At 33.9% G+C, this 57,671-nt stretch carries 56 protein-coding genes and 1 tRNA gene (1 of these 57 running past the window's edge); 29 read left to right on the top strand and 28 right to left on the bottom strand.

The window, feature by feature from the left end:
- Positions 1 to 344, top strand: the 3' portion of a protein-coding gene (locus tag GR162_RS09695) for an NAD(P)-dependent oxidoreductase (protein ID WP_160781989.1). It extends 298 nt beyond the left edge of the window; 344 of the gene's 642 nt are visible here — the last part of the coding sequence; its start codon lies off the left edge, out of view; it ends in the stop codon at positions 342 to 344.
- A gap of 337 nt (positions 345 to 681) precedes the next feature.
- Complete coding sequence (gene meaB / locus GR162_RS09690; RefSeq protein ID WP_160781988.1) at positions 682 to 1,803, top strand: methylmalonyl Co-A mutase-associated GTPase MeaB; 1,122 nt, start codon at positions 682 to 684, stop codon at positions 1,801 to 1,803.
- 218 nt (positions 1,804 to 2,021) lie between these two features.
- Here meaB and GR162_RS09685 read toward each other — a convergent pair whose 3' ends face one another.
- The 3 genes from GR162_RS09685 to GR162_RS09675 form a co-directional block, all read right to left on the bottom strand.
- Positions 2,022 to 3,959 carry an LTA synthase family protein gene (locus tag GR162_RS09685; RefSeq protein ID WP_160781987.1) on the bottom strand — a complete coding sequence of 646 codons (1,938 nt, stop codon included), beginning with the start codon at positions 3,957 to 3,959 and terminating at the stop codon, positions 2,022 to 2,024.
- Positions 3,960 to 3,996: 37 nt separating this feature from the next.
- Positions 3,997 to 4,224, bottom strand: coding sequence for a hypothetical protein (locus tag GR162_RS09680; protein WP_072973177.1), 228 nt, complete (start codon positions 4,222 to 4,224; stop codon positions 3,997 to 3,999).
- A 109-nt stretch (positions 4,225 to 4,333) separates the two neighbouring features.
- Positions 4,334 to 5,719, bottom strand: coding sequence for an MATE family efflux transporter (locus GR162_RS09675; RefSeq protein ID WP_160781986.1), 1,386 nt, complete (start codon positions 5,717 to 5,719; stop codon positions 4,334 to 4,336).
- 189 nt (positions 5,720 to 5,908) lie between these two features.
- Here GR162_RS09675 and GR162_RS09670 point away from each other — a divergent pair, with 189 nt between their 5' ends.
- Together GR162_RS09670 and GR162_RS09665 are read left to right on the top strand one after the other, a co-directional pair.
- On the top strand, positions 5,909 to 6,427 hold the full coding sequence (locus GR162_RS09670; RefSeq protein WP_160781985.1) for a porin family protein: 519 nt from the start codon (positions 5,909 to 5,911) through the stop codon (positions 6,425 to 6,427).
- 166 nt (positions 6,428 to 6,593) lie between these two features.
- A complete protein-coding gene (locus tag GR162_RS09665; protein ID WP_160781984.1) occupies positions 6,594 to 7,529 on the top strand; it encodes a DUF6268 family outer membrane beta-barrel protein in 936 nt (311 codons plus the stop codon).
- A gap of 2 nt (positions 7,530 to 7,531) precedes the next feature.
- On the opposite strand, the gene GR162_RS09660 is transcribed toward GR162_RS09665, so the two are convergent.
- The 3 genes from GR162_RS09660 to GR162_RS09650 form a co-directional block, all read right to left on the bottom strand.
- Positions 7,532 to 8,245 (bottom strand): LytTR family DNA-binding domain-containing protein, encoded by a 714-nt coding sequence (locus tag GR162_RS09660; protein WP_160781983.1) that lies wholly within the window; start codon positions 8,243 to 8,245, stop codon positions 7,532 to 7,534.
- A gap of 269 nt (positions 8,246 to 8,514) precedes the next feature.
- Entirely contained in the window at positions 8,515 to 9,564 is a 1,050-nt protein-coding gene (locus GR162_RS09655; protein WP_160781982.1) for a sensor histidine kinase, read from the bottom strand.
- Positions 9,565 to 9,779: 215 nt separating this feature from the next.
- On the bottom strand, positions 9,780 to 10,658 hold the full coding sequence (locus tag GR162_RS09650) for a PPK2 family polyphosphate kinase (protein ID WP_160781981.1): 879 nt from the start codon (positions 10,656 to 10,658) through the stop codon (positions 9,780 to 9,782).
- 94 nt (positions 10,659 to 10,752) lie between these two features.
- Here GR162_RS09650 and GR162_RS09645 point away from each other — a divergent pair, with 94 nt between their 5' ends.
- From GR162_RS09645 to GR162_RS09615, 7 genes are all read left to right on the top strand, one after another.
- Entirely contained in the window at positions 10,753 to 11,589 is an 837-nt protein-coding gene (locus tag GR162_RS09645; protein ID WP_160781980.1) for a hypothetical protein, read from the top strand.
- A 273-nt stretch (positions 11,590 to 11,862) separates the two neighbouring features.
- A complete protein-coding gene (locus GR162_RS09640) occupies positions 11,863 to 12,363 on the top strand; it encodes an RNA polymerase sigma factor (RefSeq protein ID WP_008468024.1) in 501 nt (166 codons plus the stop codon).
- 2 nt (positions 12,364 to 12,365) lie between these two features.
- Complete coding sequence (locus tag GR162_RS09635) at positions 12,366 to 13,331, top strand: hypothetical protein (RefSeq protein ID WP_160781979.1); 966 nt, start codon at positions 12,366 to 12,368, stop codon at positions 13,329 to 13,331.
- Between the two features lie 79 nt (positions 13,332 to 13,410).
- The gene (locus tag GR162_RS09630) at positions 13,411 to 15,573 is read left to right on the top strand and encodes a VWA domain-containing protein (protein ID WP_160781978.1); all 2,163 of its coding nucleotides are present in this window, start codon (positions 13,411 to 13,413) and stop codon (positions 15,571 to 15,573) included.
- 53 nt (positions 15,574 to 15,626) lie between these two features.
- Positions 15,627 to 16,214, top strand: coding sequence for a phospholipid scramblase-related protein (locus GR162_RS09625; protein ID WP_160781977.1), 588 nt, complete (start codon positions 15,627 to 15,629; stop codon positions 16,212 to 16,214).
- A 112-nt stretch (positions 16,215 to 16,326) separates the two neighbouring features.
- Positions 16,327 to 17,043, top strand: a complete 717-nt coding sequence (locus GR162_RS09620; RefSeq protein WP_160781976.1) for a 3-ketoacyl-ACP reductase — start codon at positions 16,327 to 16,329, stop codon at positions 17,041 to 17,043.
- A 145-nt stretch (positions 17,044 to 17,188) separates the two neighbouring features.
- Complete coding sequence (locus GR162_RS09615) at positions 17,189 to 17,695, top strand: hypothetical protein (RefSeq protein ID WP_160782316.1); 507 nt, start codon at positions 17,189 to 17,191, stop codon at positions 17,693 to 17,695.
- A gap of 180 nt (positions 17,696 to 17,875) precedes the next feature.
- Here GR162_RS09615 and mtaB read toward each other — a convergent pair whose 3' ends face one another.
- Positions 17,876 to 19,210, bottom strand: a complete 1,335-nt coding sequence (gene mtaB / locus GR162_RS09610) for a tRNA (N(6)-L-threonylcarbamoyladenosine(37)-C(2))-methylthiotransferase MtaB (protein WP_160781975.1) — start codon at positions 19,208 to 19,210, stop codon at positions 17,876 to 17,878.
- A 487-nt stretch (positions 19,211 to 19,697) separates the two neighbouring features.
- Here mtaB and GR162_RS09605 point away from each other — a divergent pair, with 487 nt between their 5' ends.
- Positions 19,698 to 20,222 (top strand): hypothetical protein, encoded by a 525-nt coding sequence (locus GR162_RS09605; RefSeq protein WP_008468013.1) that lies wholly within the window; start codon positions 19,698 to 19,700, stop codon positions 20,220 to 20,222.
- 68 nt (positions 20,223 to 20,290) lie between these two features.
- On the opposite strand, the gene GR162_RS09600 is transcribed toward GR162_RS09605, so the two are convergent.
- The 11 genes from GR162_RS09600 to hisS all read right to left on the bottom strand — a co-directional run bounded on the left by GR162_RS09600 (position 20,291) and on the right by hisS (position 30,457).
- Complete coding sequence (locus GR162_RS09600) at positions 20,291 to 20,821, bottom strand: GNAT family N-acetyltransferase (protein WP_160781974.1); 531 nt, start codon at positions 20,819 to 20,821, stop codon at positions 20,291 to 20,293.
- Positions 20,822 to 20,827: 6 nt separating this feature from the next.
- Positions 20,828 to 21,631, bottom strand: a complete 804-nt coding sequence (locus GR162_RS09595) for a Cof-type HAD-IIB family hydrolase (RefSeq protein WP_160781973.1) — start codon at positions 21,629 to 21,631, stop codon at positions 20,828 to 20,830.
- A gap of 77 nt (positions 21,632 to 21,708) precedes the next feature.
- Positions 21,709 to 21,927, bottom strand: a complete 219-nt coding sequence (locus GR162_RS09590; protein WP_160781972.1) for a putative signal transducing protein — start codon at positions 21,925 to 21,927, stop codon at positions 21,709 to 21,711.
- Positions 21,928 to 22,019: 92 nt separating this feature from the next.
- A complete protein-coding gene (locus tag GR162_RS09585; RefSeq protein ID WP_160781971.1) occupies positions 22,020 to 22,682 on the bottom strand; it encodes a DEAD/DEAH box helicase in 663 nt (220 codons plus the stop codon).
- Between the two features lie 98 nt (positions 22,683 to 22,780).
- The gene (locus GR162_RS09580) at positions 22,781 to 23,944 is read right to left on the bottom strand and encodes a sigma-54 dependent transcriptional regulator (protein ID WP_008468003.1); all 1,164 of its coding nucleotides are present in this window, start codon (positions 23,942 to 23,944) and stop codon (positions 22,781 to 22,783) included.
- Positions 23,945 to 24,143: 199 nt separating this feature from the next.
- Positions 24,144 to 25,460 (bottom strand): ABC transporter permease, encoded by a 1,317-nt coding sequence (locus tag GR162_RS09575; protein ID WP_160781970.1) that lies wholly within the window; start codon positions 25,458 to 25,460, stop codon positions 24,144 to 24,146.
- A 77-nt stretch (positions 25,461 to 25,537) separates the two neighbouring features.
- Positions 25,538 to 26,467 (bottom strand): ABC transporter ATP-binding protein, encoded by a 930-nt coding sequence (locus GR162_RS09570; RefSeq protein WP_091133682.1) that lies wholly within the window; start codon positions 26,465 to 26,467, stop codon positions 25,538 to 25,540.
- 161 nt (positions 26,468 to 26,628) lie between these two features.
- Complete coding sequence (dnaJ, locus tag GR162_RS09565) at positions 26,629 to 27,735, bottom strand: molecular chaperone DnaJ (RefSeq protein WP_008467998.1); 1,107 nt, start codon at positions 27,733 to 27,735, stop codon at positions 26,629 to 26,631.
- 71 nt (positions 27,736 to 27,806) lie between these two features.
- Entirely contained in the window at positions 27,807 to 28,385 is a 579-nt protein-coding gene (locus GR162_RS09560) for a nucleotide exchange factor GrpE (protein WP_008467996.1), read from the bottom strand.
- 322 nt (positions 28,386 to 28,707) lie between these two features.
- Positions 28,708 to 28,778, bottom strand: a tRNA-Trp gene (locus tag GR162_RS09555).
- A 251-nt stretch (positions 28,779 to 29,029) separates the two neighbouring features.
- On the bottom strand, positions 29,030 to 30,457 hold the full coding sequence (gene hisS / locus GR162_RS09550; protein WP_160781969.1) for a histidine--tRNA ligase: 1,428 nt from the start codon (positions 30,455 to 30,457) through the stop codon (positions 29,030 to 29,032).
- Positions 30,458 to 30,696: 239 nt separating this feature from the next.
- Here hisS and GR162_RS09545 point away from each other — a divergent pair, with 239 nt between their 5' ends.
- Positions 30,697 to 31,941, top strand: coding sequence for an ABC transporter permease (locus GR162_RS09545; RefSeq protein ID WP_035691969.1), 1,245 nt, complete (start codon positions 30,697 to 30,699; stop codon positions 31,939 to 31,941).
- 70 nt (positions 31,942 to 32,011) lie between these two features.
- Here the strand turns inward: GR162_RS09545 and prmC are convergent, their stop codons facing one another.
- Both prmC and GR162_RS09535 read right to left on the bottom strand, forming a co-directional pair.
- Positions 32,012 to 32,866 carry a peptide chain release factor N(5)-glutamine methyltransferase gene (gene prmC, locus GR162_RS09540; protein ID WP_160781968.1) on the bottom strand — a complete coding sequence of 285 codons (855 nt, stop codon included), beginning with the start codon at positions 32,864 to 32,866 and terminating at the stop codon, positions 32,012 to 32,014.
- Between the two features lie 86 nt (positions 32,867 to 32,952).
- Positions 32,953 to 33,438, bottom strand: coding sequence for a GNAT family N-acetyltransferase (locus tag GR162_RS09535; RefSeq protein ID WP_160781967.1), 486 nt, complete (start codon positions 33,436 to 33,438; stop codon positions 32,953 to 32,955).
- Positions 33,439 to 33,534: 96 nt separating this feature from the next.
- On the opposite strand from GR162_RS09535, the gene ribD reads away from it, so the two are divergent.
- The 3 genes from ribD to GR162_RS09520 all read left to right on the top strand — a co-directional run bounded on the left by ribD (position 33,535) and on the right by GR162_RS09520 (position 35,943).
- Positions 33,535 to 34,584, top strand: a complete 1,050-nt coding sequence (ribD, locus tag GR162_RS09530) for a bifunctional diaminohydroxyphosphoribosylaminopyrimidine deaminase/5-amino-6-(5-phosphoribosylamino)uracil reductase RibD (protein WP_160781966.1) — start codon at positions 33,535 to 33,537, stop codon at positions 34,582 to 34,584.
- Positions 34,577 to 35,179: an HAD family phosphatase gene (locus GR162_RS09525; RefSeq protein WP_160781965.1), complete on the top strand. Its 603-nt coding sequence runs from the start codon at positions 34,577 to 34,579 to the stop codon at positions 35,177 to 35,179. The genes ribD and GR162_RS09525 overlap by 8 nt, the downstream gene beginning before the upstream one ends.
- A gap of 131 nt (positions 35,180 to 35,310) precedes the next feature.
- A complete protein-coding gene (locus GR162_RS09520) occupies positions 35,311 to 35,943 on the top strand; it encodes a YigZ family protein (protein ID WP_160781964.1) in 633 nt (210 codons plus the stop codon).
- Between the two features lie 24 nt (positions 35,944 to 35,967).
- Here the strand turns inward: GR162_RS09520 and GR162_RS09515 are convergent, their stop codons facing one another.
- Entirely contained in the window at positions 35,968 to 36,381 is a 414-nt protein-coding gene (locus GR162_RS09515) for a thioesterase family protein (protein ID WP_160781963.1), read from the bottom strand.
- A gap of 188 nt (positions 36,382 to 36,569) precedes the next feature.
- Here GR162_RS09515 and dnaA point away from each other — a divergent pair, with 188 nt between their 5' ends.
- From dnaA to scpA, 10 genes are all read left to right on the top strand, one after another.
- Positions 36,570 to 37,997 (top strand): chromosomal replication initiator protein DnaA, encoded by a 1,428-nt coding sequence (dnaA, locus tag GR162_RS09510; protein WP_008467978.1) that lies wholly within the window; start codon positions 36,570 to 36,572, stop codon positions 37,995 to 37,997.
- An 8-nt stretch (positions 37,998 to 38,005) separates the two neighbouring features.
- The gene (locus GR162_RS09505) at positions 38,006 to 38,473 is read left to right on the top strand and encodes a low molecular weight protein-tyrosine-phosphatase (RefSeq protein WP_160781962.1); all 468 of its coding nucleotides are present in this window, start codon (positions 38,006 to 38,008) and stop codon (positions 38,471 to 38,473) included.
- A 63-nt stretch (positions 38,474 to 38,536) separates the two neighbouring features.
- Positions 38,537 to 39,250: an SAM-dependent methyltransferase gene (locus GR162_RS09500; RefSeq protein ID WP_119792665.1), complete on the top strand. Its 714-nt coding sequence runs from the start codon at positions 38,537 to 38,539 to the stop codon at positions 39,248 to 39,250.
- 21 nt (positions 39,251 to 39,271) lie between these two features.
- Positions 39,272 to 39,679 (top strand): energy transducer TonB, encoded by a 408-nt coding sequence (locus tag GR162_RS09495; protein WP_160781961.1) that lies wholly within the window; start codon positions 39,272 to 39,274, stop codon positions 39,677 to 39,679.
- Positions 39,680 to 39,732: 53 nt separating this feature from the next.
- Positions 39,733 to 40,860, top strand: a complete 1,128-nt coding sequence (locus tag GR162_RS09490; protein ID WP_160781960.1) for a methionine aminotransferase — start codon at positions 39,733 to 39,735, stop codon at positions 40,858 to 40,860.
- A gap of 77 nt (positions 40,861 to 40,937) precedes the next feature.
- The gene (locus GR162_RS09485; protein ID WP_008467969.1) at positions 40,938 to 41,819 is read left to right on the top strand and encodes an SDR family oxidoreductase; all 882 of its coding nucleotides are present in this window, start codon (positions 40,938 to 40,940) and stop codon (positions 41,817 to 41,819) included.
- A 397-nt stretch (positions 41,820 to 42,216) separates the two neighbouring features.
- Entirely contained in the window at positions 42,217 to 42,825 is a 609-nt protein-coding gene (gene udk, locus GR162_RS09480) for a uridine kinase (protein ID WP_095931868.1), read from the top strand.
- 157 nt (positions 42,826 to 42,982) lie between these two features.
- Positions 42,983 to 43,315: a septum formation initiator family protein gene (locus GR162_RS09475; protein ID WP_160781959.1), complete on the top strand. Its 333-nt coding sequence runs from the start codon at positions 42,983 to 42,985 to the stop codon at positions 43,313 to 43,315.
- 14 nt (positions 43,316 to 43,329) lie between these two features.
- Complete coding sequence (locus GR162_RS09470) at positions 43,330 to 44,694, top strand: methylmalonyl-CoA mutase subunit beta (protein ID WP_160781958.1); 1,365 nt, start codon at positions 43,330 to 43,332, stop codon at positions 44,692 to 44,694.
- Between the two features lie 40 nt (positions 44,695 to 44,734).
- Positions 44,735 to 46,864, top strand: a complete 2,130-nt coding sequence (scpA, locus tag GR162_RS09465) for a methylmalonyl-CoA mutase (RefSeq protein WP_160781957.1) — start codon at positions 44,735 to 44,737, stop codon at positions 46,862 to 46,864.
- 96 nt (positions 46,865 to 46,960) lie between these two features.
- Here scpA and GR162_RS09460 read toward each other — a convergent pair whose 3' ends face one another.
- The 4 genes from GR162_RS09460 to dapF form a co-directional block, all read right to left on the bottom strand.
- Positions 46,961 to 47,602 carry a hypothetical protein gene (locus GR162_RS09460; protein WP_008467959.1) on the bottom strand — a complete coding sequence of 214 codons (642 nt, stop codon included), beginning with the start codon at positions 47,600 to 47,602 and terminating at the stop codon, positions 46,961 to 46,963.
- 481 nt (positions 47,603 to 48,083) lie between these two features.
- Positions 48,084 to 49,124: an endolytic transglycosylase MltG gene (gene mltG / locus GR162_RS09455; protein WP_008467958.1), complete on the bottom strand. Its 1,041-nt coding sequence runs from the start codon at positions 49,122 to 49,124 to the stop codon at positions 48,084 to 48,086.
- 10 nt (positions 49,125 to 49,134) lie between these two features.
- Positions 49,135 to 49,668, bottom strand: coding sequence for a GNAT family N-acetyltransferase (locus GR162_RS09450; RefSeq protein WP_160781956.1), 534 nt, complete (start codon positions 49,666 to 49,668; stop codon positions 49,135 to 49,137).
- Between the two features lie 68 nt (positions 49,669 to 49,736).
- Positions 49,737 to 50,519 carry a diaminopimelate epimerase gene (gene dapF, locus GR162_RS09445; RefSeq protein ID WP_160781955.1) on the bottom strand — a complete coding sequence of 261 codons (783 nt, stop codon included), beginning with the start codon at positions 50,517 to 50,519 and terminating at the stop codon, positions 49,737 to 49,739.
- A gap of 161 nt (positions 50,520 to 50,680) precedes the next feature.
- Between dapF and GR162_RS09440 the strand changes: the two genes are divergently transcribed.
- Both GR162_RS09440 and GR162_RS09435 read left to right on the top strand, forming a co-directional pair.
- Positions 50,681 to 52,081 (top strand): trypsin-like peptidase domain-containing protein, encoded by a 1,401-nt coding sequence (locus GR162_RS09440; protein ID WP_160781954.1) that lies wholly within the window; start codon positions 50,681 to 50,683, stop codon positions 52,079 to 52,081.
- A gap of 193 nt (positions 52,082 to 52,274) precedes the next feature.
- A complete protein-coding gene (locus GR162_RS09435; protein WP_066033749.1) occupies positions 52,275 to 53,723 on the top strand; it encodes a glyceraldehyde-3-phosphate dehydrogenase in 1,449 nt (482 codons plus the stop codon).
- A 58-nt stretch (positions 53,724 to 53,781) separates the two neighbouring features.
- Here GR162_RS09435 and GR162_RS09430 read toward each other — a convergent pair whose 3' ends face one another.
- Positions 53,782 to 54,240 carry an Lrp/AsnC family transcriptional regulator gene (locus GR162_RS09430; protein WP_008467950.1) on the bottom strand — a complete coding sequence of 153 codons (459 nt, stop codon included), beginning with the start codon at positions 54,238 to 54,240 and terminating at the stop codon, positions 53,782 to 53,784.
- Between the two features lie 201 nt (positions 54,241 to 54,441).
- Between GR162_RS09430 and ald the strand changes: the two genes are divergently transcribed.
- Entirely contained in the window at positions 54,442 to 55,560 is a 1,119-nt protein-coding gene (ald, locus tag GR162_RS09425) for an alanine dehydrogenase (RefSeq protein ID WP_160781953.1), read from the top strand.
- A 122-nt stretch (positions 55,561 to 55,682) separates the two neighbouring features.
- Here ald and pafA read toward each other — a convergent pair whose 3' ends face one another.
- Together pafA and GR162_RS22260 are read right to left on the bottom strand one after the other, a co-directional pair.
- Positions 55,683 to 57,302 (bottom strand): alkaline phosphatase PafA, encoded by a 1,620-nt coding sequence (gene pafA / locus GR162_RS09420; RefSeq protein ID WP_160781952.1) that lies wholly within the window; start codon positions 57,300 to 57,302, stop codon positions 55,683 to 55,685.
- Positions 57,303 to 57,384: 82 nt separating this feature from the next.
- The coding region (locus tag GR162_RS22260) for a hypothetical protein (RefSeq protein ID WP_237421343.1) at positions 57,385 to 57,671 on the bottom strand (287 nt) is incomplete at its 5' end.

Here is a 57,671-nt window from a genome sequence, read left to right as displayed (position 1 = left end):
TTACAATTGGTGGAGCTGGAAGTTTATATGTTGCTCCAGATTTACAAGCAGTTGATACTCCAGATTTTCCGAAAGAGATTTTCCCTGGAGCCAACGCCGCGAGACATTATTTAAATATCATCAAAGAAGAAAAAGATTTGGATTGGGCATTCTTCAGCCCTGCATTCGAAATGCACGCGGGGACTAAAACCGGAAGAACTGGAAAATACCGTTTAGGTCTCGAAAATCCTGTTTTCAATGATGAACAAAGAAGTATTCTTTCTGTAGAAGATTTAGCTGTTGTAATTGCTGATGAAGTAGAAACTCCAAAACATCATCAAGTACGCTTTACAGCTGGATATTAATTTTTAAAGATGCTAAGTTGCTAAGGCACTAAGATTCTAAGTTTTTTTTTTGCCACGACTCGAGCGATAGTGAACAGGCGAAGCAATTCACGAATTTTCATTTGAAAAACTATATCTGATATTATTATTCGAATTAATTCGAATAAATAAATACAAAGATTTTAAAACAAAAATTCGTGAATTCGTGGCAAACTTATTTTTGCTCCTTTTTGACAATAACAAATTAGTGGAAATTCGTGTAATTGCTTCGCCTATTCGCTATCGCTCGGGTCGTGGCGAACTAACTTTTTGAAACTGTCTTTGTTTTCTGTATTTTTACATTTCTAAAAAGTGCGTTTTGTCAAATTCTAATAAACAAACTGGCAGTATATCTGAAAAAGCTGGAATTTCACCTCCCGAAATCACCAATATTTCGGCTATCAATCAAATTAAAAACAAACGCAGACAGCAACCCACTTCTCAGGAATTAATTGATGGTATTTTAGAAGGCAATAGAACTTCTTTAAGCCGTGCCATTACTTTAATTGAAAGCACCAATCCTGATCATTTTGAAAAAGCGGGCGAAGTGATTCAAGGCTGCCTATCTCATGCCAATAAATCAATTCGCATTGGAATTACAGGTGTTCCGGGTGTCGGCAAAAGCACTTTTATTGAAGCTTTTGGAAAACATCTTACCCAGTTAGGAAAAAAAGTAGCGGTTTTGGCAGTTGATCCGAGCAGCTCGCTTTCGCATGGAAGTATTCTAGGCGATAAAACTCGAATGGAAGAATTGGTTAAAGATGAAAATGCTTTCATCCGTCCAAGTGCTTCTGGAGAAACGTTAGGCGGTGTGGCACGAAAAACTCGAGAAACTATTATTCTTTGTGAAGCCGCAGGTTTTGATACCATCATTATCGAAACTGTTGGAGTTGGGCAAAGCGAAACCGCTGTTCACGGCATGGTCGATTTCTTCTTGCTTTTGAAAATTTCTGGTGCAGGCGATGAACTTCAAGGCATTAAACGTGGTATTATGGAAATGGCAGATGCAATTGTCATTAACAAAGCCGACGGAGATAATATAAAAAAAGCCAATCAGGCGAAATTGGAATTTAATCGTGCTTTGCATTTATTTCCTTCACAAAAATCAAACTGGCAGCCTAAAGTCACTACTTGCAGTTCGCTGACAAAAGATGGCATTCCTGAGGTCTGGAACACGATTTCTGAATATTTTGAAATGACGAAAGAAACAGGATTTTTCCAAGAGAAAAGAAATGAACAAAATCATTTCTGGATGATGGAAACCATCAACGAACAACTGAAACAGAATTTCTATAATCAGCCTGATATAATTTCGCTTTTAGAAACAAGTAAAAAAGCAGTGCAAAACAATGAAATTTCATCGTTTGCAGCTGCTTCTAGTTTATTAAAATTGTATTTTAATAAAGGTGTAAAGGCTCAAAGTGACAAAGGTTCAGAGTAGAAAAAAGTCGCTTTGCTCCTTTAATTCATCAACAATCTTGTCATTTCGACGAAGGAGAAATCTTCGTTGCTATATCTACAAAGATTGATAAACTTTGTAGAGCTACTCGCGGAGATTTCTCCTTCGTCGAAATGACAAATCTTTGACATATCTCCATTAAAAAAAAGAAAAGGTTCAAAGTAAAACCTTTGAACCTTTGTAACTCTGAGCCTTTGAACCTATTTTTTAGGCCTAAGCTTATACTTACTTTCTTTATACAAATTCCCTGCTATAATAACGTGTGCTAAAGCATCTTTTGCTAAATCTTCGTTTAGTTTTACAGGAACTAAAGTTGTATCATTTTTGATTTCGAATTGAAGTGGTTTCAAATTTGGCTGCATGATCACCACTTGGTTTTCTACTCTAAAAGCATTGATATCATTAAACTGCATAATAGATCTTCCTTGTACTTTCGGATCCAGTTTCGTTAGATTTCGTCCTACCATTGGTGTTTCAAACGGCATACCTAAATATCCTAATAATGTTGGCGGAATATCAATCTGGCTTGCTAACCTGTCATAAACTGCTCCTTTTGCAACTCCAGGCCCCATGATAAATGCTGGAATATGGAATTTATTAATTGGAACTAAATTCTTTCCATACGTTCTAGTATTGTGGTCTGCAATTACGATGAAAATCGTATTTTTAAAATATGCCTCTTTTTTTGCCATTTCAAAGAATTTTCCAATGGAGAAATCGGCATATTTCATTGCATTGTTTACCGTATTAGGCTTTTTATCATAAGGTTTAATTCTTCCTGCCGGATACTCGAAAGGTTCATGATTTGAAGTCGAGAACATCAAAGAGAAAAACGGTTTGTCTCCTTTTGACTTGAAATACTGATTGGCTTTGGTTACCAAATCTTCATCCGAATATCCCCAAGTTCCTTTGAAAGCATATTTATTTCCGTCAGAATCAAAATCTGTTTGATCTACGATGTCTGTAAAACCATTTCCGTTGAAAAAAGAAGCCATGTTGTCAAAATTGGCCATTCCGCCATAAATGAAGCTTGTGTCGTAACCTTTTTGTTTTAATGCTTCCGCTAAAGTAAAAAAGCCTTGTTGTGAGTTTCCAAGCTTTACAACACTTTCTGATGGGGAAGGCAAAAATCCAGTAACAACCGCTTCAATTCCGCGTACGCTTCTGGTTCCTGTGCAATATAGATTAGTAAATAAAGTTCCTTCTTTTGACAATTTATCAAATTCTGGAGTTAATGGTTTCCCTCCTAAAATTCCAACATATTCTGCACCTAGACTTTCTTGTAAAAAGATAACTAGATTGTATGGCTTTTGTACAACAGAATCTGGCTGCTGTACGTGTAAAAACGGAATATCTTTATCGGTAAAATCATTTGGACCAGCAATCATGTATTTTTTTACACGAGAAATGGCTTCTGCTTCGTCCATTTTACCATACATTTTAGTATTTCCTTCATTTTTAATCGAATAAGCGGCAAAAGCTACTGTATAAAATGAATTTAATCCTAAAGTATTTGTCAATTGATCTGTCGAGAAAACAGCATTACTGGTGTTAATAGGTCGTTTTGAAGTTAGACTCGAACGTGCTCCAAAAAACAATAAAAATGCCACTAATGGAAAAACCATTAATTTGAATTTGTAATCTGCGCTGGTTGTATGAAAATATTTTTTTCCCTTTTTGAAAGCAAAATAAATCACAACTCCCAAAATCAAGAATGTCACGATGATAGAAGTCAGATAACTTTTTAAAAGCATTCCAACCACTTCTTTAGGATAAATAAGGTAATCTAAGAAAATCTTATTTGGACGCGTGTCATATTGTTTTACAAAATCTGGCGAAGCTAATTCTACAAAAAGAATTAAAAACAGGAATAGAAAACTATAAATCACCAGAAATTTGTTGGTAAATTTTATCCAATCATTTGGCAAAAAAGTAATTAGCAATGCCGGTAGAAACGATAAATAGCAAAGCAATATCAAATCCATTCGAAGACCGATCGGAAAAATATACCAGAAATCTGGCGTTTGCACTACTCTTTCTTTAAAAAGAAAAAATAAAAAGATTCGGCTTAAAGTGGTAATCAATAATCCGATTAAAATAAAGCTGAAAATAGGCTTTAAGAAACGTAAATTTTTCATTAAAATAGTATAAGAACGTAAAAATTAGAAAAACAAATTACTCTTCGTAACGGTTAATTTCTCTGTCATAAAACTCATTTGCTTTTTCAATCAAACCTTCCATTTCGGCATTTAATTCTGCTTCGTCTAGATCTTCAGCTTCTTCTAAAAATTCAACCTCATCATCTTTCAAATTGATAATGAATCTTGGATAATCTAAGTGAATGATAAAAATATCGTCTGGAAAATCAGTGTTGTCTCCAAGTAAAAATTTAGGTAATTCCATGTGTTTATTTTTTATGGTTATTTGTTTCTATACACAGATTATTCAGATTCAAAGGATTTCTTTTTAACTTTAAAATCTTTATAATTGTGTTTTACATTTTTATTCAAATTTAATTATTCTGTACCTGATTCTTAACTAATCTCTTCGTTAAGTAATGAAAACGAACATACAAGCAGATCGCTGCCGCTGTTAAACCTGCCAAAAGTCCGACCCAAACACCTTGAGCTTTTAATTCGGTGTGTTCTCCTAAATAATACGAAATAGGAAAACCGATAACCCAATAGGCTACAAAAGTAATGTACATAGGCACTTTTACATCTTGCAATCCGCGCAAAGCGCCTAAAACCACAACTTGGATCCCGTCAGAAATCTGGAAAATTGCTGCAATCAAAAGCAGTTTTGAGGCAATGGCAATTACTTCCTCATTATCCAAAACCTGTCCTGTATTTTCCATATTCAAGAAAATGTAAGGCAGATAATCGTGGAAAACGATAAAGAAAATAGCAAAAACGGTTTCTAGAATAATGGCAAGCAAAAAGATGGAACGTGCTACAACAATCAGTTTTTTATAATCCATCAACCCTCTTTGATTACTTACACGCACCATAGAAGTCACGCTCAATCCCATTGCAAACATAAAAGTCATCGAAGCCAAACTCAAAGCAATCTGGTTTGCCGCCTGACTTGTTTTTCCGATATTGCCGCAAAGCCAGATTGAAGCCGTAAACAAAACCACCTCAAAAAGCATCTGCATGGCAGAAGGAAATCCGATACTGATGATCTTTTTTATAGTTGCTTTTTTTATTTCATTAAAACTGAAACCTTTAAAGAAGCGTTTTAAATCGTCTCTTCGCGAAAGCATAATATGCATGAACATTACTAAAAATATTCTTGAAATCACAGTTCCCAAAGCTGCTCCGATAATTCCCATTTTTGGAAAAAACCAAATACCGTAAATTAAAACATAATTAATTCCAACGTGAAGAACGTTTGCCATTACCATGGCATACATAGAATATTTGGTTAGCGACATTCCGTCTGCAAATTGCTTGTATCCTTGATACATTACCAGCGGAATAAGAGAAAAAGCAACCCAACCTAAATAGGGTTTTGCCAAAACAATAACGTCTGCTGGCTGTTTTAGCAATTCCATAATGGGCTTGGCAAACATAATTACTGTAAAAAGCACTAGTCCTAAAATCGTGCATAGAAACAATCCGTGATGAAAAGCAGAACGAATTTTGGTATCGTTTTTCTCTGCATCACCTTCTGCAACGATAGGTGTGATGGCTGTAGAAAAGCCAATTCCTAAAGACATCGCAATAAAAATCATACTGTTTCCAAGTGAAACTGCCGCCAATTCCGTGCTTCCAATTTTACCAACCATTATATTATCGACAATACCAATTAAAGTATGTCCAACCATACCTAAAATAACAGGATATGCCAGTCTTAAATTATACGAAAACTCTTTGGTGTACTGCTTTAAATTCACTTCTATTCTATTTTGTGCGCAAAGATAGTCAGAAGCTTCGAATTCTATCCTATCAATAAAAATATATCCCAATTTTAAGACAAAAATAAGACGAACTCAATATTATGTAACGATTTTTAAAAATTGTATAACAAACTCCAAATGGCTTCCCTATAATTTTACATCATAGAAATTTCAAAAATATAAGCCATGAAAAAATTACAGATGTTATGCCTAGCTGCGTTCACGTTTTTATTTGCCAACACAACTTTTGCTCAAGACAGCGAAGTCGAAAATTACGATCAGGGTTTTAGAATCGGAATTGGGTTAAATGGAGGTCTTCCAACCGATAACGATTATGACTGGTCTCTGGGTGGAGATGTACGTTTACAGTACGATCTTTCAAAAAAAACATCATTAACCTTAACAACGGGATTTACAAATTTATTTATGGGAAAAGATGAACTTGGAAATAACGTAAAAGATCTTGGATTCATTCCGGCCAAAGCAGGTTTCAAAGCTTTTGTGCTAAAAGATCAATTTTATGTTTTAGGAGAACTGGGTGCTGGTTTTGCGGTAACAAACGGTTACGATAAAACTACCTTTTTATGGGCTCCAGGAATTGGTTATGCCAACAAGTACATCGATTTAAGTGTTCGTTACGAAGATTATCATGACTTTAGAACCAATCAAGTAGCGCTACGTGTTGCTTATGGTTTTAAACTTTAAGAAATAGGTTTAATTTATTATTTTGTTTTTGGTAAAAATCCGACAGCTTGCAATAGTTGTCGGATTTTTTATTTTATGCCATTGGTCAAAACAAAAGTGCCGGTAGTCAAATGATTTTTTGGGATTGGTTTAGAACGTAGTAATTCGCAGAAAAATTAATCAAATCATGAACAAAACAATCTTTTATCTATCGCAACTTTTTCTTTTTTTATTGGCAACCCTTGCTGCACGTTCACAATCGGGAATTTCAGGCGAATTCAAAGTCGATTATGTGCCTTTTTCTAAATATGTACGGCCAATAGACAGCACTAAGACAAATGCCGAAAGTAATTTTAAAAGAGCACAGCTGGCTTTTGAACTGCCGCTATCTTTAAAAATGGATAAATACGATCATCCAAAACTCTGGTCGGTATTTTTTAGTAGCAGTTATGCCAAAATGGAAAACAGAAACTACAACATACAAGATCTTCCAGTAGAATTTCAAGGCGGATTTCCTAATGAATTGCTCAATACGCAAATTGGAATCAAACATTTGCGCTCTATTTCTTCTTCTTGGTCATTATTAGTAATGGCTTCGGTAGGTGTTTATACCGACATGGTTGAAATTAATAAAGACGACCTGCTGCTGCAAGGTGGGGTCCTTTTTATCAAACAATTTAATCCAAAACTGGCTTTGGGTGCAGGACCCGTTTTAACCAATAGTTTTGGCGTGCCAATGGTTCTTCCTGGAATTTATTTTAATTGGGAAACTACTGGATCTTTACATTTTAAAGTTACTTTTCCAGAAGGTGCAGAAATAGGTTATCGAATGTCCGATACTTTCGATTTAAAAGCAGTAGTAGAATTAAGCGGAATGACAGCTGAAACCAAAATTGGGAATAAATCTACCTTACTTGGATATCAGCAAATAATTGCGGGTTTAAGACCTCAGATAAAATTTGGAGAACATTGGACTTTAGAACCAACGGGAGGAACTACTCTTGTTCGAAGTTTTTCGACAACAAACCGAAAAATTAAAGAAATCTTTAAGGAAAAAGATATTGCTGATCCAAGATTCACGACTACTTTTTATGGAGCAATAGCTCTAAAATGGAAATTCTAGAGCTATCTGCTTAGTAAGTTTTTATACACTACCTCTTTCAATAATTCCTCACGACGTGTTCTTGAAATAGGTAGTTCTTGTCCTTTTATAAATAGTCTTCCGCCAGAAATAGAATCGATATGCGTAACATTTACGAGAAATGATTTATGGATTCGAAAGAAAATTTCTGCTGGAAGTGTTTCTTCTAATGAAATCATTGTCTGATGAATAATCAGCACCTTATCCTTAAAATGAAGTTTAGCGTAATTTTGCATTCCTTCGATATATAAAATATCTATCCAAGAAATTTTCTGAAATCCTTCTTCCTGACGCACATATAAAAACGGATCCAATTGATTTTGTTTTGGCGAATTCAGCATTTGATGCCATTGTTTTGCTTTTAATGAAGCCTGATAAAAACGCTGAAAAGTAATGGGCTTTAATAAATAATCTACAACCTGAAGGCGATATCCGTCTAGAGCATGTTCTGAATAAGCAGTTGTAAAAATCACCAATGGCGGATTCTCTAAGGATTCTAAAAACTCTAATCCAGACAAATAAGGCATGTTTATATCCAGAAATAATAAATCTATCTGTTTTTCTTGAAGATATGAAGTGGCTTCTAGTGCCGAAGCGCAAGTACCGATGGTTTCGAGAAAATCAATTTTAGAAACAAAATCTGCTATTCCGTTTCTTGCTATAGGTTCATCATCGATAATGAGACATTTCATTTTCATAGTTTTTTGTTTCTGGTTTTGTGTTGTTTTTTACGCAGATTTAGCAGATTTTTTTGAAATCCTTTTAATCTGTATAATCTGTGGCTAAAAATTTTACCGCAAAGAGCGCAAAGGTTTACGCAAAGTTCGCAAAGTTTTTATTTTTAAAAGGAGGCAAAGATCCCTAAGCGTTGCTAATTAAAAAATTCGTGCTAATTAGTGCAATTCGTGGCTAAAATAAAATCTTTTCTCATCTTTTATCCCGATAGCTATCGGGAGTGGCAAAAAAATTACTTTAAATCTAAAACCACTTCAACTGTAAAGTCCGAATCGGTTTTATGGATATCTAATTTGTATTTTTCAGGATATTGTATTTCCAGTCTTTTCTTTACATTCTCTAAACCTAATCCTTGATTTTTTGAAGGTATTTTGTATTGCTCGGTATAAGAGTTTTCAATTGTAAAATTCAGCTGATGATTTATTTGCTCGCAAGACAAATGCACATATCCTTTTTGATTTGGAAGTCGGGAAACATGTTTAAAAGCATTTTCGATTAACGGAACCAAAAGCAACGGCACAATCTGAAGCTGTCCATTTTCAATGCTCCATTTGCTTTTGACTTCTAGCTCATTTCCCCAACGAGTTTCTTCAACAGCAATTAAATCCTTTAAATATTTGATTTCAAGATGCAAAGGCACATATTCCTTATTGCATTCATACAATTGATACCTCAAAATATCCGAAAACTGAACCAATAAATCTGAAGCTAACTTTACATCGCTTTGCATCAGAATATGAATATGGTTCAAAATATTAAACATCAAATGCGGATTGATCTGATCTTGCAAAATCTTGATTTGTGCTTCTAAATGCACTTGTTTCAATTCTGCATGACTTCTTTCTATAGCATTATGTTCCTGATAAAACCGAAGTCCACAGGCTGTGCTACTTATTAAAATTGCGGCTGGAATGCTGCCATAAAATTGTGTCCATAAAAACTGAAGTGTACTCAAATCAGCTTGATCGGGATATAACCTGCTTCTTGATTCTGGATTTGAAAAAACGGCATAAATGGTTGCGAGGCAAAATGACAGAATAAGAACCACCACAATACCTTGCAGGGCAAACAAAGCCATTTTATTTTTTCGCAAAGCGCGAGGCAATAATACATCACTTAAAAAATGCGCTAAAGCGGTTGAACAAAATAAAATTAAAACGGACTGGGAAAAAGCAGACCAAAAACTGTAATCTTCTATTAGCTGTCCCCAAATTGTAAAACCTAACAGACACCAGAAAAAGACCAAAAACATCCAGTGCCTATTTTTATTGATTGCAATCATTTATAAATAACTTATTGAGAAAATTTAACTTCAAAAGTAGCCCTATATTTTTTAAACAAACAACAAAGTAGCATAAACCACAAACACTATTCAAATTAGTTTGACGAAATGCGTTTTTGTGTTGACTAATGGTATATAAAATAACCCCGACAGTTTAAAAAAATTATCGGGGTTCAAAAAAATTATCTAATTGACTAATTATCTCAATTACGCAATTACTTCTCTCCTAATTCTTTTTTATACAATTCGATATTTATAGCCGTTTTCTCGTCCAATTCAGGCTCTTTAATATCGGTGTGTCTTTTCATTTCTTCCCAGATAATTTTGGCTACAATATATCGTGACATTTCTTTATCATCAGCAGGAACAATGTACCATGGCGCATGCGGCGTCGATGTTTTATTGATGGCTTCTTCATAATACTTCATATATTCATCCCAATAGCCGCGCTCTTTCAAATCGCCTGGAGAAAATTTCCAATTGTGTTTTTCCTCTTCCAAACGTCGCAACAAGCGCTGGCGCTGTTCTTCTTTGCTCAAATGGAGATAAAACTTCATTACAATTGTACCGTTCTGGCAAATGTGTTTTTCAAAATTATTAATCTGTTCGATTCTATTTTTCCAAAAATCAGGTGTAATATCATCAACAGAATCAATTCCTGGCAGGTTTTCAGCCAGCACATATTCGGGATGCACACGCGTTACGAGAATATTTTCATAATGTGTTCTATTAAAAATGGCAAATTTTCCTTTTTCTGGAAGCGCAATATAATGACGCCATAAATAATCATGTTCTAGTTCTGTCGAAGTCGGTGTCTTAAAACTATGCACCACAACCCCACGCGGATTAAATTCCTTAAAAACTTCTCGAATCAAACTGTCTTTTCCCGAAGTATCCATTCCCTGAAGACAAATCAAAACGCTGTATTTGTTATGCGCATACATTACATCTTGCAAATCGCTCAATTTGGCTTGAACTTTATCTAGTTTTTCTTCTTTTTCGTCATCATCGGCTTTGACATCTAATAAAGTTGGAATTTCTTTGAGCTTTATTTTATCTACAACTTTAAAATCTTTCGGGTCTATTGATTTCATATCTTTTTAATTTTTTGTCTTATAAATATAGTAATTTTACGAATTCCGATAGCTATCAGAACTGCTATTCATTGCAATAAAAAAACAACATTTCATGGAAAAATTCACATTAGAAATATTATTTCAAATCATCGGAATCGGCTCGGCATCGGGATTATTTTACAATAATGACGCGCTTTATGTAATTGGCGACAACAGCGGATTTCTTTACGAATACAATATGCAAAATCAGCAACTGAATCAGCATGCTTTAATTGACAATCCAACGCAGAATATTCCGAAAAACTTAAAACCCGATTTTGAGTCACTTACACATCATAACGATACACTTTATGTTTTTGGTTCTGGTTCAACCGAAAACCGAAACAAAATGATTGAATTTGATTTGAAATCGAAAACCGTTTTACAAAAAAACAATTTAGTCGATATATATGCTGTAATGCAGAATTTCGGAGAAATTAAACCAGAAGATTTTAATCTAGAAGGCGCTATTTTTGATGGCGAAAACTGGTATTTATTCAATCGCGGAAATGGCGTTTCCAACAAAAACACCATTTTTACCATTCACGCCAAAAATCTAGGAGAAGAATTTGCTCTAATTTCTGTTAATTACAAACTGCCAAAAATAAAAGGCGTTCGTTCCAGTTTTACAGATGCCATTTTGGTCGATGATAAAATTTATTTCCTTTCAACTGCCGAAGATACCAAATCTACTTACGATGACGGCGAAATCTTAGGAAGTTTCATTGGAAGAATTGATGTGAAAACCATGAAAATCGATTTTACTCAAAAAATTACCGCAACCAATAAATTTGAAGGTCTGACTTTCTATAAAAAAGAAAACAACAAAATCGAATTTTTGCTTTGTGAAGATAATGATACAGAAGTTTTAGAAACGAAGATTTATAAATTGACTTTGCCGATTAAATAAAAGTAAAAGCTATTCGTCCGCAATATTAACGTAGAGACGCACCGCAGTGCGTCTAACATTAGAGAATCCATATTTGATATTCTTTGCGTAGACGCACTGCAGTGCGTCTCTACAATAAAAACTATGACCCTTTGTAACTTTGCAACTCTGAACCTAAAAAAAATATTTTAATATTTTTTTCACCCCCGTCCCAACCTTTTTATCTTTTTTACTCTCTATACAAGAAAGACAACAATTGTGATAAACGAGACTCAAATAGCAGACTGTAAAAAAATGCACCGAGATGCCCAGCGTCAGGTGTACGAATACATGGCGCCAAAGTTGTACCGCCTTTGCAAAAGATATTTAAAAAAGGAAGAGGAAATCGAAGAAGCTTTGGCCGATTCTTTCTTTACTATTTTCACCAAACTAGAACAGTTAAAAGAAGCTTATGCTTTTGAAGCTTGGGCAAGACGCATAACTGTAAATCATTGTTTGGCGACGATTAGAAAAGAAACCAACTTTAATATGTATTTAGATGATGTGAAACTGCTTTCGCAGCCTTCTGTCGACGAACTGAATACATTGGAAGAAGAAGATTTACTTAATTTATTAAACCATATTCCTGACGGCTGTAAAACTGTGTTTAACCTTTTTGTCATTGAAGGTTTCTCACACAAAGAAATAGCCGAAATGCTGAAGATTTCTGAAGGTACCTCAAAATCACAATTGAATGCCGCTAAGACCAAACTGAAAGAACTGGTTAATAAACTGTATTATCAAAAAGCAAAATAGTCATGGACAATCAAGATAAATTATTCGATAAAATAAAAGAAGCTTCGCAAAAAGCCGAGTTTCAAGACTTTCCAGGAATGGAAAAAGTCTGGGCGCGCGTAGAAGAAAAACTGGACAAAAAAGAAGATAAAAAAACAATTGCATTATGGAAAAAAATTGCGGTTGCCGCTTCTCTTCTATTATTGCTTTCTCTAGGCTTTCAGTTTTTACATTCTAATAAAGAAACTGTAACAGAAACTCCAAAAGTAGTTTTGGAAGAAAAAGAAGCAAAACAGCCTCAAACTGAAGAACCAATTGTAAAACAAAATGATGCAACCTCTTTAGGAATAGTTTCAAGTGAAGAAGCGGTTAAAATATTAGACAATCAAACTAAAAATAAAGAACGAGTTGCGGTTCAAGAAATAACGATTTCAAAATCAGAACCTGTTTTATCTGCACCAGCTCCGAGTATTGCGGCAGAAACTGTCGTTTCTGCAAATGCGCCTCTTAAAAATGAATCTTATGAAGAAGAAAATAACTTCGTTTCAAAAAAAGAAGTAACTCCAGAAATGGGTTATTCAAGTTATCCTCAAAGAGAATCTGCAAAAGTTGCCTATTCGGCTGCGCAAATGCAAAAAGCAAAAAAGAGTGCACCTTTAGTAATTCTTAACGGAAATGCTATGGCTCACAGCGACGACGCAAAAAAAGATAAAATGATGCGAGATGAGCTTCCAAATCTAAATCCAGAAAATGTAGATTCTCTTGTTGTCCTTGATGAACCTTTGTACATTATTGACGGTATTTATTATTCAGAAAATGATTTGTTTGGCAAAAACCCTACTAGTCCGTATGCGCCTTTAGACAAACAAGACATTAAAACCATTACTATTTTACAAGACCTTGAAGCGACCGAAAAATATGGCGAAAGAGGCAAAAAAGGAGTTGTTATAATCACTACAAAAAACGGAAAACCGGCTCCGAAAAAATAATCGGTCCACAATAAAACTTTGTCAAAGTTTGAAACTTTGACAAAGTTAAATCTCAACATTAATTCTAAAACTTATTATCATGAAAAGTCTAAAACTTATTTCATCAGCCATTGCTATGCTTATATGTTTCGTAACCATGGCACAAGAAAGAACCATTTCTGGAATCGTTTCAGATGAAACAAAACAGCCACTTCCAGGTGTAACCGTTTTAAATCAGACCACAAAAACTAGTGTTTATACAAGTTTTGATGGCCAATACAATATTCAAGCAAAAACAGGCGACATGTTGGTTTTCAGTTTCATTGGATACAAAAGCCAAAGTCAAAAGGTTCAAAATTCAAATACAATTAATATCAAACTTCTTCTAGATAATCAGACATTAAACGAAGTTGTGGTTGTTGGTTATGGCGTAAGCAGTTCAGAATACGAAGACCGAAACTATGCTCGTGCTGAAAGACGAAGAGAGAAAAAAGATGCACAGGCTCTTAAAGGAAAAGTTGCAGGAATTCAAGTTCAAAATTCTATGGGATATTCTGCTATGCCGAGCCCAACTGTCGCTATTCGTGGTACTGCATCAGTTTCTCCAAAAAATGAACCTATGTATATTATTGATGGAGTTCCAGCAAAAGCCAATCAAATGGCAAAAATTAATCCGAATGATATTGATAATGTTTCTGTTTTAAAAGATAAAGATGCAACTTCAATTTATGGCAGTAAAGCTTCGAATGGTGTTGTGGTAATTTCAACCAAAAATGAAATTTATAAAAATCTTTCTGAAAAAGAATTGGATAAAAAATTAAATATTATGCCCCTTCCGACAGAACCAACTCAGGAAGATTATGATGCTTTTGTAGAAAATGCTTTTGAAAGTCCAAAAACAGCTCCGCTTTCTACTTTTTCTATAGATGTTGACAATGCTTCTTATACGAATATCAGACGTTTTTTAAACAACGGCCAGCAAGTTCCAAAAGATGCCGTTCGTGTTGAGGAAATGGTTAATTTCTTTAAATATACTTATCCGCAGCCAAAAAATGAGCATCCGTTTTCTATCAATACAGAAGTGAGCGATTCGCCTTGGAATACCAATAATAAAATCTTGAAAATTGGTTTACAGGGAAAAAATATTCCAACAAACGATTTACCTGCTTCTAATCTTGTTTTCTTGATTGATGTATCTGGATCGATGAGCGACATGAATAAACTGCCTTTATTAAAACAATCAATGAAAATTTTGGTAAATGAATTACGTGCAAAAGATAAAGTAGCGATTGTGGTTTATGCGGGCGCCGCAGGAATGGTTTTGCCTCCAACTTCTGGAGATGAGAAAAAAACGATTATCGACGCTTTGGACAAATTACAATCTGGCGGAAGTACAGCCGGAGGCGCAGGAATTGAATTGGCTTATAAAACTGCAACAGAAAATTTTATTAAAGGTGGAAACAATCGTGTGATTCTAGCAACTGACGGAGATTTTAACGTTGGAAGTTCTTCTAATTCAGATATGGAAAAATTGATTGAAGAAAAAAGAAAAACAGGTGTTTTCTTGACTTGTCTAGGTTACGGAATGGGAAATTACAAAGACAGTAAAATGGAAATCTTGGCCGATAAAGGAAACGGAAATTATGCTTACATCGACAACATTCAGGAAGCGAATCGCTTTTTAGGAAAAGAATTCAAGGGTTCGATGTTTGCTATCGCGAAAGATGTAAAAATCCAGATCGAGTTCAATCCGAAGCAAGTTCAAGCGTATCGTTTGATTGGTTATGAAAACAGAAAATTACGTCCAGAAGATTTCAAAAATGATGCGATTGATGCGGGCGAATTAGGAAGCAATCATACTGTGACGGCTTTGTATGAAATTATTCCAACTGGTGTAAAAAGTGATTATTTAGCTGAACAGCCTGATCCTTTAAAATATACTAAAACCGAAACCAATTCAAACAATTACAGCAACGAATTGGCAACGATAAAATTCCGTTACAAAAAACCTGATGGCGATAAAAGCATCGAAATGGTTCAGGTAATCGAGAATAAATCGGTTGCTCTGGATAAAGCGAGCGATGATATGAAATTTAGTTCTGCCGTAGCTTGGTTTGGTTTGAAATTGAGAGATTCAAAATTAATTGCCGACAAGTCTTCTGAAGAAATTGTAAAACTAGCGAAACAAGGAAATTCAAACGATGGCGAAGGTTACAAAGCAGAATTTATTCGTTTGGTTGAAACTTCTAAGCAGTATAATTAATAAATATTGTATTACATTTGCGGCTTTATTTCTAAAACTTATTTTACACACGTATGAATTCTATTTTAAGCCAAAATCTATTTTTAGTAAAAGAACATGTTGGAATGTTCAAAGCCGCAAACAACTACGATATCTATCATCCAGAAACCAATCAAATCATTATGAACTGCCGAGAGAACAATCTTGGATTCTTCACAAAAGTATTTCGTTTTACAGATTATAAAAGAGCAACTCCATTTAATGTTGAAATTACAACTGCTTCTGGAGAAAAATTAATTACAGTAAGAAGAGGTGTTGCCATTTTTAGATCGACCGTTGAAGTATTTGACGAGAAAGATCGCTTAGTTGGAACTTTCAAACAAAAATTTTTCTCAATCGGCGGAAGATTTGAAATTTTAGATAAAAACGAAAAACCTGTTGCAACGCTTCAAGGAAAATGGACTGGTTGGGATTTCAAATTCTCTCATGAAAACAAACAATTGGCACAAGTAAGTAAAAAATGGGCAGGATTAGGAAAAGAGTTTTTTACAAGTGCCGATAATTATGTTCTTCAAATTGACGATACAGTTGCTGCCGACAGTCCGTTGAGACAGTTAATTTTAGGAGCCGTAATGTGCATAGACATGGTTCTGAAAGAATAACAAAAGTTGTTAAACTTAGATTAAGAATACCTTTAAAGCATCATTTTAGTTTTCAAAAGCTTATTTTTGTAAGACTTAAAATGATGCTTTCTGCATTTCTAAAAACACAATCATGACCGACTTAAAAAATAAAAACGCCTTTATTACGGGCGCAGGAAAAGGAATTGGCAAAGCCGTTGCCATTGCTTTGGCAAAAGAAGGCGTAAACCTGATTTTGGTTTCAAGAACTCAAAATGATATTGATCAGCTTGCTGCTGAAACCGCAAAACTTGGAGTAAAAACAGTGGCTCTGTCTGCTGACGTTTCGGATATTAATTCTATCAATAAAGCGGTAGAAAAAGCTTTGGCTGAATTTAAACACATCGATATTTTAATCAACAGTGCTGGAATCGCTTCTTTTGGAAAATTCTTAGAATTGGAGCCAGAAGCTTGGCAAAGAATCATTCAGGTGAATTTAATGGGAACGTATTTCACTACTCGCGCCATTATTCCAAATATGATCGAAAGACAGACTGGAGATATTATCAATATTTCGTCAACTGCAGGACTAAACGGAAACGCATTGACAAGTGCTTACAGCTCGTCTAAGTTCGCTGTTTTAGGTTTAACCGATTCTTTAATGCAGGAAATGAGAAAACACAATATCCGTGTTACAGCTCTAACGCCAAGTACTGTGGCAACTGACATGGCAAAAGATTTAAACTTAACTGACGGAAACCCTGAAAAAGTAATGCAGTCTGAAGATATGGCAGATTTAATTATTGCACAGTTAAAATTAAACCGAAGAGTGTTTATCAAAAACAGCAGTATTTGGTCTACTAATCCTTAAAAAATTAAATCCCATCCCGATAGCTATCGGGATAAAATTCCAAATTCCAATCTCATATCATTTGGAGTTTGGGATTTGATTTTTGGAGTTTAGTGTTTGGAATTTAATTATTGGAATTTAATTATTGGAATTTTAAAAAAACATGATGGAACAATATTTAAGACAATTGGTCGAAATAGAATTTCAGGATAAAAAAGAAATCTTCAGCGGGTTTCTAATTGATTATTCTGATGATTGGATTTTGCTTCGAAATAATCCTGTAGATTTTGTTTTGGATGGTTTTGTTATCCTGAGAAATAAAAATATTGAAGCCGTAAACCGAGATCATGATCTGGCTTTTACAGAAAAAGTAATTCGTTTGAAAGGATTAAAAATTAATTCTGACGATATTATCCCAATCAAAGATTTAGCCTCAATTATTAAGTACGTTTCAGAGAAATACGGTATTTTTCAAATTGCCAAAAAATCATCTAAATCTGCCTATTTAGGAAAATTAATAGAATTGAATGACGAAGAATTGACTATTAATTTCTTAGACACAAGAGGTCAATTTGGCGGAGAATTAGGATTTAATCCCGAAAAAATTCGAGTGATTGAATTTGACACTGATTATATTAATTCTTTGAAATTAGTTGTTGGAGAAGATCATTGATTTTTATACCACAGAGACACGCAAAGATTTCACAGAGATTCACGAAGAATTTTAATAAAAAAAAAGCTCTTTTAATTTATAAAAGAGCTTTCTTGTTTTTATGTTTGTACAAGACGCACTGCAGTGCGCTTCTATGACATTGCAATTCTAAATCAGCTTTGCGCACCCCTGCGAAATAATCTAAGCTTCAGCTAGTTTATTCAAAAACTCAATACGAACACTTCCATCTTCGTCGATTTTCGTTAAATTGATTTCCTGTAAAGTATTTACCAATTCTGGATTCCATGGCGTTTTTACTTTTACATAGTTTTCCGTAAATCCGTGGATATATCCTTCTTTATTTTCACTTTCAAAAAGAACAGTTCTATTGGTTCCTAATTGGCTTTCATAAAAAGCTCGGCGTTTTTTAACTGATAAACCGCGAAGCATTTTACTGCGTTTAGCGCGAACATTTGAAGGAACTACGTCTTCCATTTCTGCTGCTTCCGTATTATCTCTTTCAGAGTACGTAAAAACGTGTAAATATGAAATATCTAAATCATTTAAGAAATGATACGTTTCTAAGAAATGCTCGTCTGTTTCTCCAGGAAAACCAACAATTACATCTACACCAATGCAAGCGTGAGGCATTACTTCACGAATTTTAGCAACACGATCTGTATAAACTTCACGTAAATAACGGCGTTTCATTAATTTCAAAATATCATTGCTTCCTGATTGCAGCGGAATATGAAAATGCGGTACAAAAGTTCGGCTTTTAGAAACAAATTCAATTGTTTCGTTTTTCAATAAATTTGGTTCGATAGATGAAATTCTTAAACGTTCGATTCCTTCTACTTTGTCTAAAGCCTGAACTAAATCTAGAAAAGTATGTTCGTGTTTTTTGTTTCCAAACTCCCCTTTTCCGTAATCACCGATATTTACTCCTGTTAAAACAATTTCACGAATATTCTGTGCAGAAATTTCTTTCGCATTTTTCAATACATTTTCTAAAGCATCACTTCTCGAAATTCCTCTTGCCAACGGAATTGTACAATATGTACATTTATAATCGCAGCCATCTTGAACTTTCAAAAATGCTCTAGTACGATCTCCAATAGAATAACTTCCTACGTAGAAATCAGCTTCGGCAATTTCGCACGAGTGCACTTCACCCATATCATTTTTGCTCAAATCATGGATATAGTCTGTGATTTTGAATTTTTCTGTAGCGCCCAAAACCAAATCAACTCCGTCAACTGCAGCCAATTCTTCTGGCTTCAATTGCGCATAACAGCCCACAGCAGCAACAAAAGCTTTATCGTTCAGCTTCATGGCTTTCTTGACAACCTGTTTAAATTGTTTATCGGCATTTTCTGTTACAGAGCAGGTATTAATCACATAGATATCTGCAACATCTTCAAAATCGACGCGGTCAAAACCCTCGTCATTAAAACTTCTGGCGATTGTAGAGGTTTCTGAAAAATTCAGTTTACAACCCAGAGTGTAAAAGGCAACTTTTTTTCTATTTTCCATAATTTGTCTTAAATTAATGAAATCGTTGTCAAAAAATTTAAGGCTGCAAATTTACAAACAATATTCATCAAAAGAAAGCGATTAATGCACTTCCAATCAATAATTTGCGCTAATATTAATTTAGAAACATTCAAAAGTTAATCTTTTTTACCTTTATTTTACAAAATACAAGACCTTCGTTTTTTAGATTTTAGTATTCAGATAAGAATAAAATGACAAAATAATCGACTAAATGCAAGTTTTACCGATTAAATACATTTTTTTCTATTTTAAATTCAAAATTTCTTACATTTACCATTGTTATGCCACAAGTTGCCAATAAATTCATATTAAAGAATTTTAGTACCCTTTAATTAATTTAATAATAATTCGGGCATAACAATTTTGAATTTTACTCGTTATGTTGTTGTTTTGTGTTACAAAATGAAATGGGAAAGCCGAAAACCAAAGAGAGTAGGCAAAATTATAATAACAAATACCACGCTTTATGAAAGCATTTTTACCCACAATCTGCTTGATGTTCTTAACCTTATTTAGTTCGCAAGCGCAAACTAATGCTCCAGCCGCAAATGCAAATCCATTTCCTACTATTAGCACATTGACGACTTGGGCAAGCTTTAACTCACAACAGCAATTTGATGTTGCTATTCGTGCAGTTGGGTTTAAGTTTGAAGTTAAAGAACCAGGTGAAGGATCTACAGCTTATACCTACATTCGTAAAGTAACTGTTAACGATGTAAACTATACGGATAGAATTGTATACAGAATTACCAATAATAATTCTGCAAGTATTATTTCTTTAGTAACCGCTTCTACTGACTTGGTTAGTTTATACACTCCACAATTAGCAAGTTTTAAAAACAACAACTGTAAAACTGAAATGTCTAAAGACAAAAACACAACTTGCAGCTGTTATGAAAGTGCAAATTTTGCAATCGATCTTTGCGACGAGCGTGTAAAATTAACTATGGGTGACGGAAATAAATATTTTGTTTCTGTAGCTAAAAAATAATATTTAACTCTGATTTGTTTCCAAATCTTTACTGACTTTTAAGTATGTAAAGATTTGGAACACATTTCTTAGTTTGAGTTTGGATTTTTAAGTTCGTACCAAACTTCTAATTCTTCTTGATATTCGAAAGAATTCACAAAATGGAAACCTAGTTTTTCTAAAATCTTTCTAGAATTTTCGTTTCCAGCATCTGCATAAGCATAAAGCACTTCTACTTTCATTTCGTTAAAAGCACGATCAATAAAAGCCTTTCCTGCTTCTGTTGCATAACCTTTTCCCCAATGTTTTTCTATAAAACGATATCCTAACTCATAAAAGTTTTTGTGGTTATTGATTTCATCTGTAATAAACTTAATTCCAGACCAGCCAATAAATTCATTCGTTTCTTTCAAAACAACTGCCCATCGGCCTGTTGCATGATCTTTATATTGTTTTTGAACAAACTTGATATATTCAATGCTTTCTTCAATATGCTTTACAGGTCTATTTCCAACAAATAAATGCACATTCGGATTAGAGTCCAATTCGTACATTCCTTCTGCATCAGAAAGTTCAAGTTCCCTTAAAATCAGACGTTCCGTTTCAATTGGCTTTTTCATCTTAGTTTAGTTTAAAATATAACGTGTTACTACCTCAGCAACACCATCGTCATTATTTGAAGCGACGATTAAATCTGCTTTGTCACGCAATTCTGGCGTTACATTATCAACCCAAACTCCTAAACCGGCATATTCGATCATCGTTAAGTCATTTCCGGCATTACCGACGGCGATAATTTCGCTTTGGTGAATTCCTAATTTATCAGCCAAAAACTTCAGACTTGCCGCTTTATCAATTCCTTGTTGCGCCGCTTCTAAGAAAAATGGTTTGGACATCGAAACACTTAAATGAGGCATAGCTTCTTTTAAATCATTTTCTAACGTTTTTAAATACGCCGGATCTTGAAGCAAGATACATTTGACCGCTGGTCTGTCTACATAATCTTTAAAACTTGACACTTTATGATGCGCCATTCCAGTAATTTCTTTTTCTACTTCTATAAACTCAGAATCTGTTTCGCTAATAATTTCGTCGTCCAAATACGTGATAATATGTGCATTTTTCTTTACGCTATAATCGTAAAGCGCGTGAATTTGTTCTACAGTCAATTTCTGTTCAAACAAAACCAAATCGTCTTTAACACGGCTGATTATTGCTCCATTAAACGAAATCATATACGAATCGTTTACATCGAGTTCCAGCTCTTTAGCATAAGCTGTCATTGCCGTAGTTGGCCTTCCTGAAGCCAAAACCACATAAACACCTTTTGCCTGAGCTTCTAATATTACTTTTTTATTTAAATCTGAAATTCTATGATCGTCTGTCAACAAGGTATCATCCATGTCGAGCACTAACATTTTGTATTGCATATTTTTTTTCTGTTTTCAGTCGCAGTCACAGTTTACAGTTAGAATACTGAAAACTGCAACTGCCAACTGCGACTTTTTTAAAGACTCATTCTGAAACTTTCAATAACGGGATTTGCTTTTGCAAAATCGGTTTCTTGAATAAAAACCTCAACTGCCAAATCTGTCTGTCCAAAACCTCCCAAACGCGCCGATTGAATATTATCTTTTTTAACGGTTTCTACTCCCGCTTCTTCTAATCTTTCTTGCAAAGCAATTGCTAAAACTTCACTTCCTGAAAACACTTTCATTAATCCCATTCTACTTTATTTTTTATTAATAATTTTTAAATCAAAAAGTCCCACTTTCTAGTTACTGAGACTACAAACTGGGACTGCAAACTTTATAATAATTATTCCTCTTCAATATCGTCTTCTTCTTCATCAACTTCCTCTTCCCCCTCTTCATCCATATCAAACAAATAAGGTTCGATCATGATTTTGTCTGCCAAAATTTCAATTCGTTCTGTCAGAGTTTCTGTAAAAATAATTCGCTGTACTTTGGCAATACTGTTTGAAATACGAGTGATTTTAGCATCGTGACGCAATTTCAAAATCGGATCGGCATCGTCTATAATAAACATTTTAAGACGATTTACGTTGTAACCCGCCGTACTGAACATATCGTTCAATTTCGTTGGCGTACCAATTAAAACATCAATTCCGGTAGAAACGTAATTTTTATCATAATCCATATCTCCTTTGTCGTGCACGCCGTAAACCTCTAGATTAGCATATTTTCCTAATTTCTCAAAAAGGTCAACCATAACGGTCATTTTCTCTTTATCCTCAACAATGATCAAAGCACGAGGCGATTCTTCTGTTTTTCCCGCCAATTGCTGAATTACATTCAATACAATTGTAGTCGTTTTTCCGCTTCCTTTTGGCGAAACAATTACACAGTCTGCGCCACTTTTTATGGTCGAAAAAGTTTCCATCTGCAAAGCATTGGCTTCTGTCAAACCATTTTCAATTAAACCGTCCTGTAATTTCTCGTTTATCTTTTTTAATTTCATTTTTTTATGCTTTAGGCTTTAAGCTTTATGCTATAAGCTAAAATATTATATTTTTAAAAGCCTAAAGCCTATAGCTTAAAGCTTATTCCGCGAAGCATTTATTTGCTAGCGAACATTTTTACATCTGTTTCAGAAATTTCGTTTCCTCCCAAAATGATTAATCTTTCTACCACATTTCGAAGTTCGCGAATGTTTCCTGTCCAGTCATATTCCTGTAATAATTTTATGGCTTGCGCCGAAAATGACTTAACCGCGTTTCCTTGTTCTGAAGCTATTTTCTCTGTGAAATGAGAAATTAAAGCTGGAATATCATCACGTCTTTCATTCAATGGCGGAACTTTTATTAAAATTACAGCCAAACGATGATATAAATCTTCACGGAAACGGCCTTCGGCAATTTCTGTTTTTAAATCTTTATTGGTTGCGGCAACGACACGAACATCCACTTTTATGTCTTTATCGGCACCTACTCTAGTAATCATATTTTCCTGAAGCGCACGCAAAACTTTGGCTTGCGCCGAAAGGCTCATATCTCCAATTTCATCCAAAAAAATAGTTCCTTTGTCAGCAGCTTCAAACTTTCCAGCACGATCTTTCACAGCAGATGTAAAAGCACCTTTTACGTGTCCGAACAATTCGCTTTCGATCAATTCGCTCGGAATTGCAGCACAGTTTACTTCAATCAAAGGAAAACTAGAACGCTCGCTTTTTTCGTGCAATTGATGCGCCACTAATTCTTTTCCAGTTCCGTTTGGACCTGTAATTAAAACTCTGGCTTCGGTTGGAGCCACTTTATCAATCATCAATTTTATATGATTAATCGATTCGCTGTCACCAATCATTTCGTAGTTTTTACTGACTTTTTTCTTTAGAATTTTATTTTCAACTACTAATTGTTTTTTATCTAAAGCATTACGAACTGTATTCAGCAAACGATTCAAATCTGGCGGTTTCGAAATATAATCAAAAGCTCCTAGACGCATGGTTTGAATAGCCGTTTCCATGTCGCCGTGCCCCGAAATCATAACCATTGGGATTTCTGGTTTTATCTTTTTTACTTCTTCTAAAACCTCAACACCGTCCATTTTTGGCATTTTGATATCGCACAAAACCAAATCGTAATCGTTGTTTTTTATTTTTTCAAGTCCCGCAACACCGTCTTCTGCTTCATCAACCTGATACGAATCATTTTCTTCTGATAAAATTTTTACCAAAACTCTTCTGATTGCTGCTTCGTCTTCTACAATTAGTATTTTACTCATTCTTTTTCTAAGGTTCAAAGTTGCAAAGTTACAGAGTGACAAAGTTTAAAATCTTTGTCGCTATGCTACCTATTAATCTGTTATTAGTAATATCTCTTTTATGCTTCAATACACAATCTTAAAGTCGCTTTTGTAAGTTATACAAAATTCAAAAAAACTTTGAACCTTTGCCACTCTGTAACTTTGCAACTCTAAAGAACTAGTACTTCAGCCACTTATACAATTCCTTCCAGGTTGGTTTTTTACCGTACATTAAAATACCAATTCGGTAGATTTTGGCGGCGAACCAAACCACAAGGAAAAATGTTGCAAACAATAATGATACCGAAATTGCTATTTGCCACCAAGGCACGCCAAATGGAATACGCATTAACATAACAATTGGCGAAGTAAGCGGAATCATTGAAAACACAACGGCCACAGTTCCGTGCGGATCATTAACAACGGTAAAAAATCCGATGTATACACTTAAAATTAAAGGCATTAATATTGGAAGCAAAAACTGCTGAGAATCGGTTTGATTATCAACGGCTGCTCCAATTGCCGCATAAAATGAGCTATACAAAAAATATCCTCCAATAAAATAAATCACAAATCCGATTATAATGCTTGCAATTGGCAGATTCCATAATTCGGCAATATACATTTGTGCTGAACCCGAAAATTCATGCTGAGCCGTTTGCATCATTTCTGGAGAAATTCTAGCTGTTGGACCAACATTTACGCCGAAGAATGCCGAAGCGGCAAACATTAATCCTAAACCGATAATTGCCCAAATTATAAATTGCAGAATTCCTGCTAAAGAAGTCCCTACAATTTTACCAATCATTAACTGGAATGGCTTTACAGATGAAATAATGATTTCGATAATACGGTTTGTTTTTTCTTCGATTACACTTCGCATTACCATGTTTCCATAAATGATAATAAACATCATAATCAGATAGCCAAATGCACCGCCAATTCCTATTTTAATTTCATTTAATCCTTTTAAACTCTCTTCTCCAGAGGCTTTCACTAAATGAATATTTACATCTGACTGTGCTTTCTGAATAGCCAGAGTATCTAGTTTTGCTTCTTCTAGATTTAGTTTTGTGATTTTATTTCCAATGATTTCCTGAGTGTTTTCAATAAAAGAAATACTAGGGCTGTTATTAGAAATAAATTCAATTTTACTTTCTAAATCTTTTTTATTTTCGGTTTTCGGAATAACAATTAATCCGCTGAAATTTTCTTTTGTAATACTATCTTTTAAAGCTTTTACATCAATTTCAGATAGATTGAGATATTTAAATTCTGCACCTTTTCTGTTTTCCTTTAAAAAATCTGAAGCAAAAAGTCCAGTTTCATCATGAATCGCAATTCTTTTCGTTTCTGCTTTCATGGTACTTAAATAACCAATAAAAACAGCAATAGCCACAAATAAAAGCGGACTCAAGAAAGTCATGACAACAAAAGATTTATTGCGGACTTTAGCAATAAATTCTCTTTTTATAATCAACGAGATAATACTCATAAATAATTAATTTTCAAATTTTAAATTCCAAATCCCAATTTATAAGCTTGGAATTTGGAATTTCTATATTGGAATTTTTAAATTTTGTTTTCAGTAACCGTTTGGATAAAAATATCGTTTATGCTTGGAATTTTTTCAACGAAGTGCGTTACTTGTCCGCGTTGCGTTAAAACATTCAACAATTCGTTTGGAGAAGCATTTCCGATCTGAATATTTAATTTTAAATCATCATTCAAAGATTTAAAACTAGCTGGAGAAACAGTAAATTTTTGTGTAATGTCATACATTAATCCTTCAACATTATTGGTCAAAATTCCAACCTCGAAACTGTTTGTTCTAAACTGACGTTTTACATCAACCACTTTTCCTTCTATCAGTTTATTAGATTTATGAATTAAAGCAATATTTTCACAAAGTTCTTCTACGCTTTCCATTCTATGAGTCGAAAAAATAATGGTTGAACCTTGTTCTTTTAAAGCCAAAATTTCGTCTTTAATAATATTGGCATTTACGGGATCAAATCCAGAAAATGGCTCATCTAAAATCAGCAATTTTGGTTTATGCAAAACGCAAACCACAAACTGAATTTTTTGCGCCATTCCTTTAGAAAGCTCCTGAATTTTTTTATTCCACCAACCTTGAATTCCCAAACGGTCAAACCAATAATCCAGTTGTTTTTTGGCTTCAGCTTTAGAAAGTCCTTTCATTTGCGCCAGATACAGACACTGCTCGCCTACTTTCATTGAACTGTACAAACCTCGTTCTTCTGGAAGATAGCCAATGGTCTGCACATGTTTTGGCTGTAACTTTTCTCCATCCAAAATTACTTCACCGCTGTCAGGCATTGTAATCTGGTTTATGATTCTGATAAGGGAAGTTTTTCCTGCTCCATTCGGACCTAATAGCCCATATATACTGCCTTTTGGCACATTTAATGAAACTTCGTTAAGTGCTACATAGTCGCCATATTTTTTTATGACTTTATGTACTTCTAGTAAGTTACTCATGTTATTTTTAAGGATTTACTGCGTTGCTTCTCCCATTACGGTTCAGCGACTGTAAAAGTAAATAATTACTAGCGAATCTGTGTCATATTACGCAAAAAACCCATTCTATTTTATGCTAGAATGGGTTTTTGATTATTTATAGTATTTTAAAAAAGTTAAGATTATGAGAACATATCTTTTACTTTCTCAAAAAATGATTTCTCTGATTTTTCTGGACTTGGAGCAAAGTGCTCGTCTGTTAAAGCATTTTCAAAGAATTGTTTTTGTTCTTTATTTAATGTTTTTGGAGTCCAAACATTTACGTGAACCAATAAATCTCCGCTTCCGTAACCGTTTAAACTTGGAATTCCTTTTCCTTTCAATCTTAAGATTTTACCAGACTGGATTCCTTCTTCCAGTTTAATACGAACTTTTCCGTTGATTGCTTCAATATCTTTAGAAGCTCCCAAAACTGCTTCTGGGAAACTGATATATAAATCGTAGTGAACGTTTTCACCTTCACGCTTCAAAAATTCATGCTCAATTTCTTCAATAGCTACAATTAAATCACCTGGAATGCTGTTTCCTGGAGCATCGTTACCTTTGTTGGCAACTTTCAACTGCATTCCGTCAACAACTCCTGCAGGAATTTTGATTGATACTGTTTCGTCTTCTTGAACCATTCCTTGAGCATCTGCCTCAGAAGGTTTTTTATCTAAAATCTGACCAGAACCACCACAAGTAGGGCAAGTTGATGCAGATTGCATTCTTCCTAAAATGGTATTGGTTACACGCATTACTTGTCCTTGACCATTACAAGTTGTACAAGTTTTATACGTTACGCCTTTAGCCTGAACTTTACGTTTTACTTTTACTTTTTTCTCCACTCCATTTGCAATTTCCTCTAAAGTCAATTTTACTTTAATTCGAAGATTGCTTCCTTTCGCACGGCGAGGACCTCCGCCTCCGCCTCCGAAACCGCCAAATCCGCCACCAAAAATATCACCAAACTGGCTGAAAATATCATCCATGTTCATACCTCCGTGACCACCAAATCCGCCAGAACCATCAAATGCTTGATGACCATACTGATCGTATTTTGCTTTTTTCTGCGGATCACTTAAAACTTCATAAGCTTCTGCCGCCAATTTGAAGTTTTCTTCTGCCTCTTTGTCGCCTGGGTTTTTATCAGGGTGGTATTTTAAAGCACTTTTTCTATACGCTTTTTTAATTTCGGCAGCATCAGCATTTTTTGAAATGCCTAGTATTTCGTAAAAATCTTTTTTCATAATCAGATTAAATTCCAAATCTTAAAATTCCAAAATCCAAAAAATACAATTGAAATTTTTATTTGCATTTTTTAGTTTCCTACAACAACTTTAGGGTAACGAATAATTTTGTCGCCTAATTTGTATCCTTTTTCAATAACATCTACAACTTTCCCTTTTAATTTATCAGATGGTGCTGGAATTTGGGTAATTGCTTCAGCAATATCAGCATTGAAAGCATCTCCTGCCTGAATCTCAACTTGTTCTAAACCTTTAGAAACTAAAGTGCTTTTCAGTTTTTCATGGATCAACTCAACTCCTTTTTTCAAATTTTCATCCTCAGATTTGTTGATCTCTACAGTTGCTCTGTCAAAATCATCTAAAACTGGAAGCATTGCCAATAAAACTTCTTGGTTTGCAGTTTTAAATAATTCAAGACGTTCTTTTGAAGTTCTTTTTTTATAATTTTCAAATTCGGCGAATAATCTCAAAAACTTATCTTTTTCTTTGGCTAAGTCTTGAGCTAGTTGCTCCTCAACACTTAATTCTTCAACAATTAATTGCTCTCCATTGGCGTTAGTCTCTATCGTTGCGTCATCTAATTCCTGATCGAATTCTGTATTTTCCGTAGTCATATTGCTTTTATTTTTAAAAATATTTTTAAACTTCATTTTTTATTTCTTTGTTGGATTGCAAAAGTACTGCCAAATCTTATAAAATGTCAAATTGTCACTTTATTAATTATGAGACATTTAAAAAACGCAATCACATAGAAAAAATTTATTATAATTTTAAGACTATTACGTTTTAGTTTATATTATCTTTGAAACCAATAAAAAACAATTATTACCACCAAAAATTGAATTTAAGGGTTGGCTTCGGCCTCTAAATAATTATTAATTCAAGTTTACCTTATATTAAAAAAAGCTTCGCCTATAGAGACGAAGCTTTTTTTTATACTTTTAATGACGGGTTGTCATTTTATTTCTTTTGCACGGGCGGAGGGATTCGAACCCCCATCAACGGTTTTGGAGACCGCTATTCTACCCTTGAACTACGCCCGTAACTTAAGGTCGGCAAATTAAGAGTTTTTTTTCTTCTCCAGCAACTATTTCAGGCATAGATTTTAAAAGAAAATCCTTTGAACCTGCGGAATCTGAAGCAAAAACTTTTGTTCCAGACAGTTAGCCTTTCAAAGTATTTTTTAATATTTCACGCAGGTTTAAAAAGATTTAGGCAAATTAAAATAGATTTCGTTTTTAAATCAAATTAAATCTGCTCCAATCTGCAGAATCTGCGTAAAACATAACTTAATTTAGGACTGTAAAGCTTTTTTCAATCCGTCGAAATCTACAGATACCTGTTCTCCTGTCACTAAATTTTTAAGCGTGTACGAATTTGAATTAATTTCCTGATCTCCAACCAATACAGCAAACGGAATCAAACGTTTATCTGCATATTGAAATTGTTTACCCACTTTTACATTGTCTGGATATAATTCTACTTTTATATTTTCCTGTCTCAATTTCTGAATCGCTTTTGAAGCATACAAAGCTTCTTTGTTGCCAAAATTCAAGAATAATGCTTTAGAAGTAGCCGCAACCGTTTCTGGAAACAATTGCAATTCTTCCAGAACTAGATAGATTCTATCCAATCCAAAAGAGATTCCGACACCACTCATATTTTTCAATCCGAAAATACCCGTCAAATCGTCGTATCTTCCACCACCACCGATAGATCCCATTGCTACTGTTTTTGGAGCCGCAACTTCAAAAATAGCTCCTGTATAATAATTTAAACCACGTGCCAATGTCACGTCCAAATCTAAAATTGCTGTCGACAAACCTAAATCGGCCACATTGTCGCAAATAAATTTCAATTCTTCCACACCTTTCATTCCTTCTTCAGAAGATGACAACAAGTCCGAAAGTTGTGCAATTTTGTCTGCAAAAGTTCCTGAGAAACTAAAAAGCGGTTGCACTTTTACCAACGCTTCTTCAGAAATTCCTTTTTCTATCATTTCTTTTTTAACGCCGTCTTCTCCAATTTTATCCAATTTATCAAGCGCAACTGTAAAATCAATTAATTTATCTGAAGCACCGATAACCTCAGCAATTCCAGATAGAATTTTTCTATTATTGATTTTAATTGTAACACCCTCTAAACCTAACGATGTAAAAACAGTATCATATAATTGAACCAATTCTACTTCCTGCCAAAGTGATTTTGAACCGACAACATCAGCATCACATTGAAAAAATTCCCTAAAACGCCCTTTCTGCGGATTATCTGCTCTCCAAACTGGCTGAATCTGATATCTTTTGAATGGAAATTCAATTTCACTTTGGTGCTGTACCACGTATCTTGCAAACGGAACAGTCAAATCGTAACGCAAGGCTTTCTCAGAAATTCTTCCTGTGAATTTATTTAATTCGATTCTTTGCTCTAAAGTTATTTTTTCAGCAGAATTCAGTTGCAATTCTTCGATTGATTCTGGTAATTCAATTTTACTTTTATTGTAGAAAAAATTACCTGAATTTAAAATTTTAAAAATCAGACGGTCTCCTTCTTCTCCATATTTCCCCATTAAGGTATCTGAATTTTCAAACGAGGGCGTTTCGATTGGCTGAAAACCGAATTTCTCGAAATTAGCTTTTATAGTCTGAATAATATATTGACGTTTTGACACCTCAGCTGGTGAAAAATCTCTTGTTCCTTTTGGTATACTTGGTTTTGAAGCCATCTTTTTTATTTTAGATTGTTGATTTTAGATTTTAGATTTCTTTTGAAACTTAAATTCAAAAACCTTTTAAAATTAATTTATTTATATTTTTTTATTGCTGGCGCTTTAGACTTTCGGCTTTATTGACTTTCCAACTTTCGACTTAATTTAAGTCTGCAAATATCTTACTTTTTAAAATAAATAATAACACTTCGAAAACAAACTTGTAACAAAAACCGTATTTTCGTGACAAATTGGTCATGATGCTAAAATTATTTAAAGAAAATATCCGAATTGCTTTTGGTTCTATCAAAACCCAAATTCTGCGTACCGTTCTTACCGTTTTAATTATTGCTATCGGCATCACGGCTTTGGTTGGTATACTTACGGTAGTTTCTGCGTTAGAAAATACAATTTCTACCAATTTTGCATCAATGGGAGCTAATACGTTCAACATCAATCAATACGAAAATACGGTTCGAAATCGTGGCGGAAACGAGCGTGAAGTTATCAATCCAATTATTTCTTATCCTGAAGCTGTTGCTTTTAAAAATAAATACAAATATCCTTTTACAGAGACATCCCTTTCTTTTACTGCAACCTCAAAAGCTGAAGTAAAATATTTAGATACCAAAACAGACCCTGAAATTACAGTTGTTGGTGTCGACGAGCATTTCATTGCCAATTCTGGCTTAGAAACTACTTTAGGTCGTTCTTTTAATCAATTTGATATTGACAACAACACCTATTCATGTATTGTCGGCTCTGATTTTGAAAAAGGACTTTTAAAAGATGTAAATCCGATAGATAAAATCATTTCGATTCGCGGTGCACGATTTAAGGTTATTGGCGTTCTAAAAGAAAAAGGCTCTACTTTTGGGAACAGCCAAGATTTACGCGTTTTGATTCCGATTCAGGTTGCGAGATCCTTATTTTCTGCACCAAACATCAACTATACAATCAGTGTGATGGTTTCTAAAAAAGAACTTTTAGACGAAGCTGTCGACAATGCTACAAGTACAATGAGAAGGGTTCGTAAACTTAGTCCTGTAAGAGATAATAATTTCGGCATTGGGCGCAGTGATGACTTAATTAACCGAATTTTAGGCATTACCAAATATTTAGGCTGGGCCGCTTGGATTATATCCGTTATTACCATTTTAGGATCTTCTATTGCTTTAATGAATATTATGATCGTTTCGGTTACAGAACGTACCCGCGAAATTGGCGTTCGCAAAGCTTTGGGAGCCAAAAGATCAACAGTTGCTTTTCAGTTTTTTATCGAGACTTTATTAATTGGACAAATTGGAGGTTTGGTCGGAATCGTTCTAGGAATCCTGCTTGGTTTTGCTATTGCAACCGCTATGAGTTTTGTTTTTGTAATTCCGTGGATGGCGATCTTTGCCGCTTTTGCAACAAGTTTTTGCGTTGCACTGGTTTCTGGTTTATATCCAGCTATTAAAGCATCAAAACTAGATCCTATTGAGGCTTTGCGATATGAATAATTTTTAGTCGCAGTTTTCGGTCTCAATTTTCGGTCAATACTGTCTGAAAACTGAGACCGAGACTGAATACTTAAATATTCCCTTTTATCATACGATCGTTGTCGTAAATATCTTTTCTAAGCTCAACGTTTTGAAAACTCATACTTTCCAACAAATCAATCATTTCTTTTCCAAGATATTGGTTGATTTCAAAATACAGTTTTCCGTTTTTCAGAAGTCCGTTTTGAGCTAGGGAAGCAATCTTTCTATAAAAAATAAGCGGATCACTATCTTCTACAAAAAGCGCCAAATGCGGTTCGTAATCCAGTACATTCTTTTTTATTTCTGCTTTTTCTAGATTTCGCACATAAGGGGGATTAGAAACAATGATATCAAACTGATGGGTAAATCCATCTGTTTCTAAAATATTCAACAGCATAAAAGTCACCTCGACATCATTTCTAATGGCGTTTCTTTTTGCTGTTTCAATCGCTTTTTTAGAAACATCAATCGCAAAAACTTCTGCATTTGGAAGATTTTTTGCCAACGAAATGGCAATGCAACCCGTTCCTGTTCCGATATCAAGAATTTTTATTTTTTTATTTTTATCTGGGCTCGCATTTTCATTAATAATCCACTCTACCAATTCTTCTGTTTCTGGTCTCGGAATTAAAACATTTTCATTTACTTCAAAATCCAAACCATAAAAGTTGGTTTTTCCAAGTAAGTACTGAATAGGAACTTCTTTCTTCAGCTGATTTAACAGCTCGTCCCAGATTGCGAAATCATTCTCATCAAATACTAATTCATGATTTAAGGCTAAATCAATCTGGCGAAGTTGATATTTATCTTCGAGTATCAAATAAAAAAAGCTTTCTGCTTCGTACGCGTCGTAAAAAGGAGATAATTCTTTAATAAACTGAGTACGATATTGTTTAATTTTCATTTTATTTTTTGAGCATTTTCGATCAGTCAAAAACTGACATTTTAACTTTCAATAAGTCTCGCTGGTTTAAATTTGTTACATTAAATTTACAAAACTTTAAGCATCCATACAGGACAAGAATTGTGCCCCGTGCATCCCATTGGCCCATCTAAATATTCAAAACCAGATTTTTTATACAACTTTTGTGCGGCATGCATAAATGGCATGGTTTCGATGTAACATTTTTTAAAACCGAAAGACCTAGCTTGCTCTAAACATTTTTCCATCATTTGCGACCCAATTCCTAAACCTCTTGTTTTGGGAAGGAAATACATTTTCTGTAATTCACAGATTTCGGAATCACTATTTGCCAAAGGCGCAATTCCTGCGCAGCCAACAATTTCTCCATCATTTTCGACAACAAAATAGATTGATTTGGGTTTGCTATATTGTTCAAACATCAAATCTAGATAAGGGTCTTCGTATGCTGTTCCTACTTTTGGGATTCCCATCTCATCAAAAACAGAACGTATCAAACTTGCAACTGCCTGATTGTCTTTCTTTTCAATTGTACGTATTAACCAGTTTACCATTTTTTTATTTTAAATCATTATATAAGCAAAAGCAAATATACTTTTTCTATAGCTTCTTAACTTAATCATAAACTCAAAAATAACTACTTTTGCACTGTGAATATACATGAAAAATATATAAAACGCAGCATCGAACTGGCACAAAATGGACTTGGAACAACGTATCCGAATCCAATGGTTGGCAGTGTGATTGTATATGAAGGTCAGATTATTGGTGAAGGCTGGCATAAGAAGGCTGGTGAGCCACACGCAGAGGTAAATGCCGTAAATTCGGTAAAAGACAAATCACTGTTAAAAAAAGCTACAATTTATGTAAGCTTAGAACCTTGCAGCCATTTTGGAAAAACCCCTCCTTGCTGTGATTTGATAATTGCCAATGAAATTCCGAATGTTGTTGTGGGCACAGTCGATCCCAACGAAAAAGTAGCTGGAAAAGGCATTTTGAAATTAATTGAGGCTGGAGCAAATGTAACGGTTGGCGTTTTAGAAGATGAATGCAACGAATTGAACAAACGCTTTTTTACATTTCATCAAAAGAAGAGACCTTATGTAATTTTAAAATGGGCAGAAAGTCAGGACGGTTTTCTGGCTTCTGAAAAAGTGAGCGCACAAGATCGAAAACCGGTTTGGATCACCAATCAATATTCCAGACAATTGGTTCACAAATGGCGAACAGAAGAACAAGCAATTTTAGTTGGAACGCAAACCGTAGTTGATGACAATCCGAAATTAAACGCAAGAGATTGGGATGGAAATAATCCGACAAGAATTGTCATAGATCGAAATAATAGAATTGATCCTAACAGTTTTATTTTTGATGACACTGTGAAAACTATTATTTTTTCTAGCGAAAAAGAAAAATCATCAACAGAAAAAACACAATTTGAAGTAATTGATTTCAGCAAAAATATTGTGCCTCAGATTTTAGATGTTTTATACCAAAATCAAATTCAATCTGTAATTATTGAAGGCGGAAGACAAACGCTTCAATCTTTTATTGATGAAAATCTTTGGGACGAGGCACGAATTTTTATTGGAAAGACAAGTTTTTCAAACGGCACAAAAGCTCCAAGTATTTCAAGAAAAAATAATATCAAAACCAATATTTTAAGCGACGAACTAATACAGATTAAAAACCATGATTAATGCGATAATTTTTGACTTCGGAGACATTTTTATCAATTTAGACAAGCCTGCCACAATTTCTGGTTTACAAAAATTAGGAATGACGGAGTGGAATAATGAATTTGAACAATTAAACCTTTCTTTTGAAGTAGGCGCTATTTCTCCAGAAGATTTCGTTGGCGGTTTTCAAAAACAATTGCCCAATGCTTCGCAAGAAGAAATCTTAAAAGCTTGGAATGCTGTTCTGGCAGATTTTCCTTTTTATCGTCTGGAATTCCTTCAAGAATTATCAAAAAAATATCGTTTGTTTCTGTTAAGCAATACAGATTCTATTCACATCAATACGTTTGAAGAAAAAAGTGGCGTTTCTTTCTACAAGGATTTTTATGAGTGTTTTGAAAAAGTATATTTTTCTTTTGATATCGGAATGAGAAAGCCAGATCCGAAGATTTATCAATTTGTCCTGGAACAAAACAATCTAGTTGCCGAAAATACTTTGTTTATTGACGACAAGACAGAAAACACCGATAGCGCTGCGGCCTTAGGAATTAAAGTTTGGAATCTTCAAGTTGGAAAAGAAGACGTTGTAGATTTATTTACCAAAGGATTATTATAAAGCATATATTTCTCTTAAAAAATACATAGCCACAGATTAAAAAGATTTCCATAGATTTTCTTTTAAAAAACAAAAAAGAAATCTTTTTTAATCTTTTTAATCTGTGGCTAAAAAAAAATTAAATCTTAAAATTGGAAATTAACGATACTTATCAAACTATTGCAGATGCATCTGAAGAAATACTGTTTAAGGAAAAAGGCAGTAAATTCTTTGGCTATGCCTTTCCGATAGATCATGAAGATGAAGTAAAACCCATTATTGAAGAACTTAAAAAACAGCATCCGCACGCCGTTCATTATTGTTATGCTTACCAAATTGGCGTAGGAAATAAAATTTCGTATCGTGCCAACGATGACGGCGAACCAAGCAACACGGCTGGCGCGCCAATTTACGGACAGATACAATCTTTTGGTTTAACCAACGTTCTTGTTGTTGTGGTTCGTATATTTGGCGGAATAAAATTAGGCGTTGGGGGCTTAATTGCCGCTTATCGAACCACTGCTCAACTGACTTTGGAAGTTTGTGAGATTGTAGAAAAAACAATTGATGTCGAATTTCTAATTTCGTTTGATTACAAAAACATGAATAAAGTAATGCGAGTTATCAAAGAAAAGAAATTAGAAATTGTGTCTCAGGAAATGGAAATGGATGAAGTTTCCGGACTGCCAATTGGTAAAATTGTGACAAAAACGAGAAAAAAAAATGCCGAAACAGTATTCAGCATTTTTGATTTAATGTTCGAAATTGATATTAAATTTATATAATTTAACATCAAATTGAAGGCAGTTTTAACACTTTTCTTCTAGTGATTTGAATATGTCTAAAATGTATTCTGGAGGAGCTGTTGGACGACCTGTTTTTAACGCAACAAATACTAAAATAAAAGTCGCAGTTGTTAATAACTCATTTGCCTCATTATAGATTGCGCAGTCAAATTCGATCTTCACAGAAGAGTGACTTTTGAATGTCGTATGAATCGTTAAAAGTTCGTCATATCGCGCCGATTTTTTGTAGTTGATATTCATGTTGACAATAGGAAGGCCAATTCCGCTTTCTTCCATGCTTTTATACGAAACCCCTTTATTTCTAAGCCATTCCACGCGTCCTATCTCAAAATAAGGCACATAATTTCCGTGATAAACGACTCCCATTTGGTCAGTTTCTGAGTAACGAACTCGCACTTGAGTCTGATGATTTTTCATTTATAAAATATTAAAAAAATTCGAATTTAAAAAGCCTCATTACAACTTTTTTTTATAAAATTAGATACCAAAATATTTTTTTTTACAGAAATTTGTTCACATATTTGTTATCCCGAAATACGGAATAAAATTGCTCCATTTTTATTAGGAGAATCTTTATAACAATAATAAAAATTTACTCTGAATCTATGACTAAAACTGCTCAATCGGTATGGGAAAACTGTTTGTCCTTTATAAAGGATAATATTCAAGACCAAGCATATAAAACTTGGTTCGAACCAATCAAATCAGTTGAGCTAACCGATAACGCATTATACATTCAGGTTCCAAGTAAATTTTTCTACGAATGGCTCGAAGAGCATTACGTAAAATTATTGAAAGTTGCGCTTACCAAAGAACTGGGAAAAAACGCAAAGTTACTCTATAAAATTAAAATGGAGAACACTTATGGCAACAAACAGCCGTTTACCGAGCAGCTGCCAAGTGCCAATAGAGTGCCAATGAAACCGCAAGAGGTTGATGCTCCATTTAAAAACTTAAATCCTGAACTAAAAAATCCGTTTGTAATTCCTGGAATCAGAAATTTAAAAATTGAGTCTCAGTTAAATCCGAACTACAGTTTTGACAATTTCTTAGAAGGAGATTCAAATAGATTGGCTCGTTCTGCTGGTATGGCAGTTGCCAACAAACCAGGAGGAACTTCATTCAATCCGTTATTGATTTTTGGAGGAGTTGGTTTAGGAAAAACACACTTAGCGCATGCTATAGGTGTAGAAGTAAAAGATAAATATCCAGAAAAGACCGTTTTATATATTTCTGCTGAGATTTTTACGCAGCAATACATTGATTCTGTAAAAAAGAATAATCGTAATGATTTCATTCACTTTTACCAATTAATTGATGTTTTGATTATTGACGATGTTCAATTCTTATCTGGAAAATCAGGAACACAAGATGTATTCTTCCACATTTTCAACTATTTGCACCAAAACGGAAAACAAGTAATCTTAACTTCAGATAAAGCTCCTGTTGATATGCAGGATATCGAACAACGATTATTGTCTCGTTTTAAATGGGGATTGTCGGCAGAATTGCATCAGCCGGATTACGAAACACGCATTTCAATCTTAAAAAACATTTTATACCGTGATGGTGTAGAAATGCCAGAAGATATTTTAGAATATGTTGCCCGTAACATCAAAACAAACGTTAGAGAACTTGAAGGAGCTATTATTTCGTTAATCGCCCAGTCTTCTTTCAACAAAAAAGAAGTTACGATTGAACTGGCAAAAAGTGTTGTAGAGAAATTTGTTAAAAACGTAAAGAGAGAAATCTCTATCGATTATATCCAAAAAATTGTTTCAGACTATTTCCAATTAGACATTGAAACACTTCAATCTAAAACCAGAAAGAGGCATGTTGTGCAAGCAAGACAATTAGCCATGTTTTTTGCTAAAAAATTCACTAAAGCTTCTTTGGCTAATATTGGTTCGCAAATTGGAGATCGCGATCACGCAACTGTTCTTCACGCTTGTAAAACAGTCGACAACTTAGTTTCTACAGACAAACAATTCAAAAAGTTTGTTGAAGACATCAATAAAAAACTAACGCTTTAATACGCGCCATGCCTGTAAAAATCTTAATGGTTTGTTTAGGGAATATCTGCAGATCACCTTTAGCAGAAGGAATTTTAGCCTCTAAATTACCTCAAGATAAATTTTTAGTTGATTCTGCCGGAACAGGTTCTTGGCATGTTGGACATTGCCCTGACAAACGCTCTATTGAAGTTGCCAAAAAATACGGAATCAATATCAGCGCACAAAAAGGAAGACAAATAAAAGTCTCTGATTTTGATGAGTTTGATTATATCTATGTAATGGACAATTCGAATTTTCGCGATGTTATTCATTTAGCCAAAACTCCAGAACAAAAAAACAAAGTCCGTTTGATTTTAAACGATTTATTCCCAGACGAAAATGTAGACGTTCCTGATCCGTACTATGGTTCTGCCAATGGTTTTGAAAACGTTTATAAAATGCTAGACGAAGTGACTGATTTAATTGCAGACCAACTTCTAAAAAAACACTCCTAATCCAATTCAATTGTTTCTAAAAAAGAGATAATTGAATTTTTTAATTTTTAAACATAACACATTATGAAATCTTTCGGAAAACTATATTTAATTCCAACCACGATGGGCGAAAGCGATCCGATGGATGTTTTACCTCAGACTGTTAGAAGAACGATAGAAGTTATCGACCATTATATTGTTGAAAATGATAAGACTGCCAGAAAATCGATTAAAGCAGTTTATCCAGAAAAAAAACAGTCCGAATTGGTGCTTTTTACTTTAAACAAAAGAACTGAAACTAGCGAACACAATGATTTCATCAAACCTTTGCTGGAAGGAACGAATATGGGATTAATGAGTGAAGCTGGATGTCCAGGAGTTGCAGATCCAGGCGCAGCAATAGTAAAACTGGCTCACGAAAAAGGAATTCAAGTTGTGCCTTTAGTTGGCCCTTCTTCTATTCTATTGGCCATGATGGCTTCTGGAATGAACGGACAAAGCTTTACCTTCAACGGATATTTACCAATTGACAAAGACGAAAAAAAATCGGCAATTCGTCATTTTGAGAAATTATCTTATGATAAAAATCAATCGCAACTATTTATTGAAACTCCCTACAGAAATAATAAATTAATTGAAGATCTTTTACAGATTTTAAGTCCTGCGACACATCTTTGTATTGCAGCGGATATTACTTTGCCAACAGAATTCATAAAAACCATGAAAGTTTCTGATTGGAAAAAATTAAAAATTGACATTGATAAACGTCCTGCGATTTTTATTATTCATAAAATGTAAGCTAACCTTAAAACTATCATAATGAAAAAGCTTTTATTTCTGATTTTACTTTTTGTAGGACAAAATACATTCTCTCAAGCAAATAAAACCGTTAGCGTTCTTTCTGACGATGAAAATCACCTTTACAACACTGCAGGAATAGATATTAAACCCGAATTTCCAGGAGGGCTAAATGAGTTTTACAAATACATTTCTCAAAATTACATTATTCCGAAGGAGAAACCTATCAATGTAAAAGGTAAAGTGGTTGCTACTTTTGTAGTAGAAAAAGATGGTTCATTGAATGATATAAAAATCATAAAGGACGTTGGGTTTAATACCGGTACAGAAGCAATCAGAGTTTTAAAGTCATCACCAAAATGGATTTCTGGTAAACTCGAAGGACAAGATGTTAGGGTTTTATATGTTATTCCTATAACAATTAATTAGAGTTTTAATTGTTTCATTTCATATAAGACATTTTCTCCAAATCAAACTTCATTATGAGCAAACTCCCAAACGTAACCACAAGCATTTTCACGGTAATGTCAAAAATGGCAGCTGAATACAATGCGATAAATCTTTCGCAGGGATTTCCAAATTTTCCTGTTGATGAAAGATTGACCGATATAGTTGCAAGATTAGCAAAGGAAAATGTGCATCAATATACTCCAATGGCGGGCTATCCGCCGTTGATGAATAAAATTGCGAAGCTGACTCAGGATTCATACAATAGAACGATTAATCCTGATTTAGAACTTTTGGTTACCGCTGGAGCAACTCAAGGAATTTTTACTACTATATTAGCTTTGGTCAAAGAAAATGACGAAGTTGTAATTCTCGATCCGAGTTATGATTCTTACGAATCTCCTGTTTTACTTTGTAAAGCAAAACCTGTTCGAGTAGCACTTAACGACGATTACACTCCAAATTGGGAAAGAATTGAAAAAGCATGTTCTGCCAAAACCAGAATGATGATTATCAATAATCCGCATAATCCTACTGGAAAAATTTTAACCGAAAATGATTTTGTTCAGTTAAAAAATCTTCTTGAAAAATACCCAGACATTATCATTCTATCTGATGAAGTTTATGAATACATAACTTTCGAAGAAAAACATATTTCGGCACATACTAAAGATTTTCTATTAGAGCGCTGTGTCATGGTTTCTTCTTTCGGAAAATCATTTCATATAACAGGTTGGAAAATTGGTTACACCATTGCTCCAGAACATTTAATGAAAGAAATCAAAAAAGTGCATCAGTTTTTGGTTTTCAGCGTGAATAGTATTTCTCAGTTTGCCATTAGCGAATATTTAGATGTTGTTGATGTCAATCTTCTTGGAAAATTCTATCAGGAAAAACGAGATTATTTTCAGAAGCTGCTTCAAAATAGCCGTTTTGAACTAAAACCTTGCGAAGGAACTTATTTCCAGGTTGCTTCCTATGCTAATATTTCAAATGATGACGATGTAACTTTTTGTAAAAACCTAATTATCGATCATGGCGTGGCTGCAATTCCTATTTCGACCTTTTATTCAGATCATAAGGATCAAAAATTAATTCGTTTTTGCTTTGCCAAAGACGACTTCACACTTGAATCTGCAGCAAAAAAATTATGCGATATATAAAATTTTTCAAAATTTTATAACATTGTTATGCGTGCATCCTATTTTATTTAACTAATATTGTAAAAAAAAGAAAAAATATGAGCTACACAGATAAAATGTTGCGTGATGATGCTTTAAAAGGCAAAGTCATTGTCGTTACAGGCGGCGGAAGCGGTTTAGGCAAAGCTATGACCAAATATTTTCTCGAATTAGGAGCTCAAGTAGCCATAACTTCTAGAGATTTAGAGAAGTTAAAAACTACAGCTGCCGAACTGGAAAGCCAAACTGGAGGCAAATGTCTTCCTCTTCAATGTGATGTTCGCCATTATGAAGAAGTAGAAAACATGCTTCAGGAAACTTTAAAAGTTTTCGGAAAAGTAGATGTTCTTTTAAATAATGCAGCAGGAAATTTTATTTCGCCAACCGAAAGATTATCTGCAAATGCATTTGATACTGTGATAGATATCGTACTAAAAGGTTCTAAAAACTGTACCTTAGCTTTTGGAAAACACTGGATTGACACTAAACAAACTTCGGCAACGATTTTAAATATAGTAACTACTTACGCTTGGACAGGATCTGCTTATGTGGTTCCTAGTGCTACTGCAAAAGCGGGAGTTTTAGCAATGACAAGAAGTCTTGCTGTAGAGTGGGCAAAATACGGAATTCGTTCTAACGCAATTGCTCCTGGACCATTCCCTACAAAAGGTGCTTGGGACAGATTATTGCCAGGAGATCTTTCAGAGAAATTCGATATGGCTAAAAAAGTGCCGTTAAAAAGAGTTGGAGATCACCAGGAGTTGGCCAATTTAGCTGCTTATTTAGTTTCTGATTTTTCATCTTACATCAACGGAGATGTAATCACAATTGATGGAGGCGAATGGTTAAAAGGCGCTGGACAATTCAATTTATTAGAAGCAATTCCAGAAGAACTTTGGGATCAGCTTGAAATGATGATTAAAGCAAAAAAGAATAAATAATTACAAGTGCTTACTAAATTCAGAATATTTTTTTTAAACTATACTGATTGCACAAAATCCCGAAGGTTCGCTTTCGGGATTTTTTTTTATTTTTTAATCATATAAGTTCATTTAAGAGATTATAAGTTTAGCAAGCAATTTCTTTCTGCGAAAAAATGCAAGTTCATTAAGCGCAAAGAATTTAACTATTTATATTCACTCATATCACTTATATGGTTTAAAACAAATAATTCTGTCTTTTATCAATATAACAGCAGTAATATTAGTTAAGTAACATTTTGTTTAAATATTTTCTAGCTTAAATTTACTTACATTACTTATATGGTTAAATTATTTTAAATGTTTAGCGATTCAGTTAAATTATTATTTTTGCGAAACAAATTATAACATCAAATTTATGCTCATTATAGGAATTGCAGGAGGAACTGGCAGTGGAAAAACAACAGTAGTACATCAAATCATGAACGAATTGCCACATACAGAAGTTGGGGTAATTTCTCAAGATTCGTATTATAAACAAACTGATAACTTGTCATTTGACGAAAGAGCATTAATCAATTTTGATCACCCTCGCGCGATTGATTTCGAATTGTTGGTAAAGCATTTAAAGGCGCTAAAAGCAGGCGAGACAATCGATCAACCTGTTTATTCTTTTATTCAGCATAACAGAACCGATGACACTATTTCGACACATCCTAGAAAAGTAATGATTGTAGAAGGAATTTTAATCTTGACCAATCCTGAATTGAGAGACATGTTTGATATAAAAGTTTTCGTTCACGCCGATTCTGACGAAAGATTAATTCGCCGTTTAAAAAGAGATATTTCAGAACGCGGACGTGATATTGATGAAGTTTTAAACCGCTACCAAACCACTTTAAAGCCTATGCATGAGCAATTTATAGAACCATCTAAAGCTTTTGCAGACATCATCATCCCGAATGACAAATACAATACAGTAGCAATTGATGTAGTTCGGGCTGTAATTAATCAGAGAATTTCATAATTTTTATCGTAAATTTAAACCATAATAATTAGGAGCTGATTACCCGCTTTCGCCTTTATCTTTTTTGATCTCGTTAAAGGAACGAGACCAAAAAAGAATACCGGTTTCTATCGGGGTTAGAGACAACACTCAAATTCAAAAGAAATATTCGTTTAAAATGAAATTTAAAAATCCATACAAAGACAAAAAATGGTTCAAATACCTAGGTAACAAATACGTTTGGGTTTTGCTGTTTTTTATAGTTTGGATGTTATTTTTAGACAATTACTCCTATTTTGATCATCGTTTTCTCGATCAGCAGATACACGAACTCGAGGATAATAAAAAGTATTATCAGGAAGAAATCAAAAAAGATCAAGAGCAGATCAAACAGCTCAAAAATCCAGAACAAATTGAGAAATACGCTCGCGAAAAGTATTTTATGAAAAAAGACAGCGAAGATATTTACATCATACAATTTGAAGGAGATACCATTCAAGAAAAAGAATAATCAAACAAAATACAATGGCCACTAACCTATTCGACGATTTTAATCCGATTTCATCCAAACAATGGAAACAAAAAATTCAGTTTGAATTGGATGGAGCCGATTACAATCAAACCGTTATTTGGAATTCTCCAGAAGATATTCAGGTAAAGCCTTTTTATCACCGTGACGAATTTACAAAGGCAGCAAATGTAAACACCCAAGCTTCAGATTTTAAAATCTGCCAAAATATCTTTGTTTTTGATGTAGAAAAATCTATCGAACGCGCTTTAAACACTTTAGAAAGAGGTGCAGAAAGCCTTCGTTTTACAATCGAAAATGATAAAATTGATGTTCAAAAATTATTAGAGAATCTTCCTTTAGAAAACAAAAACGTCTACTTTAATTTCAGTTTTATCTCAATCGATTTCGTTAAAAAATTAGATACGATTTCAATCCAGAAAAAAGCTAATTTTTATTGCAATTTTGACCCCATTGGGCAATTGGCAAGAGAAGGAAATTGGTTTAGTACTTCGGAAAAAAATAATTTTGAAACATTAGATTTACTTTTTAAAAATACGACCAATTTAAATCTGCTAAGTGTAGATTTAGGATTGTATCAAAATTCTGGAGCTAATATTACGCAGCAAATTGCCTATAGTTTAGCGCATGCAAACGAATATTTAAATCGTTTTTCTAATATAGCAAAATCTGTGGTTTTTCAAGTTTCTGTTGGAACAAATTATTTCTTCGAAATTGCAAAGCTTCGTGCGCTTCGAATGCTTTTTGATTTAATTGCTGCAGAATACGATTCAAAAATTCAATGCCATGTATTGGCAACACCTACAAAACGCAATAAAACCATTTACGATTATAATGTGAATATGCTGCGTACTACAACGGAATGCATGTCAGCCATTTTGGGTGGCGCAGATGCAATTGCAAATTTGCCTTACGATGCATTATATCATAAAGACAATGAATTTGGAGATCGAATTTCTAGAAATCAGCTTTTAATTTTAAAACACGAAAGTTATTTTGACAAAGTAGACAATCCAGCTGACGGAAGTTATTACATCGAAAGTTTAACAATGCAATTGGCAGAAAAAAGTTTGGCATTATTTAAAGATATTGAAGCCAATGGAGGTTTCTTGAAACTTCTGAATGATGGCACAATCAAAAAGAAAATTCAGGAAAGTGCCAATAAAGAACAGGAATTATTCGATTCTAAAAAAGAAATTCTTTTAGGCACAAATAAATATCCAAATAAAGAAGACAGAATGAAACACGATTTAGAATTGTTTCCTTTTGTAAAAATCAAACCAAGAAAAACATTAATTACGCCAATTATAGAAAAAAGATTGGCAGAGCAACTTGAACAGGAACTATTAGAACTGGAATAATCTTTAACGTAATTAATTAAAATTCAAAAAAAGTGTCTCAATGATAAGAAAAGACCTTAAACATATAACTCTTCAAAGTCAAAAGCCGAAAGCTGAAAGTCAAGAAAACTTGGCAGATAACTTTACGACGGCCGAAGGAATTGAAATCAAAAAAAGCTATTCTGAGAAAGATATCGAAGAATTAGAATTTCTTGATTTCGGAGCCGGTTTTGCACCAAATTTACGCGGACCATATGCCACGATGTATGTGAGACGTCCGTGGACTATTCGTCAATATGCTGGATTTTCGACAGCAGAAGAAAGCAATGCTTTTTACCGAAAAAATTTAGCAGCAGGACAGAAAGGACTTTCTATTGCTTTTGACTTACCAACACATCGCGGATACGATTCAGATCACGAAAGAGTAGTTGGCGATGTGGGAAAAGCTGGTGTCGCAATAGATTCTGTTGAAGACATGAAAGTGCTTTTCGATCAGATTCCGCTAGATGAAATGTCAGTTTCCATGACTATGAATGGAGCTGTTTTACCTATTATGGCTTTTTATATAGTTGCTGCTGAAGAACAAGGTGTTAGTCCAGAAAAATTATCGGGAACAATCCAAAATGATATTTTAAAGGAGTTTATGGTTAGAAATACTTATATCTACCCCCCAACTCCTTCGATGAAAATCATTGCTGATATTTTTGAATTTACGAGCAAAAAAATGCCAAAATTCAATTCTATTTCCATTTCTGGTTATCATATGCAGGAAGCTGGAGCAACAGCTGATATTGAACTAGCATATACTTTGGCAGATGGTTTAGAATACATCAGAACCGGATTATCAACAGGAATGACGATTGATGAATTTGCTCCAAGATTATCTTTCTTTTGGGCAATCGGAATGAATCATTTTATGGAAATTGCCAAGATGAGAGCTGGGCGTATGATTTGGGCAAAATTATTACAGCAATTCAATCCAAAAAGTGATAAATCTTTGGCATTAAGAACGCATTGCCAAACCAGCGGATGGAGCTTGACAGAGCAAGATCCGTTTAACAATGTTGCTAGAACTTGTATAGAAGCGGCAGCAGCGGCTTTTGGCGGAACACAATCGCTTCATACCAATGCTTTAGACGAAGCAATCGCGCTTCCAACAGATTTCTCTGCCAGAATTGCTAGAAATACTCAAATATTTCTTCAAGAAGAAACTAAAATCACTAAAACAGTCGATCCTTGGGCTGGAAGTTACTATGTTGAAAGTTTAACCAATGACATCGTAGAAAAGACTTGGAAATTAATTGAAGAAGTAGAAGAACTCGGCGGAATGACAAAAGCAATTGAAGCCGGAATTCCGAAACTTAGAATTGAAGAAGCTGCGGCAAGAAAACAAGCAAGAATTGACAGCGGGCAAGATATTATTGTCGGTGTGAATAAATATCGTTTAGAGAAGGAAGATCCGTTGGATATTTTGGATGTAGACAATCAATTGGTTCGCAAACAACAGGTTGAACGTCTTGAAGAAATAAAACGAACGCGAGATTCTGAAAAAGTAAATAAGTCACTAGAAAAATTAATCCATTGTGCGCAGACAGGACAAGGGAACTTATTAGAAAATGCAATTGAAGCCGCTAGGAACAGAGCAACATTAGGCGAAATCAGTAATGCATTGGAAACTGTTTTTGGCCGTTTTAAAGCGCAAATTAAATCTTTTAGCGGAGTGTATAGTGCAGCAATAAAAAATGACGAGAATTTTGAAAAAGCAAAACAACTAGCAGATGTTTTTGCCAAACAAGAAGGAAGACGTCCTAGAATTATGATTGCTAAAATGGGACAAGACGGTCACGACCGTGGTGCAAAAGTAGTCGCAACAGGTTATGCCGATGTTGGTTTTGATGTTGATATAGGCCCATTATTTCAAACTCCGGCAGAAGCAGCAAAACAAGCTGTGGAGAATGATGTTCATATTTTAGGTGTTTCATCACTTGCTGCTGGTCACAAAACATTGGTGCCTCAAGTGATAGAAGAATTAAAAAAACATGGACGAGAAGACATTATGGTAATTGTGGGTGGTGTAATTCCGTCTCAAGACTATCAATTCTTGTTTGATGCGGGTGCATCGGCAGTTTTTGGGCCTGGAACTAAAATTAGTGAAGCGGCAATAAAAATCTTAGAAGCTTTGATAGATTGAGTTTTGCAGTCTCAGTCTCAGTACTCAGTATTACCGATATGGAAAATAAATAGAAAAAGAGGTTGTTTCACCTATTGCGAAACAACCTCTTTTAATTTAGTCGTTTACTGTTGCGTTACTATCAGCTTCTATAAAAGAAAGATCGTAACCTGCAAAATCTCTCATGTAGCTTTTCAAAGAAGTTCCAAAAGCATCTCTAAAATGCCTGCTTCCTTTGTTTTTGAAAAAGTTCTTTACAGAACCTGCCCCGCCTAAATGCGCTGCAGCTAAAATTCCAGATTCGGTAATTTCAATACCGCTGACGATTTTGCCTTCGTACTTTTCGATTTCGTTACGTAAAATCCATTTGTTTTTGGCTAGTAAAGCCATAAAAGCTTTTTCTTGTAGAGCAGGATCTTTTAAAAAGGCTTTAGTATCATTAATTCCGATTGCTCTCAAAGCTTTAGAACCAAATTGATATTTGCCCATATAACCAAGAGTGTTTACTAATCTGTACTGCCCTTGTGATTCTTTAAAAGCAACTGCTTCTTTAAATCCTATTAGACGATTTCCTGTGAATGGGACATTTGCGATTTTCGGATAATCATCTTTTTCTTTAGATGGAAAAATATATTCTGATCCATCTGTTTTTTCAATTAAAAACCAAGGTTTGGTTTCGTGGTTAGAGGGAATAAATCCCAAACTTAAAAATGTAATAATAACGACTAAACTCGCATAAAAATACCATTTCTTTATCATAAATTGTTTTTCTTCAAGACGCTGTCACCCTCTTGAAATTTCTACGGTGCAAAGATAAGTTATTTTTAAAATATACTCAAAATCAACAATTTAGCATTTTACACGTAAAATCGTAAAGTGCTTTCATCCCAGTTATAGTAATGGATTCCGAGAGATTTTAGTTCTCTTTTTTTAACTTTAAAAACCAAAAATTAAGATCAAAAAAAATCGCATTTTATATAAATTTTAAGCAAATTTCATCAAAAAGAATGAATTTTCTTATAATAAAAATTTGATTTTCTATCCAAATCTTGAAAACCTCTTTTTGAATTTTATAAAATTCTACATTAAAAAATGTTTATTTTTTTATTACTCCATTATAAAAAACACTCAAAATAATAAATTCATAAATTTTCGATTTCAATCCAATTTTTGCATTCGAAAAAACAAAAAAAACCGAAGTAAATGTTACTTCGGTTTCTAATCTTATAAAGAATCAAATTTATCTTGTCACACCTTGACTTGCTATCCAGTCAGAATATTTTTTTGCATTTACATTGTGTTCTGCCAATGTCGCCGCAAATTCATGGTATCCGAAACGATCAACACTAGCGCAGAAATAAATATAATCGTTCTTCTCTGGATTTAAAACAGCTTCTAATGCTGTAATATCAGGCATTGCGATTGGTCCAGGAGGAAGTCCCTTGTTCACATAAGTATTATATGGGGATCTCATTACCAAATCATTATAAAACACTCTTTTAATAACTTGATCAAAATTGTTGTCTCTTAATTTTAAAGCATAAATAACGGTTGGATCAGCCTGCAAAGGCATTTCTAAACGTAAACGATTCAAATAAACTCCTGCAATACGTGGCCTTTCGTCTTTTTTAACCGATTCTTTATGCACAATTGACGCTAAAATTGTAGCTTGAACTGGAGTTAATCCCTGTTTCTTTGCCTTCTCGATTCTTTCAGGTGTCCAGAAATTATGATATTCTTTTATCATTTTATCACGGAACTTTTCAGCTGAAGTATTCCAATAAACTTCATAAGTATTTGGAATAAACATTGCAAAAACATTTTCTTCATTAAATCCGTTTGCTGCTAAAAATGTAGAATCTTTTATCGCTTTTAGAAGTGACAAACTATCTGCTTCAATTTCTGCTCCGATTCTTCCGGCAAAATTCTCTAATCTTTCTTGATTATTGAAAACCAACTTAACAGGAATATTAGAACGCATTGCTCTTACTAAGTCGATATTATTCATATCTTTTTTCAGTAAAAAACGTCCAGATTTTACATTTTGCGGATAATCTCTTTTTTCGGCAACCAATTCAAAGTTGTCAAAATTCTTTATGTAAGGTGCTAATATCTTTTTTACATCAGCATAATTGGCATCTGTCGGCACATAGACATACACTTCCTTTTCTTCAAATTTAGTATTAGAACTAAATATTTTACTGATTAATATAAAACCATAAATCAATAAAACTGAAATGATGGCTACGGCACTTATCGTGATTATTTTTTTTAGACTCAAAGCTTAAAATTTAGATTTGTTTATTAATTAACTGATAAATTGCTTCATCGTGATAGCGGTTATGATACAAGATCCAGTCTTTTTTGATTCCGATTTTCTTAAAACCAAATTTAGTAAAAAGTGCAAGACTTGCTACATTTTGTACGCCAATATTTGCATACAATTGATGAAGATTTAAATTATAAAAAGAATATTTTATTAAAAGCCCTAAAGCCTCAGAACCAACATTTTTCCTTTGATTTTCTTCTTTCTGAATAACAATACCAATCCCTGCCCTATTATTTCTAGGATCAAAATCAAATAAATCAATCAATCCGATAGCAGGAAAATCTTCATCTTGGCAGATAGCCAAACGAAGCTGTTTTGCTTCATAAATATCCTGATGTGCATTTTCTAAATATTGTTTAATCAAAAAACGGCTATAAGGAGTTTGCGTATTACTAACTTCCCAAATATTTTCGTCATTTTCTATAGAGTAAATGAACTCTAAATCTTGAGGCTCAAGTGGACGCAAATAAATCGAATCGCCTTTTAATGTAATCATCTTGATATTTTAGATTGTAGATTTTAGATTGATTGGAATTTGGAATTTAAAACTTGAGATTTATAAAATTAAATCTCAATTGTTCCTTTGAATACGAATTTTGCAGGTCCTGTTAAGAATACGTTTGTGTAACCGCCATTATTCTTATCGAAAGAAACTACCAATTTTCCTCCTTCAACATTTAAATTTATTGAAGTTTTATCGGTTTCTCCAATCGCATTCATGGCAATGGCAACAGCAGTGGCGCCAGTTCCGCAAGCAAGGGTCTCGTCTTCTACACCACGTTCGTAAGTTCTTAAAGAAAAAGTATCGTTATCTACTTTTTTAACAAAATTGACATTGCTTCCTTTTTCTCCGTACAATTCACCATAACGAATTGCGGCTCCGTTTTCTTTTACATTATAATGTTCTAGATCATCTACAATCTGAACATGGTGCGGAGAGCCTGTATTTAGGAAAGTATAAGAATCTTTTTTCTGAATTTCGTTTACATCAATCATTTGTAAAGAAACAATAGAGTCTGCATTTACAGAAGCATGATGTAATCCGTCGGTTGCGATAAAAGTGGTTTTGTCATCGATAACGCCCAATTGATTGGCAAAAGCAACAAGGCAACGTCCGCCGTTTCCACACATCGAACTTTGATTTCCATCTGAGTTATAATACACCATTCTGAAGTCAGTTTCAGAATCATTTTCGAGTAAAATTAATCCGTCTGCTCCAATTCCGAAACGTCTGTCGCACAGTCTTTCAATAAGTTTTACATCATCTTTTGGAAAGAAATTTGTACGGTTATCAATCATTACAAAATCGTTCCCAGTTCCTTGGTATTTATAAAATTCTATTTGCATTTTTTTGTCATTAGAAATACAAAAGTACGAACTATTAATTAATGAAATGTTAATCATTGTTAAAGAGCGTTAAACCGTTTTTACAAATAATTTTTTGAAGTAATTTTACGTTAAATAAAACATGAAACTTAAATTCTAATAACTTAATTACAAATTCTAATATGAAAAGATTTTCAGCCTTATTTTTAGTGTCATTGTTAAGTGGTGCTATTACTCTTGGTGCTTACAAGTTATTATTTGAAAGCAACAATTCTTTTTTTGGAAAAGGAAATTCTGTTGTAACTCTTGCCCCTAATTCTTATGGAAAAAATGTTGGTTTAGGTGCTGAAATACTAGATTTTACCGAAGCCGCAGACAAAACAATTCATACTGTTGTTCACGTAAAAAATGTTTCTAGAAGAACTATTAGCAACCCAATGCTTGAATTTTTCTACGGATATGGCGGACAGCAACAGCAAGAACAAGTAGGAACTGGTTCTGGTGTTATTATTTCTGAAGACGGATACATTGTTACGAATAATCACGTAATTAAAGATGCCACAGAAATTGAAATTACTTTAAATAATAAAAAATCATACAAAGCGAAGTTAATCGGTACGGATTCAAAAATGGATATTGCCCTTTTGAAAATCAATGCTGATGAAAAACTTCCTTATACTGCTTTTGCAAATTCTGATAACGTAAAAGTCGGAGAATGGGTATTGGCAGTTGGAAATCCTTATAACTTGACTTCTACTGTAACTGCTGGAATTGTTTCGGCTAAAGCTAGAAATTTAGACCAAAGCGGAATCCAATCTTTCATTCAGACTGATGCTGCAGTAAACCCAGGTAATAGCGGTGGAGCGTTAGTAAATGCAAGAGGTGAATTAATTGGAATTAATACCATGATTTCTTCAATGACAGGTTCTTATGTTGGATATTCTTTTGCTGTTCCTTCTAATATAGCTCGTAAAATTATTGAGGATATTATGGAATATGGAAATGTTCAAAGAGGTATTCTTGGTGTTGAAGGTGGCGAATTGAATGCAACAGCTTCTAAAGAATTGGGAGTAACAGAAACGCAAGGATTCTACATTAATAGAGTTTCTAAAAATTCTGGCGCAGAAAAAGCTGGTCTAACTAAAGGTGATATCATTGTAAAATTGGATGATCAAAATATTGCAACTTATGCAGATTTATCTGGCTACATCAATACAAAACGTCCAAATGATGTTGTAAAAGTAACTTACATTAAAGACGGAAAAACTAAAACTGTCCCTGTTACTTTAAGCAAAAATGAGTTTTACAGCGCTGAATTTAAAGGAATTGAATTAGAAAATATTGATGCTGCTGACAAGAAAAAATTCAGAATCGATTATGGCGTTAAAATTAAAAACATCAGCAATGAGAATTTAATGCAATATCAAAATGAATTAGTAGGAAATATTATTCTAAGCATTGATAATGTAAAAGCAACAAACGTTGAAACGGTTTCAAAACTTTTAAGTAAAAAAGACGAAGGACAAAGCGTTCGAATTGAAATGATCAACAGAAACGGAGAGATTTTCAGAATTATTATATAAGTCGCAGTTTTCAGTCCCAGTTATCAGTTATTAAAAACTGGGACAGTGATTGAAAACTAAAAAATAGCCATCTTAATAAAATAAGGTGGCTTTTTTATTTTCAAAAATAAATGCTAAAATAGTTTACGAAATCGATTGAAATAGATACTTTTGCGCAAAATTTTAAAATAGTGAGCATTTTATTTTTTCAATTATGAGTAACAAATCATTGTACCAAAAAGAGGTATCCTTACAAGTCGACCGAAGAAAAGCGGGTGTCGAATTAATCAAAGTCATAAGCGATTTATGGTATGACAAATCAATCGAGATGGTTTTATTCAAAAATCAGTTATTGGATAAAAACGTTAGCGATATTATCAATCTTCATCAATATGCTGGTGAATTCGTAGGTAAGCCAATCAGTATTTTTGATTCGGTTGAAATCGCAAAAGTGGTATTATCTCTAGATCTTCCGCCAGCAAAAATAGATTTGGGAAAACTAACTTACGAATATCGCTTAGAAGATGAGAAATATCCTGATGCAAGATATTTTGTTATTGAAAAATTGAAAAAAGCAAAATCTTCAAAAGAAATTAAGCCTAAGGATATTGTTTTGTATGGCTTTGGAAGAATTGGACGTCTATTGGCGAGAGAGCTAATGTCTAAAACTGGAAAAGGAGATCAATTGCGATTAAGAGCAATTGTAACACGTGATAAAAATGACGCTACAAGCCTAGAGAAACGAGCTTCTCTATTGCGATATGACTCAATTCACGGAGATTTTCAAGGATCTGTAATAGCCGATTCTAAAAATAATGCCTTAATTATAAACGGAACAACTGTTCATATCATTACAGCAAATTCCCCAGAAGAAATCGATTATACTGTCTATGGAATCAATGATGCTTTAGTAATTGATAACACTGGAGCGTTTACTACCGAAGAAGCATTAAAAAGACATTTAACATCAAACGGAGCTAGTAAAGTTTTACTGACTGCTCCTGGAAAGGGTGTACCGAATATTGTACATGGTGTAAATCATAATGAATTTAACCCTGATGAAGTAAATATTTTTTCAGCTGCATCATGTACAACAAATGCCATCACTCCAATTTTAAAAGTGATTGAAGAAACTCTTGGCGTTGTAAAAGGACATTTAGAAACCATTCATGCTTACACCAACGATCAAAATTTGGTAGATAATATGCATAGAAAATACCGTCGCGGTAGAGCAGCTGCTTTGAATATGGTGATTACCGAAACTGGCGCAGGAAGTGCTGTTGCAAAAGCTTTACCATCATTGGAAGGCAAATTAACCTCAAATGCGATTCGTGTTCCTGTCCCTAATGGATCTCTTGTTGTTTTAAATCTAGAAGTTAAAAAAGCAACATCAATTGCAGGAATTAATAAAATCATGAAAAAATATGCTCTTGAAGGAGAATTAGTAGAGCAGATAAAATATTCTTTAAACAACGAATTAGTTTCGTCCGACATTGTAGGAACTTCAGCTCCATCAATTTACGACAGCAATGCTACAATTGTTTCGAAAGATGGAAAAAATATAGTGCTATATATTTGGTACGATAATGAATATGGTTACAGCCATCAAGTTATTCGTTTAGCAAAATATATTGCCAAAGTAAGACGTTATACTTATTATTAATTCAACCAAACTAACTTTTTTGCTAAAAACCATCGGGATTTTCTGATGGTTTTTTTTATTAAATCGGAAGAACAGTCGTACTTTTCACTTCTGAAATAACAAAAACAGTATTGATCAAAGAGACTTCGGGCAAAACCGATAATTTTTTCTGGTGAAAATGATGATAACTTTCCATGTCTGGAATTATAATTTTCAGCATATAATCGAAGTTTCCTGAAACATAATTACACTCTACTACTTCAGGCAAATTCAAAATCGATTGGTTAAATCCTTCCGATGTATCGTAAGTCTGTTTTGTAAGCGTAACTTGGCAGTAAACGGTCAAATTATTTCCGAGTTTTTTCTTGTCTAGAAGCGTCACATATTTTTCTATAATGCCATCTTTTTCAAGACGTTTCACCCGATCATGAACTGGTGTTAAAGACAAGTTTATTTTGTTTGCGATGTCTTTTAAAGTATAGTGCGCGTCTTCCTGCAAAAGACGTAGGATTTTTTTGTCAATTTCATCTAAAGCCATAACGAAAACGTTTTATTAAAATTAGATAGATTTAGTCTTTTTTTCTTTTTGAAGAATAAATTCAGACCAAAAACAGAATATTTTTCTGTAAAAGTAAAAAATAAAATAATGTTTTCTTATTTATTAAGCATTAAACCATAATTTATTCTCTATCTGTAGATTTGTAAAACAATTTCAATAAAAACAAAAAAATATAACAAAATGATAATAGGTGTTCCTAAAGAAATAAAAAATAACGAAAACAGAGTTGCTTTAACTCCTGCAGGCGTTTCTGAAATGAAAAAACACGGACATACAGTTTATGTTCAATCTACTGCTGGTTTAGGAAGTGGTTTCACCGATGAAGAATATGCACAAGCTGGTGCAGTTATTTTACCAACAATTGAAGAAGTTTATGCTATTGCAGAAATGATCATCAAAGTAAAAGAACCAATTGCTTCTGAATACCCATTGATTAAAAAAGATCAATTATTATTCACTTACTTCCACTTCGCTTCGTCAGAAGAATTAACACATGCAATGTTAGAAAAAGGAGCTGTTTGTTTAGCTTACGAAACTGTAGAAAAGACAGACAGAAGTTTACCATTATTAGTTCCAATGTCTGAAGTTGCTGGTCGTATGGCTATCCAACAAGGAGCGAAATACCTTGAAAAACCATTAAAAGGAAGAGGAATCCTTTTAGGAGGAGTTCCAGGTGTACCACCTGCAAAAGTATTAGTTTTAGGTGGAGGAATTGTAGGAACTCAAGCTGCAAAAATGGCTGCTGGTTTAGGTGCTCAAGTTACTATTATGGACTTAAGCCTACCTCGTTTACGCCAATTGGATGATATCATGCCTGCAAACGTAAACACAGAGATGTCTAACCACTACAATATTACAAGAGCAATTAAAGATGCTGACTTAATCGTTGGTGCTGTTTTAATTCCAGGAGCAAAAGCACCTCACTTAATTACTCGTGATATGCTTAAATTAATGCGTCCGGGAACTGTTGTTGTTGACGTAGCGGTAGATCAAGGAGGATGTATAGAAACTTGTACTCCTACAACTCATGAAAACCCAACTTTCATTATTGATGATATCGTTCACTACTGTGTAGCTAATATGCCAGGAGCTGTTCCTTACACTTCTACTTTAGCTTTAACAAATGCAACTTTACCATATGCTGTACAATTAGCAAACAAAGGATGGGAAAAAGCTTGCGCAGAAAATGAAGAATTGAAAAAAGGATTAAACGTAGCTAATGGAAAAATCCTTTACAAAGGAGTTGCAGAAGCTTGGAATCTTCCTTTTAACGAAGAAATAGTATTAGCAAACGCATAGTGTTAATACTTAAATAAGTGCTTACTAAGTCACTATTACAAAAGGCTTTTCTTAATTGAAAAGCCTTTTTTATGGCATAAAAAAACCTGCCCTGAAGACAGTTTTTCTAAATAATAATCTATTTATTTTTTATTGTCAAGAACTTCAGTCATAACTTTTGCCTCGGTTCCATTAGGAAAAGTAACTTTAATTTTTTGAGCAATTGTTGGAGCAATTTCCGTAATCGCTTTTTTATCATACGATTCACCCTTTTTGATGTGCCAACCATAGAAAATAGCTGGAACATGCGTATCGTAGCTATAAATAGTTCCATGTGATGTTCCTGTTGGTGTATATTCTATCATTCCAGGTTTATCTACAATAACTAAATCACCATTTTGTGTAACATCATAACCTTTTGCAACAAAATTAAGAGCATAGTCATTTCCAGCATTAGCTAAAATTTCTTCCTCTGTATAAACTTTTTTAACTTGAGGTTGAGTGATTAAAAACTTTTTAAAAGCATCTTTAACTTTATCAAGGTCTAATTTCTTGTCCTTAATAACTTGCTTATTAAAGAAAACATTAAAGTTTGAGTAATTTTGAACTAAATCTACACCAAATGTCTTAGTAGAGAAATCCTGTAAGCTTTTCTTAACCTCTTTTGAAGGATAATTATCTACATTATATTTACGATCTTTAAGATAGATTACATTTTCTGCACCAGCATGGTCTGCTGTTAAGAAAAGTAAATAATTACCCTTACCAACTGTTTTATCAAGATAAGCTAAAAAATCGGCAATCGTTTGATCCAATCTCAAGTAAGTATCTTGAAGTTCCATAGATCTTGGGCCAAGTAAGTGTCCCACATAGTCTGTAGAAGAAAAACTAACTGTTAAGAAGTCAGTAACATTATCCTTCCCTAATTCTTCTTTCTCAATAGCTCTTTTTGCAAACTCAGCTAAAAGATCATTCCCAAAAGGAGTAGCTCTTATAACTCCAGCATCATTTTTCTCATACATTGATTTTAAATCATATGGAAAAACAGGAGCAGCATTTCCATATAATTTACCTTCGTATGGATTATTATCTGGAAGGCTCTCATTGTAAACCGAAGCAGGTTTATACAGATCCCATCCTTTATTAATATATTTTAAGTAGTTTTTTTCATTATTGAATTCGGTAACCCATTCTGGCAGTTTTTCACCGTAAAAAGTACTAGAAATAAAAGAACCTGTTTTACTATACCAAAATGCCCAATTAGCAAAATGTCCTGCTGGTAATATAGCACCTCTATCTTTTAAGCTTAGTCCAATAACTTTTCCAGTAAAATTAGTTGCCATTCTAACTTCGTCTGTAATCGTAGTACTTTGAAGATTTTTAGGAGACATAGCACCCTCTTCTACTGTACCGTCACCTACTGTTTTTACTCCAGCATCATCTGTACAATACATTTCTTTTCCAAGAGTTCTGCTAAACCATTCGTTACCCACAATTCCGTGTGTAGCTGGAGTTGTACCAGTGTAGATTGAAGCATGTCCAGGAGCAGTATAAGTTGGCATATAATTGTAATGCATATTCTGGAAAGTAAATCCATCATTCATTAATCTTTTAAAGCCATTAGGAGAAAAATCATCTGAAAAGCGATATAAATATTCCATTTTCATTTGATCGACAACTATACCCACAACTAACTTTGGACGTTGTTGCGCACTTAAGCCTGTAACAGCAAGAAGTGCTAACAATAAAATATTTTTCTTCATATTTAAAAAGTAATTTAAACACAAAAATACTCATTCAAATCCAAAAAGTCTAAAGTATCAATATCTAACCGTAGACAATTGACTATAATTTAACACTTATAGGTTCAAGACTGCAGATACTTACGGCGTTTCCCTTGGGGCCGTGCTGTCCGCTGTATCTTTTGCGGGAGAAGGGTACGGTAAAAAAGAAGTTTTGAGTGTCCCGCAAAAGGATGCCGCTTCCATCACTAACGCGGCTTTCTACCGGACTGAAGCTGTTATCCAATAATGGGACAGCTTTTTTAAAAATCATATAAAAACAGAAAACCCCGTTTCGTTTAGAAACAGGGTTTTTCAAAAGAAAGGCGACGACATACTCTCCCACAATAT

Origin of the sequence: Flavobacterium sp. HBTb2-11-1 (assembly GCF_009826975.1) — a bacterium.
Taxonomy (GTDB): domain Bacteria; phylum Bacteroidota; class Bacteroidia; order Flavobacteriales; family Flavobacteriaceae; genus Flavobacterium.
Note: the sequence above shows the minus strand (reverse complement) of the source record. Positions and strands in the feature narration are given on the sequence as shown.

Coding starts and splice junctions, on each gene's coding strand:
- GR162_RS09685 (WP_160781987.1), bottom strand. CDS start 3,959: ATGAAAAATTTACGTTTCTTAAAGCCTATTTTCAGCTTTATTTTAATC.
- GR162_RS09680 (WP_072973177.1), bottom strand. CDS start 4,224: ATGGAATTACCTAAATTTTTACTTGGAGACAACACTGATTTTCCAGAC.
- GR162_RS09670 (WP_160781985.1), top strand. CDS start 5,909: ATGAAAAAATTACAGATGTTATGCCTAGCTGCGTTCACGTTTTTATTT.
- GR162_RS09665 (WP_160781984.1), top strand. CDS start 6,594: ATGAACAAAACAATCTTTTATCTATCGCAACTTTTTCTTTTTTTATTG.
- GR162_RS09660 (WP_160781983.1), bottom strand. CDS start 8,245: ATGAAAATGAAATGTCTCATTATCGATGATGAACCTATAGCAAGAAAC.
- GR162_RS09655 (WP_160781982.1), bottom strand. CDS start 9,564: ATGATTGCAATCAATAAAAATAGGCACTGGATGTTTTTGGTCTTTTTC.
- GR162_RS09650 (WP_160781981.1), bottom strand. CDS start 10,658: ATGAAATCAATAGACCCGAAAGATTTTAAAGTTGTAGATAAAATAAAG.
- GR162_RS09645 (WP_160781980.1), top strand. CDS start 10,753: ATGGAAAAATTCACATTAGAAATATTATTTCAAATCATCGGAATCGGC.
- GR162_RS09640 (WP_008468024.1), top strand. CDS start 11,863: ATGCACCGAGATGCCCAGCGTCAGGTGTACGAATACATGGCGCCAAAG.
- GR162_RS09635 (WP_160781979.1), top strand. CDS start 12,366: ATGGACAATCAAGATAAATTATTCGATAAAATAAAAGAAGCTTCGCAA.
- GR162_RS09630 (WP_160781978.1), top strand. CDS start 13,411: ATGAAAAGTCTAAAACTTATTTCATCAGCCATTGCTATGCTTATATGT.
- GR162_RS09625 (WP_160781977.1), top strand. CDS start 15,627: ATGAATTCTATTTTAAGCCAAAATCTATTTTTAGTAAAAGAACATGTT.
- GR162_RS09620 (WP_160781976.1), top strand. CDS start 16,327: ATGACCGACTTAAAAAATAAAAACGCCTTTATTACGGGCGCAGGAAAA.
- GR162_RS09615 (WP_160782316.1), top strand. CDS start 17,189: ATGGAACAATATTTAAGACAATTGGTCGAAATAGAATTTCAGGATAAA.
- mtaB (WP_160781975.1), bottom strand. CDS start 19,210: ATGGAAAATAGAAAAAAAGTTGCCTTTTACACTCTGGGTTGTAAACTG.
- GR162_RS09605 (WP_008468013.1), top strand. CDS start 19,698: ATGAAAGCATTTTTACCCACAATCTGCTTGATGTTCTTAACCTTATTT.
- GR162_RS09600 (WP_160781974.1), bottom strand. CDS start 20,821: ATGAAAAAGCCAATTGAAACGGAACGTCTGATTTTAAGGGAACTTGAA.
- GR162_RS09595 (WP_160781973.1), bottom strand. CDS start 21,631: ATGCAATACAAAATGTTAGTGCTCGACATGGATGATACCTTGTTGACA.
- GR162_RS09590 (WP_160781972.1), bottom strand. CDS start 21,927: ATGGGATTAATGAAAGTGTTTTCAGGAAGTGAAGTTTTAGCAATTGCT.
- GR162_RS09585 (WP_160781971.1), bottom strand. CDS start 22,682: ATGAAATTAAAAAAGATAAACGAGAAATTACAGGACGGTTTAATTGAA.
- GR162_RS09580 (WP_008468003.1), bottom strand. CDS start 23,944: ATGAGTAAAATACTAATTGTAGAAGACGAAGCAGCAATCAGAAGAGTT.
- GR162_RS09575 (WP_160781970.1), bottom strand. CDS start 25,460: ATGAGTATTATCTCGTTGATTATAAAAAGAGAATTTATTGCTAAAGTC.
- GR162_RS09570 (WP_091133682.1), bottom strand. CDS start 26,467: ATGAGTAACTTACTAGAAGTACATAAAGTCATAAAAAAATATGGCGAC.
- dnaJ (WP_008467998.1), bottom strand. CDS start 27,735: ATGAAAAAAGATTTTTACGAAATACTAGGCATTTCAAAAAATGCTGAT.
- GR162_RS09560 (WP_008467996.1), bottom strand. CDS start 28,385: ATGAAGTTTAAAAATATTTTTAAAAATAAAAGCAATATGACTACGGAA.
- hisS (WP_160781969.1), bottom strand. CDS start 30,457: ATGGCTTCAAAACCAAGTATACCAAAAGGAACAAGAGATTTTTCACCA.
- GR162_RS09545 (WP_035691969.1), top strand. CDS start 30,697: ATGATGCTAAAATTATTTAAAGAAAATATCCGAATTGCTTTTGGTTCT.
- prmC (WP_160781968.1), bottom strand. CDS start 32,866: ATGAAAATTAAACAATATCGTACTCAGTTTATTAAAGAATTATCTCCT.
- GR162_RS09535 (WP_160781967.1), bottom strand. CDS start 33,438: ATGGTAAACTGGTTAATACGTACAATTGAAAAGAAAGACAATCAGGCA.
- GR162_RS09525 (WP_160781965.1), top strand. CDS start 34,577: ATGATTAATGCGATAATTTTTGACTTCGGAGACATTTTTATCAATTTA.
- GR162_RS09515 (WP_160781963.1), bottom strand. CDS start 36,381: ATGAAAAATCATCAGACTCAAGTGCGAGTTCGTTACTCAGAAACTGAC.
- dnaA (WP_008467978.1), top strand. CDS start 36,570: ATGACTAAAACTGCTCAATCGGTATGGGAAAACTGTTTGTCCTTTATA.
- GR162_RS09505 (WP_160781962.1), top strand. CDS start 38,006: ATGCCTGTAAAAATCTTAATGGTTTGTTTAGGGAATATCTGCAGATCA.
- GR162_RS09500 (WP_119792665.1), top strand. CDS start 38,537: ATGAAATCTTTCGGAAAACTATATTTAATTCCAACCACGATGGGCGAA.
- GR162_RS09495 (WP_160781961.1), top strand. CDS start 39,272: ATGAAAAAGCTTTTATTTCTGATTTTACTTTTTGTAGGACAAAATACA.
- GR162_RS09490 (WP_160781960.1), top strand. CDS start 39,733: ATGAGCAAACTCCCAAACGTAACCACAAGCATTTTCACGGTAATGTCA.
- GR162_RS09485 (WP_008467969.1), top strand. CDS start 40,938: ATGAGCTACACAGATAAAATGTTGCGTGATGATGCTTTAAAAGGCAAA.
- udk (WP_095931868.1), top strand. CDS start 42,217: ATGCTCATTATAGGAATTGCAGGAGGAACTGGCAGTGGAAAAACAACA.
- GR162_RS09475 (WP_160781959.1), top strand. CDS start 42,983: ATGAAATTTAAAAATCCATACAAAGACAAAAAATGGTTCAAATACCTA.
- GR162_RS09470 (WP_160781958.1), top strand. CDS start 43,330: ATGGCCACTAACCTATTCGACGATTTTAATCCGATTTCATCCAAACAA.
- scpA (WP_160781957.1), top strand. CDS start 44,735: ATGATAAGAAAAGACCTTAAACATATAACTCTTCAAAGTCAAAAGCCG.
- GR162_RS09460 (WP_008467959.1), bottom strand. CDS start 47,602: ATGATAAAGAAATGGTATTTTTATGCGAGTTTAGTCGTTATTATTACA.
- GR162_RS09450 (WP_160781956.1), bottom strand. CDS start 49,668: ATGATTACATTAAAAGGCGATTCGATTTATTTGCGTCCACTTGAGCCT.
- dapF (WP_160781955.1), bottom strand. CDS start 50,519: ATGCAAATAGAATTTTATAAATACCAAGGAACTGGGAACGATTTTGTA.
- GR162_RS09440 (WP_160781954.1), top strand. CDS start 50,681: ATGAAAAGATTTTCAGCCTTATTTTTAGTGTCATTGTTAAGTGGTGCT.
- GR162_RS09435 (WP_066033749.1), top strand. CDS start 52,275: ATGAGTAACAAATCATTGTACCAAAAAGAGGTATCCTTACAAGTCGAC.
- GR162_RS09430 (WP_008467950.1), bottom strand. CDS start 54,240: ATGGCTTTAGATGAAATTGACAAAAAAATCCTACGTCTTTTGCAGGAA.
- ald (WP_160781953.1), top strand. CDS start 54,442: ATGATAATAGGTGTTCCTAAAGAAATAAAAAATAACGAAAACAGAGTT.
- pafA (WP_160781952.1), bottom strand. CDS start 57,302: ATGAAGAAAAATATTTTATTGTTAGCACTTCTTGCTGTTACAGGCTTA.